59 protein-coding genes (2 of these 59 cut by a window edge) are annotated in these 54,870 nt (G+C 73.0%); 25 read left to right on the top strand and 34 right to left on the bottom strand.

Annotation, left to right across the window (positions count from 1 at the left end; all coding sequences use genetic code 11):
• Positions 1–908: the 3' portion of a DUF3866 family protein gene (locus GA0070603_RS06725; RefSeq protein ID WP_091308746.1), read on the top strand. 178 nt of this gene lie to the left of the window's left edge; the window shows 908 of its 1,086 coding nt (coding positions 179–1,086); the start codon falls outside the window, past its left edge; it ends in the stop codon at positions 906–908.
• 4 nt (positions 909–912) lie between these two features.
• Here the strand turns inward: GA0070603_RS06725 and GA0070603_RS06730 are convergent, their stop codons facing one another.
• The 3 genes from GA0070603_RS06730 to pafA form a co-directional block, all read right to left on the bottom strand.
• Positions 913–1,461 carry a carboxymuconolactone decarboxylase family protein gene (locus GA0070603_RS06730; protein ID WP_091321646.1) on the bottom strand — a complete coding sequence of 183 codons (549 nt, stop codon included), beginning with the start codon at positions 1,459–1,461 and terminating at the stop codon, positions 913–915.
• Between the two features lie 124 nt (positions 1,462–1,585).
• On the bottom strand, positions 1,586–1,807 hold the full coding sequence (locus GA0070603_RS06735) for a hypothetical protein (protein ID WP_091308749.1): 222 nt from the start codon (positions 1,805–1,807) through the stop codon (positions 1,586–1,588).
• 63 nt (positions 1,808–1,870) lie between these two features.
• Positions 1,871–3,229, bottom strand: a complete 1,359-nt coding sequence (gene pafA, locus GA0070603_RS06740; RefSeq protein WP_091265859.1) for a Pup--protein ligase — start codon at positions 3,227–3,229, stop codon at positions 1,871–1,873.
• Between the two features lie 118 nt (positions 3,230–3,347).
• On the opposite strand from pafA, the gene rfbB reads away from it, so the two are divergent.
• Entirely contained in the window at positions 3,348–4,325 is a 978-nt protein-coding gene (gene rfbB / locus GA0070603_RS06745; RefSeq protein ID WP_091308752.1) for a dTDP-glucose 4,6-dehydratase, read from the top strand.
• Positions 4,326–4,387: 62 nt separating this feature from the next.
• On the opposite strand, the gene prcA is transcribed toward rfbB, so the two are convergent.
• From prcA to arc, 6 genes are all read right to left on the bottom strand, one after another.
• Positions 4,388–5,224 carry a proteasome subunit alpha gene (prcA, locus tag GA0070603_RS06750; RefSeq protein WP_091308756.1) on the bottom strand — a complete coding sequence of 279 codons (837 nt, stop codon included), beginning with the start codon at positions 5,222–5,224 and terminating at the stop codon, positions 4,388–4,390.
• Between the two features lie 63 nt (positions 5,225–5,287).
• A complete protein-coding gene (prcB, locus tag GA0070603_RS06755) occupies positions 5,288–6,127 on the bottom strand; it encodes a proteasome subunit beta (RefSeq protein ID WP_187399549.1) in 840 nt (279 codons plus the stop codon).
• Positions 6,046–6,363, bottom strand: a complete 318-nt coding sequence (locus GA0070603_RS32600; protein ID WP_425270417.1) for an endonuclease domain-containing protein — start codon at positions 6,361–6,363, stop codon at positions 6,046–6,048. The genes prcB and GA0070603_RS32600 overlap by 82 nt, the downstream gene beginning before the upstream one ends.
• Positions 6,341–6,547 carry a ubiquitin-like protein Pup gene (locus tag GA0070603_RS06765; protein ID WP_073836803.1) on the bottom strand — a complete coding sequence of 69 codons (207 nt, stop codon included), beginning with the start codon at positions 6,545–6,547 and terminating at the stop codon, positions 6,341–6,343. The genes GA0070603_RS32600 and GA0070603_RS06765 overlap by 23 nt, the downstream gene beginning before the upstream one ends.
• Positions 6,548–6,653: 106 nt before the next feature.
• The gene (gene dop, locus GA0070603_RS06770; protein ID WP_091308764.1) at positions 6,654–8,171 is read right to left on the bottom strand and encodes a depupylase/deamidase Dop; all 1,518 of its coding nucleotides are present in this window, start codon (positions 8,169–8,171) and stop codon (positions 6,654–6,656) included.
• A 180-nt stretch (positions 8,172–8,351) separates the two neighbouring features.
• Positions 8,352–10,133, bottom strand: coding sequence for a proteasome ATPase (gene arc, locus GA0070603_RS06775; RefSeq protein WP_091308767.1), 1,782 nt, complete (start codon positions 10,131–10,133; stop codon positions 8,352–8,354).
• A 177-nt stretch (positions 10,134–10,310) separates the two neighbouring features.
• Between arc and GA0070603_RS06780 the strand changes: the two genes are divergently transcribed.
• Entirely contained in the window at positions 10,311–10,604 is a 294-nt protein-coding gene (locus GA0070603_RS06780) for a ferredoxin (protein WP_091308771.1), read from the top strand.
• 51 nt (positions 10,605–10,655) lie between these two features.
• Here the strand turns inward: GA0070603_RS06780 and GA0070603_RS06785 are convergent, their stop codons facing one another.
• From GA0070603_RS06785 to GA0070603_RS06795, 3 genes are all read right to left on the bottom strand, one after another.
• On the bottom strand, positions 10,656–11,228 hold the full coding sequence (locus GA0070603_RS06785) for a hypothetical protein (RefSeq protein WP_091308775.1): 573 nt from the start codon (positions 11,226–11,228) through the stop codon (positions 10,656–10,658).
• Between the two features lie 167 nt (positions 11,229–11,395).
• Entirely contained in the window at positions 11,396–12,352 is a 957-nt protein-coding gene (locus tag GA0070603_RS06790) for a tRNA (adenine-N1)-methyltransferase (protein WP_091308778.1), read from the bottom strand.
• Positions 12,349–13,491 carry a site-2 protease family protein gene (locus GA0070603_RS06795; protein WP_208862829.1) on the bottom strand — a complete coding sequence of 381 codons (1,143 nt, stop codon included), beginning with the start codon at positions 13,489–13,491 and terminating at the stop codon, positions 12,349–12,351. The genes GA0070603_RS06790 and GA0070603_RS06795 overlap by 4 nt, the downstream gene beginning before the upstream one ends.
• Before the next feature lie 112 nt (positions 13,492–13,603).
• Here GA0070603_RS06795 and GA0070603_RS06800 point away from each other — a divergent pair, with 112 nt between their 5' ends.
• From GA0070603_RS06800 to GA0070603_RS06825, 6 genes are all read left to right on the top strand, one after another.
• Entirely contained in the window at positions 13,604–14,518 is a 915-nt protein-coding gene (locus tag GA0070603_RS06800) for a RecB family exonuclease (protein WP_091308782.1), read from the top strand.
• Positions 14,519–14,594: 76 nt separating this feature from the next.
• Positions 14,595–15,788: a sensor histidine kinase gene (locus GA0070603_RS06805; protein WP_091308785.1), complete on the top strand. Its 1,194-nt coding sequence runs from the start codon at positions 14,595–14,597 to the stop codon at positions 15,786–15,788.
• A gap of 29 nt (positions 15,789–15,817) precedes the next feature.
• The gene (locus GA0070603_RS06810; RefSeq protein WP_091308788.1) at positions 15,818–16,501 is read left to right on the top strand and encodes a response regulator; all 684 of its coding nucleotides are present in this window, start codon (positions 15,818–15,820) and stop codon (positions 16,499–16,501) included.
• Between the two features lie 257 nt (positions 16,502–16,758).
• On the top strand, positions 16,759–17,526 hold the full coding sequence (locus tag GA0070603_RS06815) for an ABC transporter ATP-binding protein (RefSeq protein WP_091308791.1): 768 nt from the start codon (positions 16,759–16,761) through the stop codon (positions 17,524–17,526).
• Complete coding sequence (locus tag GA0070603_RS06820; protein ID WP_091308795.1) at positions 17,526–20,075, top strand: ABC transporter permease; 2,550 nt, start codon at positions 17,526–17,528, stop codon at positions 20,073–20,075. The genes GA0070603_RS06815 and GA0070603_RS06820 overlap by 1 nt, the downstream gene beginning before the upstream one ends.
• A gap of 104 nt (positions 20,076–20,179) precedes the next feature.
• Positions 20,180–20,554 carry a carboxymuconolactone decarboxylase family protein gene (locus tag GA0070603_RS06825; protein WP_167544512.1) on the top strand — a complete coding sequence of 125 codons (375 nt, stop codon included), beginning with the start codon at positions 20,180–20,182 and terminating at the stop codon, positions 20,552–20,554.
• Between the two features lie 6 nt (positions 20,555–20,560).
• On the opposite strand, the gene GA0070603_RS06830 is transcribed toward GA0070603_RS06825, so the two are convergent.
• The 3 genes from GA0070603_RS06830 to GA0070603_RS06840 all read right to left on the bottom strand — a co-directional run bounded on the left by GA0070603_RS06830 (position 20,561) and on the right by GA0070603_RS06840 (position 22,667).
• Complete coding sequence (locus GA0070603_RS06830; RefSeq protein WP_091308804.1) at positions 20,561–21,208, bottom strand: HAD family hydrolase; 648 nt, start codon at positions 21,206–21,208, stop codon at positions 20,561–20,563.
• A 114-nt stretch (positions 21,209–21,322) separates the two neighbouring features.
• Positions 21,323–22,072 (bottom strand): neutral zinc metallopeptidase, encoded by a 750-nt coding sequence (locus tag GA0070603_RS06835; RefSeq protein WP_091308809.1) that lies wholly within the window; start codon positions 22,070–22,072, stop codon positions 21,323–21,325.
• Between the two features lie 97 nt (positions 22,073–22,169).
• Entirely contained in the window at positions 22,170–22,667 is a 498-nt protein-coding gene (locus tag GA0070603_RS06840; RefSeq protein WP_139131837.1) for a hypothetical protein, read from the bottom strand.
• A gap of 56 nt (positions 22,668–22,723) precedes the next feature.
• Here GA0070603_RS06840 and GA0070603_RS06845 point away from each other — a divergent pair, with 56 nt between their 5' ends.
• Positions 22,724–23,140, top strand: a complete 417-nt coding sequence (locus GA0070603_RS06845) for a hypothetical protein (protein WP_091308817.1) — start codon at positions 22,724–22,726, stop codon at positions 23,138–23,140.
• A gap of 15 nt (positions 23,141–23,155) precedes the next feature.
• Here the strand turns inward: GA0070603_RS06845 and GA0070603_RS06850 are convergent, their stop codons facing one another.
• Positions 23,156–23,368 carry a hypothetical protein gene (locus tag GA0070603_RS06850; RefSeq protein WP_091308820.1) on the bottom strand — a complete coding sequence of 71 codons (213 nt, stop codon included), beginning with the start codon at positions 23,366–23,368 and terminating at the stop codon, positions 23,156–23,158.
• 306 nt (positions 23,369–23,674) lie between these two features.
• On the opposite strand from GA0070603_RS06850, the gene GA0070603_RS06855 reads away from it, so the two are divergent.
• The 3 genes from GA0070603_RS06855 (at position 23,675) to GA0070603_RS06865 (ending at position 26,132) form a co-directional block, all read left to right on the top strand.
• A complete protein-coding gene (locus tag GA0070603_RS06855) occupies positions 23,675–24,076 on the top strand; it encodes a YciI family protein (RefSeq protein ID WP_091308823.1) in 402 nt (133 codons plus the stop codon).
• A gap of 4 nt (positions 24,077–24,080) precedes the next feature.
• A complete protein-coding gene (locus GA0070603_RS06860) occupies positions 24,081–25,322 on the top strand; it encodes an RNA polymerase sigma factor (RefSeq protein WP_091308826.1) in 1,242 nt (413 codons plus the stop codon).
• Between the two features lie 72 nt (positions 25,323–25,394).
• Positions 25,395–26,132 (top strand): class I SAM-dependent methyltransferase, encoded by a 738-nt coding sequence (locus GA0070603_RS06865; protein ID WP_091308829.1) that lies wholly within the window; start codon positions 25,395–25,397, stop codon positions 26,130–26,132.
• Positions 26,133–26,190: 58 nt separating this feature from the next.
• Here GA0070603_RS06865 and GA0070603_RS06870 read toward each other — a convergent pair whose 3' ends face one another.
• Positions 26,191–26,370, bottom strand: a complete 180-nt coding sequence (locus GA0070603_RS06870; protein WP_091308832.1) for a hypothetical protein — start codon at positions 26,368–26,370, stop codon at positions 26,191–26,193.
• 199 nt (positions 26,371–26,569) lie between these two features.
• On the bottom strand, positions 26,570–28,399 hold the full coding sequence (locus tag GA0070603_RS06875; RefSeq protein ID WP_091308836.1) for a glycoside hydrolase family 15 protein: 1,830 nt from the start codon (positions 28,397–28,399) through the stop codon (positions 26,570–26,572).
• 215 nt (positions 28,400–28,614) lie between these two features.
• Here GA0070603_RS06875 and GA0070603_RS06880 point away from each other — a divergent pair, with 215 nt between their 5' ends.
• The gene (locus tag GA0070603_RS06880) at positions 28,615–29,274 is read left to right on the top strand and encodes an HNH endonuclease family protein (RefSeq protein WP_091308838.1); all 660 of its coding nucleotides are present in this window, start codon (positions 28,615–28,617) and stop codon (positions 29,272–29,274) included.
• A gap of 76 nt (positions 29,275–29,350) precedes the next feature.
• On the opposite strand, the gene GA0070603_RS06885 is transcribed toward GA0070603_RS06880, so the two are convergent.
• On the bottom strand, positions 29,351–30,184 hold the full coding sequence (locus GA0070603_RS06885; protein WP_091308841.1) for an MBL fold metallo-hydrolase: 834 nt from the start codon (positions 30,182–30,184) through the stop codon (positions 29,351–29,353).
• A complete protein-coding gene (locus tag GA0070603_RS06890) occupies positions 30,178–30,765 on the bottom strand; it encodes a dihydrofolate reductase family protein (protein WP_091308844.1) in 588 nt (195 codons plus the stop codon). The genes GA0070603_RS06885 and GA0070603_RS06890 overlap by 7 nt, the downstream gene beginning before the upstream one ends.
• 74 nt (positions 30,766–30,839) lie before the next feature.
• Here GA0070603_RS06890 and GA0070603_RS06895 point away from each other — a divergent pair, with 74 nt between their 5' ends.
• A complete protein-coding gene (locus GA0070603_RS06895; protein ID WP_091308847.1) occupies positions 30,840–31,340 on the top strand; it encodes a winged helix-turn-helix transcriptional regulator in 501 nt (166 codons plus the stop codon).
• A 20-nt stretch (positions 31,341–31,360) separates the two neighbouring features.
• On the opposite strand, the gene GA0070603_RS06900 is transcribed toward GA0070603_RS06895, so the two are convergent.
• Positions 31,361–31,786 (bottom strand): nucleoside deaminase, encoded by a 426-nt coding sequence (locus tag GA0070603_RS06900; protein WP_091308850.1) that lies wholly within the window; start codon positions 31,784–31,786, stop codon positions 31,361–31,363.
• Entirely contained in the window at positions 31,783–32,799 is a 1,017-nt protein-coding gene (locus tag GA0070603_RS06905) for an LLM class flavin-dependent oxidoreductase (RefSeq protein WP_425270418.1), read from the bottom strand. The genes GA0070603_RS06900 and GA0070603_RS06905 overlap by 4 nt, the downstream gene beginning before the upstream one ends.
• Here GA0070603_RS06905 and GA0070603_RS06910 point away from each other — a divergent pair.
• Positions 32,729–33,187 (top strand): Lrp/AsnC family transcriptional regulator, encoded by a 459-nt coding sequence (locus tag GA0070603_RS06910; RefSeq protein WP_091308857.1) that lies wholly within the window; start codon positions 32,729–32,731, stop codon positions 33,185–33,187. The genes GA0070603_RS06905 and GA0070603_RS06910 overlap by 71 nt on opposite strands.
• A 16-nt stretch (positions 33,188–33,203) precedes the next feature.
• Here the strand turns inward: GA0070603_RS06910 and metH are convergent, their stop codons facing one another.
• A complete protein-coding gene (metH, locus tag GA0070603_RS06915; RefSeq protein WP_208862831.1) occupies positions 33,204–36,719 on the bottom strand; it encodes a methionine synthase in 3,516 nt (1,171 codons plus the stop codon).
• 215 nt (positions 36,720–36,934) lie between these two features.
• On the opposite strand from metH, the gene GA0070603_RS06920 reads away from it, so the two are divergent.
• Together GA0070603_RS06920 and GA0070603_RS06925 are read left to right on the top strand one after the other, a co-directional pair.
• Complete coding sequence (locus GA0070603_RS06920; protein ID WP_030504102.1) at positions 36,935–37,804, top strand: PAC2 family protein; 870 nt, start codon at positions 36,935–36,937, stop codon at positions 37,802–37,804.
• Between the two features lie 115 nt (positions 37,805–37,919).
• Complete coding sequence (locus GA0070603_RS06925) at positions 37,920–38,711, top strand: GntR family transcriptional regulator (protein WP_091308864.1); 792 nt, start codon at positions 37,920–37,922, stop codon at positions 38,709–38,711.
• Between the two features lie 104 nt (positions 38,712–38,815).
• On the opposite strand, the gene mshC is transcribed toward GA0070603_RS06925, so the two are convergent.
• The 4 genes from mshC to GA0070603_RS06945 form a co-directional block, all read right to left on the bottom strand.
• Positions 38,816–40,054 (bottom strand): cysteine--1-D-myo-inosityl 2-amino-2-deoxy-alpha-D-glucopyranoside ligase, encoded by a 1,239-nt coding sequence (gene mshC, locus GA0070603_RS06930; protein WP_091308868.1) that lies wholly within the window; start codon positions 40,052–40,054, stop codon positions 38,816–38,818.
• Positions 40,055–40,121: 67 nt separating this feature from the next.
• Complete coding sequence (locus tag GA0070603_RS06935) at positions 40,122–40,940, bottom strand: SCO1664 family protein (RefSeq protein WP_091308870.1); 819 nt, start codon at positions 40,938–40,940, stop codon at positions 40,122–40,124.
• The gene (locus GA0070603_RS06940) at positions 40,937–41,515 is read right to left on the bottom strand and encodes a DUF3090 domain-containing protein (protein WP_091308873.1); all 579 of its coding nucleotides are present in this window, start codon (positions 41,513–41,515) and stop codon (positions 40,937–40,939) included. Before GA0070603_RS06940 ends, GA0070603_RS06935 begins: the two co-directional genes overlap by 4 nt.
• 184 nt (positions 41,516–41,699) lie before the next feature.
• Positions 41,700–42,413, bottom strand: a complete 714-nt coding sequence (locus tag GA0070603_RS06945; RefSeq protein ID WP_091308876.1) for a histidine phosphatase family protein — start codon at positions 42,411–42,413, stop codon at positions 41,700–41,702.
• Positions 42,414–43,375: 962 nt separating this feature from the next.
• Between GA0070603_RS06945 and GA0070603_RS06950 the strand changes: the two genes are divergently transcribed.
• Positions 43,376–43,954: a hypothetical protein gene (locus GA0070603_RS06950; RefSeq protein WP_091306792.1), complete on the top strand. Its 579-nt coding sequence runs from the start codon at positions 43,376–43,378 to the stop codon at positions 43,952–43,954.
• Positions 43,955–44,013: 59 nt separating this feature from the next.
• Here GA0070603_RS06950 and GA0070603_RS06955 read toward each other — a convergent pair whose 3' ends face one another.
• Both GA0070603_RS06955 and GA0070603_RS06960 read right to left on the bottom strand, forming a co-directional pair.
• Entirely contained in the window at positions 44,014–44,850 is an 837-nt protein-coding gene (locus tag GA0070603_RS06955; protein ID WP_091308879.1) for an undecaprenyl-diphosphate phosphatase, read from the bottom strand.
• Positions 44,847–45,899: an LLM class F420-dependent oxidoreductase gene (locus GA0070603_RS06960; protein WP_091308882.1), complete on the bottom strand. Its 1,053-nt coding sequence runs from the start codon at positions 45,897–45,899 to the stop codon at positions 44,847–44,849. The genes GA0070603_RS06955 and GA0070603_RS06960 overlap by 4 nt, the downstream gene beginning before the upstream one ends.
• Before the next feature lie 164 nt (positions 45,900–46,063).
• Here GA0070603_RS06960 and GA0070603_RS06965 point away from each other — a divergent pair, with 164 nt between their 5' ends.
• Positions 46,064–47,035, top strand: a complete 972-nt coding sequence (locus GA0070603_RS06965; protein ID WP_091308884.1) for an aldo/keto reductase — start codon at positions 46,064–46,066, stop codon at positions 47,033–47,035.
• 92 nt (positions 47,036–47,127) lie between these two features.
• On the top strand, positions 47,128–47,319 hold the full coding sequence (locus GA0070603_RS06970) for a DUF5703 family protein (protein ID WP_091265978.1): 192 nt from the start codon (positions 47,128–47,130) through the stop codon (positions 47,317–47,319).
• Positions 47,320–47,370: 51 nt separating this feature from the next.
• Here the strand turns inward: GA0070603_RS06970 and GA0070603_RS06975 are convergent, their stop codons facing one another.
• Both GA0070603_RS06975 and GA0070603_RS06980 read right to left on the bottom strand, forming a co-directional pair.
• Complete coding sequence (locus tag GA0070603_RS06975) at positions 47,371–48,024, bottom strand: hypothetical protein (protein WP_091308887.1); 654 nt, start codon at positions 48,022–48,024, stop codon at positions 47,371–47,373.
• Positions 48,025–48,081: 57 nt separating this feature from the next.
• Complete coding sequence (locus GA0070603_RS06980) at positions 48,082–49,410, bottom strand: M20/M25/M40 family metallo-hydrolase (RefSeq protein WP_091308891.1); 1,329 nt, start codon at positions 49,408–49,410, stop codon at positions 48,082–48,084.
• Positions 49,411–49,526: 116 nt separating this feature from the next.
• On the opposite strand from GA0070603_RS06980, the gene GA0070603_RS06985 reads away from it, so the two are divergent.
• From GA0070603_RS06985 to GA0070603_RS06995, 3 genes are all read left to right on the top strand, one after another.
• Positions 49,527–50,144, top strand: a complete 618-nt coding sequence (locus GA0070603_RS06985; protein WP_091308894.1) for a hemerythrin domain-containing protein — start codon at positions 49,527–49,529, stop codon at positions 50,142–50,144.
• A 75-nt stretch (positions 50,145–50,219) separates the two neighbouring features.
• Entirely contained in the window at positions 50,220–51,206 is a 987-nt protein-coding gene (locus GA0070603_RS06990; protein WP_091308898.1) for a LysR family transcriptional regulator, read from the top strand.
• 19 nt (positions 51,207–51,225) lie between these two features.
• Positions 51,226–51,462, top strand: a complete 237-nt coding sequence (locus tag GA0070603_RS06995; RefSeq protein WP_091308900.1) for a hypothetical protein — start codon at positions 51,226–51,228, stop codon at positions 51,460–51,462.
• A 54-nt stretch (positions 51,463–51,516) separates the two neighbouring features.
• Here the strand turns inward: GA0070603_RS06995 and GA0070603_RS07000 are convergent, their stop codons facing one another.
• From GA0070603_RS07000 to GA0070603_RS07005, 3 genes are read right to left on the bottom strand one after another with little or no spacing between them, the layout of a single operon-like run.
• Positions 51,517–51,867, bottom strand: a complete 351-nt coding sequence (locus GA0070603_RS07000) for a DUF3140 domain-containing protein (RefSeq protein WP_091308904.1) — start codon at positions 51,865–51,867, stop codon at positions 51,517–51,519.
• Entirely contained in the window at positions 51,867–52,040 is a 174-nt protein-coding gene (locus GA0070603_RS31440; protein WP_167544513.1) for a hypothetical protein, read from the bottom strand. Before GA0070603_RS31440 ends, GA0070603_RS07000 begins: the two co-directional genes overlap by 1 nt.
• A 38-nt stretch (positions 52,041–52,078) precedes the next feature.
• On the bottom strand, positions 52,079–54,628 hold the full coding sequence (locus GA0070603_RS07005; protein WP_091308908.1) for an ATP-dependent Clp protease ATP-binding subunit: 2,550 nt from the start codon (positions 54,626–54,628) through the stop codon (positions 52,079–52,081).
• A gap of 118 nt (positions 54,629–54,746) precedes the next feature.
• Between GA0070603_RS07005 and GA0070603_RS07010 the strand changes: the two genes are divergently transcribed.
• Positions 54,747–54,870, top strand: the beginning of a protein-coding gene (locus tag GA0070603_RS07010) for a hypothetical protein (RefSeq protein ID WP_091308912.1). The gene runs 254 nt beyond the window's last position; 124 of the gene's 378 nt are visible here — the first part of the coding sequence; the start codon lies at positions 54,747–54,749; its stop codon lies beyond the right edge, outside the window.

The raw sequence follows: 54,870 nt of genomic DNA on the forward strand, positions 1-54,870 counted from the left end.
GCCTCGGCACCGGCGGGTACGCGCTCGTCGTCGCCCTGCCCGACCGGCTCCCCGCCGACCCGCCGGAGGCCGCCGACACCCGCGACGCCGGGCACCTGGTGAAGGCCCGCTACACCCCGCTGCAGCCGATCCTGCTCGGCGTGGACGAGGAGGCCTCCCCGCACCACGCGCGGCTGGCCGCCGCGGAGTCCGTCGACGGGATGCCGGTGGTCACCGCCGACCTGCACTCCGCGCTGCCGGCGATCCTGGCCGGCGTCCACGCCGACGCCCCGGACGCCCGGGTGGCGTACCTGCTCACCGACGGCGGCGCGCTGCCCGCCTGGTTCTCCCGCACCCTCGCCGGGCTCGCCGGCCGGCTCGCCGGCACGGTCAGCGTGGGCCAGGCGTTCGGCGGCGACCTGGAGGCCAGCACCCTGCACAGCGGCCTGCTCGCGGCGCGGCACGTGCTCGGCGCCGACGTCGCGATCGTCGCCCAGGGCCCCGGCAATCTCGGCACCGGCACCCGCTGGGGCTTCTCCGGGGTGGCCGTCGGCGAGGCGGTCAACGCGGTCGCCACCCTGGGCGGGCGGCCGGTCGGCTCGCTGCGCATCTCCGACGCCGACCCCCGCCCCCGGCACCGCGGCGTCTCCCACCACAGCCTCACCGCGTACGGCCGGGTCGCCCTGGCCCCCGCGGAGCTGGTCGTGCCGGACGGCCTGGACCCGGTCCTCGGGGCCGAGGTCACGGCGGCGCTGGCCCCCCTCGCGGCGCGGCACCGGATCGTGACCGTGCCCACCGACGGCCTGGACGCGGCGCTGCGGGCCAGCCCGGTCGGACTGTCGACGATGGGTCGCGGGCTCGACGGCGACCACGCCTACTTCCTGGCCGCGGCCGCCGCCGGCCGGCACGCGGCCCGCCTGCTCGGCTGACCGGTCAGCGCGCCCCGTAGCCGTGCGCCACGATGTGCTCCGCGGCCCGGGTGTAGCCCGCCGGGTCGGCCGGCGCCACCGTGCCCAGGCCGTCGACGTAGCGGTTGTACATGCAGAAGGCGGCGGCGATCAGCACCGTGTCGTGGATCTCCAGGTCGGTGGCGCCCTCGGCGCGGGCCTCCTTCACCAGTTCGGCGGTGACCTCCCGGCCGCTGCGCTGCACCGCCCCGGCGATCCGCAGCAGCGCCCGCATCTTCGCCCCGACCGGCGCCGCGTCCGGGTCGCGGCGTACCTGTTCCACCAGCGGCATCCCCGCCGGCAGTTGGGCGGCGGCGAACGCCGAGTGCGACGCGCAGCAGAACGCGCAGTCGTTCAGATCCGACACGTACGCGGCGATCAGCTCCCGCTCCCCCGGTGTGAGCGTGGGATGCGGGGCGTGCAGCAGCGTGTCGGCGAGGTCGAGCAGCGGCCCGGCGGTCTCCGGTCGGTAGCGGGCCAGCCCGTTGATGCCGGGGTGGGCCTGCTCGTCCAGACCGAGGTCGATGTGTGCGATGACGTCACGCTCCCTCGTCGTCGGCTGGGGAGCGCACTCCCCCGTGAGCCATAGACGAGCATGCGCGGGATGGCACGTCAAGGCCCGGCCGGCGGACTCGGCGCTCCCGCCGGCGCGCCCCGCCTCAGCCGGCCAGGAAGATCAGCGCCAGCCAGGCGCCCAGGATCAGCACCAGCGCGACCGCCAGCACCCAGGTCGGCACGGTGTACTCGCCGCGGCGGTTGCGCTCGATCTCGGCGCGGATCTTCTCGCGGCGCCGCTCGATCCAGTTGAGCTTCTCCGTCCCGCTCTCGCGGCCGGCGGACGTCTCGCGGCCAGGGCGGCCGGCAGGTTCGGAAGTGTTCATCGCGACGCCAGCGTACCGGTGGGCGGGCGGCCGGCGCTCACAGCACCGGCCGCCGCCCCCGGGTCACATGCTCGCGATGAGCCGCTCCACCCGCTCGTCGTACGCCCGGAACGGGTCCTTGCACAGCACCGTGCGCTGCGCCTGGTCGTTCAGCTTCAGGTGCACCCAGTCCACCGTGAAGTCCCGCCGCTTCTCCTGGGCGTGCCGGATGAACTCGCCCCGCAGCCGCGCCCGGGTGGTCTGCGGCGGGGTCTCCTTCGCCTCGAAGATCTCCGGGTCGGTGGCCACCCGGTCCACCTCGCCGCGCCGCTCCAGCAGCCCGTACAGGCCCCGGCCGCGCCGCAGGTCGTGGTAGGCCAGGTCCATCTGGGCCACCCGCGGGTGCGACAGCGGCAGGTCGTGCTTGCGCTGGTAGCGCTCGATCAGCCGCAGCTTCGTCACCCAGTCGATCTCCCGGGCCACCGGGTCGAGGTCGCCGGTCTCCACCGCCCGCAGCACGCGGCCCCAGAGCTCCACCACCCGCTTCGCGGTCTGGTCGCCGCCCCGGCGCTCGACGAACTCCGTCGCCTTCGCCAGGTACTCCTGCTGGATCTCCAGCGCCGAGACCTCCTTGCCGGAGGCCAGCCGCACCTTGCGCCGGCCGGTGATGTCGTGCGAGACCTCGCGGATCGCCCGGATCGGGTTCTCCAGAGTCAGGTCCCGCATCACGACCCCGGCCTCGATCATCCGCAGCACGATGTCGGCCGTGCCGACCTTCAGCAGCGTGGTGACCTCGTTCATGTTCGAGTCGCCCACGATGACGTGCAGCCGCCGGTAGCGCTCGGCGTCCGCGTGCGGCTCGTCCCGGGTGTTGATGATCGGCCGGCTGCGGGTGGTCGCCGAGGAGACGCCCTCCCAGATGTGCTCGGCACGCTGCGACAGGCAGTAGACCGCGCCGCGCGGCGTCTGGAGCACCTTGCCGGCACCGCAGATCAACTGCCGGGTGACCAGGAACGGGATGAGCACGTCGGCCAGCCGGCCGAACTCGCCGTGCCGGGACACCAGGTAGTTCTCATGGCAGCCGTACGAGTTGCCGGCCGAGTCGGTGTTGTTCTTGAACAGGTAGATCTCACCCGCGATGCCCTCGTCGTGCAGCCGCTTCTCCGCGTCGACGAGCAGCCCTTCCAGGATCCGCTCCCCCGCCCGGTCGTGGGCCACCAGGTCGGTCACCGAGTCGCACTCCGGCGTCGCGTACTCCGGGTGCGAGCCCACGTCCAGGTAGAGGCGGGCTCCGTTGCGCAGGAACACATTGCTCGACCGGCCCCACGACACCACCCGCCGGAACAGGTACCGCGCGACCTCGTCGGGGGACAGTCGGCGCTGCCCGCGATAGGTGCAGGTGACGCCGTACTCGGTCTCGAGGCCGAAGATTCGCCGCTCCATGATGTGACATTAGCCGCCCGGGGCCCCGGATGGGCAGCGCTCAACCCGCTGGTCTCATCCGCACCGGGACGGGCATTCCCGGCGATCGCACATCCCAAGGCCGGGTACGGTCCCTGCCGTGAGAATCCTCGTCACCGGCGGCGCCGGCTTCATCGGCTCCGCGTACGTCCGGCGGCTGCTCACCGGCGCCGAGCCGGACCTCGCCGCCGACACCGTCACCGTGCTCGACGCCTGGACCTACGCCGCCACCGAGGGCGCCCTCGACCCGGTCCGCACCGACCCCAGGCTGCGGCTCGTCCGCGGCGACATCCGCGACCCCGCCCTGGTCGACGCCACCGTCGCCGGCCACGACGTCGTCATGCACTTCGCCGCCGAGTCGCACGTGGACCGCTCCATCGCCGCCGCCGCCGACTTCGTCACCACCAACGTGGTCGGCACCCAGACGCTGCTCGACGCGGCCCTGCGCCACGGCGTACGCCGCTTCGTCCAGGTCTCCACCGACGAGGTCTACGGCTCCATCGCCACCGGCGCCTGGACCGAGCGGGCCCCGCTCGACCCCAGCTCCCCGTACTCGGCCAGCAAGGCCGCCGGCGACCTGCTCGCGCTGGCCTACCACCGCACCCACGGCCTCGACGTCGTGGTCACCCGCGGCGCCAACACCTACGGGCCCTACCAGTACCCCGAGAAGATCATCCCGCTGTTCGTCACCAACCTGCTCGACGGGCACGACGTGCCCCTCTACGGCGACGGCGGCAACGTGCGGGACTGGCTGCACGTCGACGACCACTGCCACGGCGTCGCGCTCGCCCAGACCCGCGGCCGGGCCGGCGGGATCTACCACCTGGGCGGCGGCGCCGAACTCACCAACCGCGACCTCACCGGCCGGCTGCTGGCCGCCTGCGGCGCCGGGTGGGAACGGGTCCGGCCGGTCGCCGACCGCAAGGGCCACGACCGCCGGTACGCCCTCGACACCACCACCACCCGCCGCGAGCTGGGCTGGACGCCCACGGTCGACCTCGACCACGGGCTCGCCGCGACCGTCGCCTGGTACCGGGACAACCGCGACTGGTGGACGCCACTCAAGCCGCACCGCTGACGGGCCTCTCACGCGCAGGGCCGCCGGACACCGCGCTCGCGGCGGCCGGCGGCCGGCCGGCGTCACTCGCCGGGCTGCTCCTCCTGCGGCTGGCCCTCCAGATCCGCCGAGCCCGCCGACGTGGTCGGCTTCTTCGCCTCCTCGGTCGGCACCGTCGGGGTCTTCGCCCGCCCCGGCGCCGGCGCGGCGTCCGCGCCCGCCTCCCCGTCCAGCAGCGCCGTCAGCGCCGCCCCGGTGATCCGGCGGAACGTGCGCCCCACCCGGCGCCGGTCCAGGACCGCCACCTCCAGCTGGTTCGCCGCGATCGTGCGGGCCGCCCCGCCCTCACCGCCGACGCTGCTCAACGCCTTGACCGCCGCCCGGACCGCCTCCGACAGCGACATCTCCGGCCGGTGCTCGTTCTTCAGCACCCCCGTGATCGCCTCGGCCTGGCCGCCCATCGCCATCCGGCCCGGCTCGTCGTTGACCGACCCGTCGTAGGTCAGCCGGTAGAGCGAGTCGTCGTCCGGCGTGGCGCCCACCTCGGCCACGCAGATCTCCACCTCGAACGGCTTGGACTGCTCGGTGAAGATCGCGCCCAGCGTCTGCGCGAACGCGTTCGCCAGGCCCAGCCCGGTCACGTCCCGCCGGTCGTAGCTCAGGCCGTTCAGGTCGGCCATCCGCACCCCGGCCCGGCGCAGGTTCTCGAACTCGTTGTAGCGGCCCACCGCCGCGAAGCCGATCCGGTCGTAGATCTCACTGACCTTGTGCAGGGTGCTGGACAGGTTCTCCGCGACGAAGAGCACCCCGCCCTCGTAGCTCAGGACCACCGCGCTGCGGCCCCGGGCGATGCCCTTGCGGGCCAACTCGGAGCGGTCGCGCATGATCTGCTCGGGCGAGGCGTAGAACTGCATGGCCACGGCGGCGGTTCTCCTTCGGGCGCTGTGCTGCGGACTGCTGACTCAGGTGCGGTGGGAGCGGGGTCAGCCGCCCGGGTTCTCCATCCGGCCGGACACCACGCCCTCGGCGATCGCCGCCGTCTCGGCGTCGGTGAGCCGGTGGGTGCCCTCGGCGGTCGCGGTCATCACCACCGGGTAGATCCGGCGGGTCAGATCCGGGCCACCGGTGGCGGTGTCGTCGTCGGCGGCGTCGTACAGGGCCTCGACGGCCAGCCGCGTCGCGTCGTCGATCGACAGCCCCGTGCGGAACCGCTTCTTCAGCGCCGACTTGGCGAACAGCGAACCGGAGCCGATGGCGTCGTAGCCGGTCTCCTCGTAGGGGCCGCCGGTCACGTCGAAGCTGAAGATCCGCCCGGCCCGCGCCGGGTCGGCGGCCGCCAGGTCGAAGCCGGCGAAGAGCGGGATCACGGCGAGGCCCTGCATCGCGGCGCCCAGGTTGCCCCGGATCATCGACGCCAGCCGGTTGGCCTTGCCGTCGAGCGAGAGCATCGCGCCCTCGATCTTCTCGTAGTGCTCCAGTTCCACCTGGAACAGTCGCATCAGCTCGATGCCGATGCCCGCGGTGCCCGCGATGCCGACAAGCGAGTACGCGTCGGCCGGGTGCACCTTCTCGATGTCGCGCTGGGCGATCAGGTTGCCCATCGTGGCGCGCCGGTCGCCGGCCATCACCACGCCACCGCTGGCCGAGATGGCCACGATGGTCGTCGCGTGCGGCGCCAGGTCGGCGGCCATGCCGGGCGGCAGCGGCCGACGGCCGGGCAGCATCTCCGGGGCCACCCTGCTCAGGAACGTTGTGAAGGAGGACGTCCCCGCGTTGGTGAACACATCTGGAAGACGCCCGGATGGATCAAAACCCGCTGCCACGTGGTTCCTCTCAGGTACGTGATCGCCCTGGCCAGCCTCGCGAGACTGTCACGGAACTGGCCAAGACCACCTTTGCAGTTGAAGCAGAGTATCCCGCGCACCCATCCGGTGCGATGATCGTGGTCCACATGATCCGGGTCGGGGTCCGACCCGGTCCACGCCGGTCCTACGCCGGATTCGAGTCCGGCCAGAGGGGCGAAACGGACATGTGCCTCATTGTCCGCCCTTCTGCACATATCCTCGGACGAACTCTTCTGCGTTCTCCTCCAGGACGGAGTCGATCTCGTCGAGCAGGTCGTCGACGTCCTCGGTGATCTCGGCGTGCCGCTCGGCAACCTCGGGGTTGGCCTGCGCGGTGACCTCCTCGACCTCCTCGTGGGACTTGCCGGACTGGGTCTGGCCGCCTTCTTGGGTCGCCATGGTGTGCCTCCTCCACGATCGCCTGCGATCAACTTACCTCGCGCGGACGACGAAAGGCCCGTCGCGCGCCGGGTTCCGGCACTCGACGGGCCTTCCGGCATCCGGGTCAGCCGCCGGTCAGCATCTCCAGCAGGTCCTTGGCGGTGTCGCAGCGGTCGAAGAGCGACCCGACGTGCTTGCGGGTGCCCCGCTCGGGCTCCATCATCGGCACCCGGACGAGGGACTCGCGGCCCACGTCGAAGATGACCGAGTCCCAGCTCGCGGCGACCACCTCGGAGGCGTACTGGGCGAGGCAGCGGCCGCGGAAGTAGGCCCGGGTGTCCTCCGGCGGCTCGGTCATCGCCGAGCGGGTCTGCTCGTCGGTCAGCAGGGTCTTCATCGAGCCCCGCTGCACCAGCCGGTGGTAGAGGCCCTTCTCCGGCCGCACGTCCGAGTACTGGAGGTCGACCAGCTGGAGCTTGTGCGAGCCCCAGCCGAGCTTCTCCCGCTCCCGGTAGCCCTCCAGCAGCCGCAGCTTGGCCACCCAGTCGAGCTCGTCGGCGCAGAGGAAGGCGTCCCGGCCGAGCCGGTCCAGCACGCTCTCCCAGCGGTCGAGCACGTCGGCGGTCTGCGCGTCGACGTCGCTGCCGTAGCGGTCGTCCACGAAGGACCGGACCCGCTCCAGGTACGCCCACTGCACGTCGAGCGCGGTCAGCTTGCGCCCGTCGCGCAGCCGCATGAGGTGCTTGAGCGACGGGTCGTGGCTGACCGCGCGCAGCTCGCTGACCGGGTCGGCGATGCCCAGGTCGGCGCCGAGCGCCTTCTCCTCGATCATGGTGAGGATCAGCGCCGTGGTGCCGACCTTCAGGTAGGTGGAGATCTCGGAGAGGTTGGCGTCGCCGATGATGACGTGCAGCCTGCGGTACTTGTCGGCGTCGGCGTGCGGCTCGTCCCGGGTGTTGATGATGGGCCGCTTGAGGGTGGTCTCCAGGCCCACCTCGACCTCGAAGAAGTCGGCGCGCTGGGAGATCTGGAAGCCGCTCTGGCCGCCGTCCTGGCCGATGCCGACCCGGCCGGCGCCGCAGACGATCTGCCGGGTGACGAAGAACGGCGTCAGGTACGCCACGATGTCGGCGAACGGGGTCTGCCGCCGCATCAGGTAGTTCTCGTGGGCGCCGTAACTGGCGCCCTTGTTGTCGGTGTTGTTCTTGTAGAGGTGGATCGGGTGGGTGCCCGGGATGGTGGCGGCGCGCCGGGACGCCTCGGCCATCACCCGCTCACCGGCCTTGTCCCAGCGCACCACGTCGAGGGGGTTGGTCACCTCGGGCGTGGAGTATTCGGGGTGGGCGTGGTCGACGTAGAGGCGGGCGCCGTTGGTGAGTATGACGTTTGCCAGCCCGAGGTCCTCGTCGGCGAGCGCCTCGGCCGGGTCGTAGGCCGCCCCGGAGTAGGTGAAGCCGCGGGCGTCGCGCAGTGGCGACTCCTCCTCGTAGTCCCAGCGGGCCCGGCCGCCCCGGTTGAGTTCCGGTCGTGCCCCGTAGGCGTTGACCACCTGGGATGAGGTGACCATCGGGTTGGCCCCGGCCTGGCCGGGCACGGAGATGCCGTACTCGACCTCGGTGCCCATGATCCGTCTAACGCTCATCGACCTGCCCGCTCCGCTCGCCCGTCCCGGTCCCCCGTCACGTCGAGCGTAGTCGCCGTCACGCGGGAAGGGGGCGTGGCGGCCCGGGGGCGTCCGGTGTGGCGGCGCGCGGCGGCGCCGGGCGTGGACGCGCGGAGGCCCGCGGCGCGCCGCGCCGCGGGCCTCCGTCGTGCCGTCGGACTACAGGTACTGGCCGGTGTTGCTGGCGGTCTCGATGGACCGGCCGGCCTCGGCGCCCTTGCCGCCGGAGACGAGCGTGCGGATGTAGACGATCCGCTCGCCCTTCTTGCCGGAGATGCGGGCCCAGTCGTCGGGGTTGGTCGTGTTGGGCAGGTCCTCGTTCTCGCGGAACTCGTCGACGCAGGCGTCGAGGAGGTGCTGGAGCCGGAGCCCCTTGCGCCCGGACGTGAGGAACTCCTTGATGGCCATCTTCTTGCCCCGGTCGACGATGTTCTGGATCATCGCGCCGGAGTTGAAGTCCTTGAAGTAGAGGACTTCCTTGTCGCCGTTGGCGTAGGTGACCTCGAGGAAGCGGTTCTCCTCGGTCTCCGAGTACATCCGCAGCACCACGGCGTCGATCATGGCCGCGACGGTGGCCTGCGGGTCGCCGCCGTGCTCGGCCAGGTCGTCGGGGTGCAGCGGCAGCCCGGAGAGGATGTACTTGGAGAAGATGTCCTTGGCCGCCTCGGCGTCCGGCCGCTCGATCTTGATCTTCACGTCGAGCCGGCCGGGGCGCAGGATCGCCGGGTCGATCATGTCTTCCCGGTTGGAGGCGCCGATGACGATGACGTTCTCCAGGCCCTCCACGCCGTCGATCTCGCTGAGCAGCTGCGGGACGATGGTGTTCTCCACGTCCGAGGAGACGCCGGAGCCGCGGGTGCGGAACACCGAGTCCATCTCGTCGAAGAACACGATCACGGGGGTGCCCTCGCCGGCCTTCTCCCGCGCCCGCTGGAAGATCAGCCGGATGTGCCGCTCGGTTTCGCCGACGTACTTGTTGAGCAGCTCGGGGCCCTTGATGTTGAGGAAGAAGCTGGTGTGCTTCTCCTCGCCCCGCCGCTCGGCGATCTTCTTGGCCAGGGAGTTGGCCACCGCCTTGGCGATCAGCGTCTTGCCGCAGCCGGGCGGGCCGTAGAGCAGGATGCCCTTCGGCGGCCGGAGCTGGTGCTCGCGGAACAGGTCGGCGTGCAGGAAGGGCAGCTCGACCGCGTCGCGGATCTGCTCGATCTGCGAGTGAAGGCCACCGATGTCGGTGTAGTCGACGTCGGGCACCTCCTCCAGGACGAGCTCCTCGACCTCGCTCTTCGGGATCCGCTCGTACGCGTACGCCGAGCGGGGCTCGATCATGAGCGAGTCGCCGGCCCGGATCGGCGAACCGATCAGGGTCTCGGCGAGGTGCACGATCCGCTCCTCGTCGGAGTGCGAGACCACCAGCGCCCGGTCACCCGGCGCGCCCTCGGGACCCGCGAGGATCTCCTTGAGCATCACGACCTCGCCGACCCGCTCGTAGCCGAACGCGTCGACGATGTTGAGCGCGTCGTTGAGCAGGACCTCCTGGCCGCGCCGGAGCTCGTCGACCTCCAGCGAGGGCGAGACGGCCACCCGGAGCTTGCGCCCGCCGGTGAACACGTCCACCGTGCCGTCCTCGTGCTTGGCCAGGAAGACGCCGTAGCCGCTCGGCGGCTGGGCGAGGCGGTCGATCTCCTCCTTGAGCGTCACGATCTGCGCGCGAGCCTCCTTGAGGGTGCTCACGAGCCGTTCGTTGTTCTCGGTCAGCCGCGCCAACTGCGCCTGGGTGGCGGCCAGCCGCTCCTCGAGCTGCCGGACGTGTCGGGGGCTTTCGGTCAACTTGCGCCGCACCAGAGCGAGTTCCTCTTGAAGGAACGCGACCTGCGTGGAGAGATCGTGGGCCTCCTTCTCCCACCGTGCGGCGCGCGAGTCCGCGTCGTCGCTGCGTGCCACGTCCCACCTCCCCGGGGGGCTTGAACGTTCTGAGCTAACACTAGCCGCTATGAGCCCGATTCGGTCCTCCGCAACGCGCTCGTCACCGAAGCTTGATCGCCAAGGGCTGGTCGACGGGCGGGTACGGGCGTTCGGGTACCGTCGGAGCGTGGGACGGGAGAACATGGGGGGTGCTTCGTGACCGACGTCGCGACGGACCAGCTGCAGGTCTGGGTGGATCAGGACCTGTGCACGGGTGACGGGCTCTGCGTGCAGTACGCGCCGGAGGTCTTCGAGTTCGACGTCGACGGCCTGGCGTACGTCAAGGGGCCGGACGGCGAGCTGCGCCTGGCCGCGGGCGCCCGGGTGGACGTGCCGGAGCACCTGCGCCTCGAAGTGATCGACTCGGCGAAGGAGTGCCCGGGCGAGTGCATCCACGTGGTGCGCGCCCGCGACGGCGCCGAGGTGGCCGGCCCGGACGCCGAGGACTGAGCTGACGCACCGCACGGGCCGGGGACCGACGTCCCCGGCCCGCGGCGTCTGTCACAGCATCGGGCGGCCGACGACCGAGGCGACCAGCCGGGCGAACTCCTCCAGCCGGGCGATCTGCCCGGCGCCGCCGTCGTCGAGGGTCTTGCCGAAGCGCAGCGCGTCGTGCCGGGGCGCGCCGACCGCCTCGTCGCTGGGCGGCGCCTCGTCCAGGGAGCTGAGCAGCAGGTAGACGTCGATGCTGTCGACCCGGACCTCGCCGGTGTCGGCGCGGGTGAGCCGCCGGCGGCAGCCGACCTCGGTGACCGTGGAGACCGGCACCACGCGCAGCGAGGAGGTCATCGAGCCGGGCGGCCCCTCCCCCGGCGGGACGTCCTCGCCGTGCCAGAGCACCAGCCGGCTGCCGTCGCAGACGACGACCTCCTGCCACACCCCGTTCACCTCGTTGACGAAGCGTTCCAGGGTGAAGCCGAGCACGGAGGCGCCGCGCAGCACCCCGCCGAGGGCGTCCAGGGCGATGTCGGGGTCGCGCAGGTAGGCCCGGGCGGCCGACTCCAGGTCGGCGTAGGGCGACCAGTCGGGGAAGACGGCGGGCAGGTCGCCGTTGCCGTAGCCGGGGCTGCTCATGCCGCCGCCTCCCGGCCCGCGTGCCGCCACCGGTCCGGACCGCCGGGACGGGCGCGGCGCCGGCCGCGTGCCCCGATCCGCTCGCTCATGCCACCGTCTCCACCCGCTCGGTGTCGTCCCCGCCGGGAAACATGATCCGCCCGCTCATACCCGTCCGCGCCGCGGGGTCACGCCTCGTCCGGCTCCTCGGCCGCGGCGCTCGCCTGCCGGGCCGCCTCGGCGGCGCGCAGCGCGTCCCGGCGCTGGGCGTACGCCTCGGCGCCCTTGCTGGGCTTGCGCCGCCGCGGCGGCGCGGTGACCCCGGGGGCGAGCTTGCGCGCGGAGACCAGGAAGGCGGTGTGCGCGATCATGCGGTGGTCAGGCCGGACCGCCAGCCCCTCGGCGTGCCAGTCCCGGACCAGCGACTCCCAGGCGCGTGGCTCGGTCCAGCCGCCCCGCTCGCGCAGCGCCTCCACCAGCTCGGACAGCTGCGGCGTGGTGGCCACGTAGCCGATCAGCACGCCGCCGGGGACGAGGGCCCGCTCGACCATGTCGAGCATCTCCCAGGGGGTGAGCATGTCGAGGATGATCCGGTCGAAACCGGTCTCGGTGCACTCGGCGACGTCACCGACGTGCAGGCGCCAGGCGGGGTGCGGGCCGTTGAAGAACGCCTCCACGTTGCGCCGGGCGATCTGGGCGAAGTCGTCGCGCACCTCGAAGGAGTGCAGCTCGCCCTCGGTGCCGACGGCCCGCAGCAGCGAGCAGGAGAGGGCGCCGGAGCCGGCGCCGGCCTCCAGGACCTTCGCGCCGGGGAAGATGTCGCCCATGGCGACGATCTGCGCCGAGTCCTTCGGGTAGATCACCTGGGCGCCGCGCGGCATGGAGAGCACGTAGTCGGAGAGCAGCGGGCGCAGGGCCAGGAACGCGGTGCCGCCGCCGGCCGTCGTGACCACGCTGCCGTCGGGAAGGCCGATCAGGGTGTCGTGCTTGAGGATTCCCCGGTGCGTGTGGAACTCCTTGCCGGGCTCCAGCGTCACGGTGTGCATCCGGCCCTTCGGGTCGGTCAGCTGGACCCGGTCGCCGGGGCGGAACGGCCCCCGGTGCACAGGTGGCAGCGCCGGGACGGTGGAGGTTTCTGCGGTCACGTGTTCGTCTTCCGTTTGGGTTCCAGGAGCTGGGCGAGATCCGCGATGTGCAGCACGCCGACCACATCTTCGCCTGCCGTCACGACGTACTGTGCGCCCGGGTGGGTACGCACGGTCTCCAGCACCCGCTCGCCGTCCGCGCCGACCGGCAGCGCGGGCACGCTGTCCAGGTCGCGGGCCACCGCGTCCACCGCGAGCCACGGGCGCCGTTCCGGGGGTACGCCCGCGGCGCGGGCCGGGTCGACCAGGGCGACCGGGCGGCCGGCGGAGTCGACCACGGCGAGCGCGGCGTCGGGGGTGTCCCCCTCGGCGCGGCGGCGCTGCGCCTCGGCGAGCGGGGTGCCGGTGGGCACCGGCAGCAGCGGGCGGGCCAGCCGGGCCAGGTCGACCAGGGGCAGGCGGCGGCCGATGCGGGCCATCCGGATGGACTGGCCGGCGCCCCGCCACAGGGTCACGGCGACGAGCAGCATCAGCGGCAGGGCCAGCGGGGCGAGCGCCCGGCGCAGGGTGAGCAGCACCACCAGGGCCACGGTGGCGACGGCCACGGCGCGGCCGATCCAGCCGGCCACCTCGGTGCCCCGGTGCCGGTCCCGGGTGACCGCCCAGACCGCGGCGCGCAGCGCCCGGCCCCCGTCCAGGGGCAGCCCGGGCAGGCTGTTGAAGACGGCCACCACGACGTTGCTGACCGCGAGCTGGAAGGCGAGCTGGTGGGCGAGGGTGCCGGCGGGCAGGGCCAGGGTGGCGGCGACCGCCCCGGCGCCGAGCACCGCGGAGACCGCCGGGCCGGCGAGGGAGACCAGCAGGTCGACCTTGGGGCTGGGGGCGTCCCGGTCCATCTCGGTGTAGCCGCCGAGCAGTTCCAGGGTGATCCCGCGCACACCGATGCCGTAGCGGCGGGCGGTCAGCGCGTGGCCCAGCTCGTGCAGCAGCACCGAGCCGAGCAGCGAGACCACGAAGCCGAGGCCGACCAGGTAGCCGCCGAGGTGCCCGAGGTCGAGCTGGCGGCGGGCCAGTGCGGCGTAGAGCACCGTGACGACCGCGGTGAGCAGCAGCATCGAGGCGTCGACCCGCAGCGGCACCCCGAAGATCCGGCCGAGGGTCAGCCCGGGCCGGCGCGACGGTCGGGTCCGCTGCTCCATCGGCCCGATGCTACGTGAGGAGTGAGCCGCTTCCGCGAGCCCCGCAGTCGCGCCGATCATGACCGGTGCGGCGACGGTCGGCCTGTCACACCGGTGCCCTAACCTTCCGGGCATGACGGCGGAACCGGTGATCGACACGCAGCCCGACCCGACGGCGCCGGCGGCGCCGCCCACGGTGCGGGCGTCGCTGTCGCCGTCGCGGGCGGCCGACTTCAAGACCTGCCCGCTGCTCTACCGGTTCCGCAGCATCGACCGGCTGCCCGAGCGCCCGACAGTGGAGCAGGTCCGGGGCACGCTCGTGCACGCCGTGCTGGAGCGGCTGTTCGACCTGCCGGCGGCGGCCCGCACCCGGGAGTCGGCCGGCGACCTGGTCGCCCCCCAGTGGGACCGGCTGGTCACCGAGCAGCCGGAGCTGGCGACGCTGTTCGCCGAGGGCGACACGGCCGGCGTGGAGGGGTTCCTCCGCTCGGCGGCGGCGCTGCTGGAGGGCTACTTCTCGGTGGAGGACCCGCGCCGGCTGGAGCCGGCCGAGCGGGAGGCGCTGATCTCCGCGGTGGTCGACGACGAGCTGCTCATCCGGGGTTACCTCGACCGGCTCGACGTGGCGCCCGACGGCGCGCTGCGGGTGGTCGACTACAAGACCGGCGGCGCCCCGCGGGAGGCGTTCGAGGCCCGGGCGCTGTTCCAGCTGAAGTTCTACGCCCTGGTGCTGTGGCGGACCCGGGGGGTGGTGCCGCGGGTGCTGCGGCTGCTCTACCTCAAGGACGCAGAGGTGTGCGACTACTCCCCCGACGCCGACGAGCTGCTGCGCTTCGAGCGCACCGTGGTGGCGCTCTGGCAGGCGATCGAGCAGGCCACCGCGCGGCAGGACTTCCGCCCCCGGCCCAGCCGGCTCTGCGACTGGTGCAGCCACCAGGCGCTCTGCCCGAGCTTCGGCGGCACCCCGCCGCCGTTCCCGGTGGCCGGCCCGGCCGACCCGCTCACCGACGCCCGCTCCCGGCCGGCCGCCCCCGGCGCGGACGAGTGATCTCCTCCTCACGGAGGAGGCGGGGTTCGGCATCGGCGACGACCGGCCGGCGCCGGGCGGCGGCTAGCGTCGGAGCATGACGAACCGGCTGCGCGCGTGGGCGCGGGAGCGGCCGCTGGCCGTGGACGCGGCCACGGCCGTCGCGCTGGCGCTGGTGGACGCGGCGTTCCTGCTGCTGACCCCGCGGGAGCTGCGACCCGACCAGTTGTTGCCGGCGTTGGGCTGGAGCGTGCTGTGCGCCGCCCCGGTGGCGATCCGCCGTCTCGCCCCGTGGCCGGCGGTCGGCGCGGCGGTGGCCACCCTCGCCGTGCCGGTGCTGTTCCACCTCGCGCCCACCACGCAGGGGCTGACGTTCGTCGTCCTCACCTACACCATGGCGGCGCACCGGCCGCTGCGCCCGGCCACCCTGGCCGCGCTGCTGCTCTGGGTGCCGGTGGTGCTGGCGAACGTGGTGGCGCCCCTGGACGGGGTGCTTGACATGGGCCCCGGGGTGCTGGTGCTCAACAACCTGCTCACCGCGTCGGTGGCGTACGCGGTGGGCCGCGCGGTGCAGGCCCGCCGGCAGACCACCCGGATACTGCGGGAGCGGGCCCGGATCGCCGAGGCCACCCAGCGGTCGCTGGCCGAGCAGGCGGTCGCCGACGAGCGCCGCCGCATCGCCCGGGAGCTGCACGACGTGGTGGCCCACCACGTCAGCGTGATGGGTGTGCTCGCCACCGGGGCGCGCCGGGTGCTGCGCCGCGACCCGGACGCGGCGGACGAGGCGATGGCCACTGTCGAGGAGACCGGCCGGGCCACCCTGCGGGAGCTGCGCCGGCTGCTGGACGTGCTGCGCACGGACGCCGAACCGGCCGCCGAGTTGACCCCGCAGCCGGGGTTGACCGGCATCGAGGCACTCGTGGAGCAGGTCCGCGACGCCGGGCTGCCGGTCACGTTGCGGGTCGACGGCACGCCCGGGCCCATGGAGGACGGGGTGGCGCTGACCGTCTACCGGATCGTGCAGGAGGCGCTGACCAACGCGCTCAAGCACGCCGGCCGGGCCACCGCGCTGGTCCGGCTCACCGTCACCGACGGCTGCCTGGCCGTGGAGGTCACCGACACCGGCCGCGGCCCGGCGCCGGTGCCCGACCGGATCGGGCACGGCCTGGTCGGCATGCGGGAACGCGTCGCCCTCTACGGTGGGGTCCTGCGGACCGGTCCGCGGCCCGGCGGCGGCTTCCGGGTGTACGCGCGGATCCCGCTGGAGTCGGCCGGGGCGGTCCCGGCGTGACCGGCGCCACGGCCGAACGAGGGGGACCGATGACCGACAGCACCGCCACCCGACCGGTGCGGATCCTGCTCGCCGACGACCAGCCGCTGCTGCGTACCGGTTTCCGGATGGTGCTGGGCACCGAGGACGACCTGGACATCGTGGCGGAGGCCGGCGACGGGGTGGAGGCGGTGGAGCTGTCCCGGCGGCTGCTGCCGGACGTGGTGCTCATGGACATCCGGATGCCGCGGATGGACGGGGTGGCGGCCACCCGGGCGATCGTGGACGCCCGGCTGCCGGTGCGGGTGCTCATCCTCACCACCTTCGACCTGGACGAGTACGTGGTCGGCGCGCTGCGCGCCGGGGCCAGCGGCTTCCTGGCCAAGGACGTGCCGGCCGAGGACCTGGTGACCGCGATCCGGACGGTGGCGGCCGGGGAGGCGGTGGTGGCGCCGCGGATCCTGCGCCGGCTGCTGGACCGCTTCGCCGACGTGCTGCCCGACCCGGCGGCCACCCCGCCGAAGGCCCTCGATGCGCTGACCGAGCGGGAGCGGGAGGTCCTCGTGCAGGTGGCGCGCGGGCTGTCCAACGCCGAGATCGCCCGGGAGCTGTCGGTGAGCGAGACGACCGTGAAGACCCACGTGGGGCACGTGCTCACGAAGCTGGGGCTGCGGGACCGGGTGCAGGCGGTGGTGCTGGCGTACGAGACGGGCCTGGTCCGCCCCGGCGGGTGAGGTGGCGCCGGTCACCTACCGTGACCATCGGCGGCGGGGCGGGGTTGACCATGACGCGACGTGAGGTTCTAGCGTCGGCGCCGCCGGCCGGTCAGGGATGACCCTGAGCCGGCCTCGGGGGTGACCCCAACGGAAATTCCGGCGACGGTTCCGCCCCGGGGCGGACGGATCCGCGTCCGGCGGCACCGAGGATGGAACTGCCGCACCGGCCAGCGGGGGCGGTGCGGATCAGCAGGCTGACGGAAGAGGTAGATGACGTGACCGCGACGGTAGGGCAGCAGGCGCAGGCCGCGGCCCGGGCCAGCGACGTGTGGAAGGTGTACGGCAGCGGCGAGGCGCAGGTCATCGCGCTGCGGGGGGTGAGCGCCGACTTCGAGCGGGGCCGGTTCACCGCGATCATGGGCCCGTCCGGCTCGGGCAAGTCGACGCTCATGCACTGCCTGGCGGGCCTGGACTCGGTGACCCGGGGCACCGTCATGATCGGCGACACCACGGTGACCGGGCTGGGCGACGCCGGCCTGACGAAGCTGCGCCGCGACAAGGTGGGCTTCATCTTCCAGCAGTTCAACCTGCTGCCCACGCTCACCGCGCAGGAGAACATCCTGCTGCCGCTGTCGATCGCCGGCCGCAAGCCCGACCCGGCCTGGTACGACACGGTGATCGACACGGTCGGCCTGCGGGAGCGCCTCGGGCACCGCCCGGCGCAGCTCTCCGGCGGCCAGCAGCAGCGCGTCGCGTGCGCCCGGGCCCTGGTCTCCCGCCCCGAGGTGATCTTCGCCGACGAGCCGACCGGCAACCTGGACTCCCGTTCCGGCGCCGAGGTGCTCAACTTCCTGCGCAACTCGGTCCGCGAGCACGGCCAGACCATCGTCATGGTCACCCACGACCCGACCGCCGCCGCGTACGCCGACCGGGTGGTCTTCCTCGCCGACGGCCAGATCGTCTCGGAGCTGATCGAGCCGACCGCCGACACGGTGCTGGACACGATGAAGAAGCTCGACGCGCCGGCCGAGGTGGGCAACTGATGTTCCGGGCCACGATGAAGAGCCTGCTGGCGCGCAAGCTGCGGCTGCTGCTGTCCGGCCTGGCGGTGGTGCTCGGCGTCATGTTCGTCTCCGGCGCGTTTGTGCTCACCGACACCCTCGGCCGGTCCTTCGACGCGGTCTTCTCCGACGCGTTCTCCGAAGTCGACGTCAACGTGGCCGCGAAGCCGAAGGTCGCGCTGTCCGAGGTCGAGGGCGAGCAGGTGGCCGCCCCGGTGCCCGCGTCGGTCGTCGACCGCGTCAAGGCGGTGCCGGGCGTGACCGACGTGCGGGGCGTGGTCAACGCCGACGGGGCCCGGCTGATCGGCAGCAACGGCAAGGTGGTCACCTCGTTCGGCCCGCCGCAGCTCGGCGAGAACTGGCTCGGCGAGAGCGACCTGCTCAAGCTGCGCGAGGGGCGCGCGCCGCAGGCCGACGACGAGATCGTGGTCAACGTCGCGCTCGCCGAGGCGGCCAAGGTCAAGGTCGGCGACCGGGTCGGCGTGCTGACCCTGGCGCCGAAGAAGGAGTTCACCCTCGTCGGCGTCTTCGGCTACAGCGGTGGCCGGGACTCGGTGGGCGGGGTCAACGAGGTCGCCTTCACCACACCGGTCGCCCAGCAGCTGATGCTCGGCAAGCCGGACGTGTTCTCCAACGTCACCGCGCAGGCCGCCGGCGGCACCACCCCCGAGGCGCTGCGCGACGAGGTGGCCCGCGCCCTCGGCACGGACTACGAGGTCAAGACCGGCAAGCAGCTCGCCGACGACGCGTCCGCCAGCCTGAAGGAGGGCCTGTCCTTCTTCAACAAGATCCTGCTCGGCTTCGCCGCGGTGGCGCTGCTGGTCGGCACCTTCCTGATCCTCAACACCTTCTCGATCATCGTCGCCCAGCGCACCCGCGAGCTGGCGCTCATGCGGGCCATCGGCGCGAGCGGGCGGCAGGTCATCGGCTCGGTGGTCCTGGAGGCAGTGGCGGTCGGCCTGATCGCCTCGGTACTCGGGCTCGCCGCCGGCATCGGGGTCGGCGCGCTGCTGGCGTACCTGTTCGGCAAGCTCGCCGGCGGGCTCACCCTGGCCGGGCTCGGCGTGCCGCCCGCGGCGGTCATCGGCGCCTTCGCGGTGGGTCTGGTGATCACCGTGGTGGCGGCGCTGCTGCCGGCGCTGCGTGCCTCGCGCATCCCGCCGATCGCCGCCATGCAGGACGTCGCCACGCCGGACCGGCCGCTGACCAAGGTGACCGTGGGCGGGTCCGTGGTCACCGCGATCGGCGCGGGCCTGCTCTTCCTCGGGCTGGGCGGTCACGCCGGCGACAACACCCTGGCCACCATCCTCGGTGGCGTGCTGTTCGCCTTCATCGGCGTGGCGCTGCTGACCCCGCTGATCAGCCGGCCGGTCGTCGCCCTGCTGGGGTCGATCTTCGCGTGGTCGGTGCCGGGCAAGCTGGGCCGGCTGAACTCCGGCCGCAACCCCCGTCGCACCGCGATCACGGCCGCCGCGCTGATGGTCGGCATCGCCCTGGTGACCGGGGTGACGGTGATCCTCGACTCGGCCAAGGGCAGCATCAGCGCGCTGGCCGAGGACACCATCAAGGCGGAGCTGGTGATCTCCGGCGCCCAGGCGGGCCCACGGCCGGCGAGCTTCGACCCGGCGGTGCTGGAGAAGGCCGCCGACATCCCCGGGGTGCGGCTGGTCGACGGCGAGTACGGCGACATGGCCACCGTGAACGGCGAGCGGACCTGGGTGGCGGCGTCCAGCGACGTGGCCGCGCTGGAGCGGATCTTCGGGGCGAAGGCCACCGCCGGTGACATCAGCCGGCTCGGCCCGGACCAGATGCTGCTCAGCTCGGACACCGCGAAGTCCCGCAACCTGTCGGTCGGCTCGACGGTGACCGTGCAGCTCTCCCGGGGCGACGCCCACACCTTCACGGTCAGCGGCATCTACGAGAGCTCGCAGCTGACCAACCCGGTGGTGCTGCCGCCGCAGGCGGCCACCGACTTCGCCATCCCGCAACCCATCCAGGGCTTCGTGCAGCTCGCCCCGGGCACCTCGGTGGACGCGGTGCAGCCGCAGATCGAGCGGCTGCTCGCGGACAGCCCGGAGGTGTCGGTGGCGGACCGGGCCGCGTTCATCAAGCAGCAGACCAGCCAGCTGGACACCCCGCTGCGGATGATCCAGATCCTGCTGGCGCTGGCCATCGTGATCGCGGTGCTGGGCATCATCAACACCCTGGCCCTGTCGGTGCTGGAACGCACCCGCGAGCTGGGCCTGCTGCGGGCCATCGGCCTGCGCCGGGCGCAGACCATGCGGATGATCACCGTGGAGGCGGTGGTGATCTCGATCTTCGGCGCGCTGCTCGGCGTCGTGGTCGGCACCGGTCTCGGCGCGGCCGTGGTCCGGGCGCTCAAGGACGAGGGCATCACCGACCTGGTCCTGCCCTGGAGCCAGATGGTGACGTTCCTGGTCCTGGCCGCGATCATCGGCGTGGTGGCCGCGGTGCTGCCCGCCATCCGCGCGGCGCGGATCAACGTGCTGGGTGCCATCGCCCACGACTGACCCCGGCACGCACGACGGCCCCTGCCACCTTCCGGTGGCGGGGGCCGTTTCCGTCACCGGTCCTCCCCACCGTCTGCCAGGCTCGGCCCACGGGGGTGAGGGTCGTGACTGAGGACGTTTACGCGCGGGCGCTGGAGAACGCCGAGCGACTGCTCGGCCAGCCGCTCACCCTGCCGCTCGGTCCCGGCGAGCCGCCGGTCGGCGCGGACTTCCGGCGGCTGGCCACCGAGCACACGTTCGGTGACGTGTGGCCCCGTGAGGGACTGGACCTGCGCTCCCGCTGCCTGGTGTCGGTGGCGATCGCCGCGGCGCTGGGCACCCACGAGCCGCTGCGCGGACAACTGCGCATCGCACTGCACTCCGGGGTGAGCCGCGAGGAGATCGTCGAACTCTTCATCCACCTGGCCGCCTACGCCGGCGCCGCGCGCGCCTTCGACAGCTACCAGATCGCCGTGGCGGTGTTCGGCGAGGCCCGCTGACCGCGCTCAGGCGGGGCGTTCCCCGAGCAGGGCTGCCAGCAGCTCCAGGTCCGCCGCGGTCAGGCTCTCCAACTGGTGTACGCCGTCGGTCGGCGGCAACGGCACCTCGGCCGGGACGGCCAGCACGGCGGCCCCGGCCGCGAGGGCGCTGGCCACCCCGGTGGGCGAGTCCTCGATCGCCACGCACCGCGCGATCGGCACACCGAGCAGCCGCGCCGCGGTCAGGTACGGCTCCGGGTGCGGCTTCGCCGCGTCCACCTCGTCGCCGCAGACCACCGCGTCGAAGCTGTCCCGGCCCAGGGTGTCGAGGGCGACCTCGACCAGCGGCCGGGTGCTGGAGGTGACCAGGGCGGTGGGGATGCCGGCGGCGCGGACGGCACGCAGCAGCGCGAGGGCCCCGGGCCGCCAGCGCAGCCCGTCGCGGAACAGCTCCAGGATCCGGGCGTTGATCCAGTCGGCGCTGGCCTGCGGGTCCCGCTCGGGCTGGCCCAGGTCGTCGTGCACGATCCGCATCGACACGGCCATGCTGGTGCCGATGATCGCCTTACGGGCGTCGTCGGAGAGGGTGCCGCCGTAGACGGCCGCGAGTTCCTGCAACGCGACGTCCCAGAGCTTCTCGCTGTCGACCAGGGTGCCGTCCATGTCGAAGAGCACGGCGGCGGGATGTCTGCTGCTCAGCGGGGGCCTCCTCGGGTGCGGGTACCCGCCGATCCTCTCAGCCGGGCCGCGCCGGGCGACCGCCGTCCCCGGCGAGGGTGACCTGCGGCATCAGCCGAGGCCGCAGGCGTCCAGGGAGTTCTCGTAGCCCCGGAAGAACGAGTCGGTGCGCTGCTCGGCGGTGCCGTGCGAGCCCTCGGCGAACCAGGGCTGGTTCGGGTCGTCACCGACCGCCAGCAGCCCTTCGCGGAACTCGTCGAGGTCGCCCTCGGCCAGCGTGAGCGTCCCCGAGCGCACGTTGTCACCGATGTACGCCCCGGCCATGCAGTCCGCCTGCAACTCCTGCTGGATGGTGAAGTTGTAGCGGATGCCGAGGCGGACCTGGACGCCGTGGGCGTACTCGTGGCCGAGCAGGTAGAACAGGAACGCGTCGCCGACCTGCCGGAACGCCGCCACCGACCAGTTCACGTCGTAGGCGATGAAGTCGCCCGCCGAGCAGTAGACCGCGTTGTTGCGGGGCAGTCCCTCGCCGCCGCAGGAGACCTCGCCGGACCTGGTGTACGGCACCACCCGCCGGATCGGCTGGAACTGCTTCCCGGAGGCCCGGAACCGGTCGGTCCAGTAGCGCTCGGCGATGCCCACGGCGTCGGAGAAGTCCTGCTTGAACTCGGCCACGCTCGTGGTGCCGTCGGCGCGGGTCGAGTCCGCTCCGGGGGAGGCCGCCGGGCCGTTCTGCCGCGGGCCGGGCTGTTCCGGCTCGCCCTGGTCCAGCCCACCGCCCATGCAGCCGGCCGCCACCACCACGGCCACCAGCAGCCCGGCCAGTGGTCCCGGTCGCCGACGTCCCGCCTTCTCCCCCACCACTGCCTCCCGGCTGAGTCCCTGTGTCAGCGCAGTACCCCGACCGCACGGGGTTGATGCCCACCGGGGATCACGTGCCCGCGCGGGCCTTCGTTCATCAGTCGGCGACGGTGAACAGCAGCAGCGCCCGGTCGGGGTCGAACTCGACACTCGCCCGGGTGCCCTCGTCGTAGGCGGGGCTGTGGCGCCAGCGCACCTCCGGCGGCACGTACGCGCTCAGGTCCGGCCAGACCTCCACGGCCCCACCGGCCACCGGCGTCCACGGGTAGCCGGCGGCGAGGGCGCGGGCGTCGGCCGGGGCCAGCCGCACGATCCCCTGGTACCGGCTGTCGGTCGGTCCCGGCGCGCGGGAGCACGCGAAGCTCGGGTGGTCGACCTGCCAGTGGATCTCGGCGTACTCCCCGATGCCGGGCACGTCCTGCGCCGTCCAGTGCCGGTCGGTGCGGACCTTCGCCTCCTCGGCGGCGACCTGCGCCGCGCAGTCCCGCTCCTGCCCTTCCTCGGCCCGCGCCAGCCAGAACACCCCGCCGCAGGCGGCGAGCAGGACGACGCCGGCCACGGCGACGACGGTCACGAGCAGCGGTCTGCGGTTCACGCCGGCAGGGTAGCCGCCGCCGCCCACCCCTGGTGACGCCCCGGTACAGTGCCCGCGTGACCCACCCCGTGGCCCACGCCAGCATCGTCTACTGGCGACGGAGCATCTGGAACGGAACCCGCTGCGTGCCGGTGCTCATGACCCTCGACCAGGGCTGGCTGCGGGCACGCGACCGTGCCGGCGCGGAGGTGTTCGCCGTCCCGGCCGGTCAGGTCGCCGGCCGGTTGACCCGCCTCGGCACGCTGCTGCTGACCGTCGGCGGGCGCCGGTACGCGCTCGTGGGGCGCGGGGCCGCCGTCTCGCCGGACCCCAGCCCGGAACAGAGGCGTGACCTCGTCGACTTCTGGGCGCACCGGACAGCGCCGACCGGCGACGGGCCGGGCTTCCTCGACCAGCTCTTCAACGGCGCCGCGGCCTTCAACACCCGGTCCTGGCGCACCGCCCTCGCCGCCGGCGGGGCCGGGGTGCGCTGACCACACCGGACGGCCTCACCCGCTGAAGCCGTGCCCGCCGTTGTTCCAGCCGTCGTGCTGCGCGTGCTCCCGCTCGGCCGCCCGCCGGTGCCGCTCCGCTCGGGCCGCCCGGACCGCCGCCGGATCCTCCTCGGTGGCCCGCCGCAGCCGGTCGCGCCAGGAGACGTAGCCCACCACCGTGGCCACCACCACGGCCACCCCCGCCAGTGTCACCAGCACCGTCGTCATCCCCGTGACGGTAGGACACCCACGCACCCCGGGTCACGGCTACGCTCCCGCGGCCCGGCCGCCGGCATCAGTGCCATCGGCCTGGTGCTGGAACGGCAGCCGGTGGCCGTGCGTGAGCGCGACCGCCGGGAGTACGACCGGCTCACCGCCACCGGCACGCCGTAGGGAGCCTGGCGCTGCCCACCGCCGCGCTGCCGGCCTCCGCCCGGGTCGGCTGATCCACCCTAGGCTGGTGTCCGGGTGGGTTCCGTGGCTCCGACGTCCCGGGTGAGCGGCGCCGTGGGGCGCCCGCCGGGAGGAGACACCGTGAAGTACCTGATCATGCTCTACGGCAGCCAGCGGGACTACGACGCCATGGCGGGGCGGCCCGGCGACGAGCCGCCGATGACCCCGGAGCAGCTCGCCGCCATGCACGCCCACATGGAGGCGATCCACAAGGACCTGGCCGAGACCGGGGAACTGGTCGACGCGCAGGGCCTGTCCGCGCCGGTGCACGCCCGCCGGGTCCGGCTGCGCGGCGGTGCGCCAGTGGTCACCGACGGCCCGTACGCCGAGACGCAGGAGGTGCTGGCCGGCTACACGCTTGTCGAGTGCGCCGGCTTCGACCGGGCCACCGAGATCGCCGCCCGGTTCGTCAACCCGGACGCCGAGGGCGAGTACGTCGACGTGCGGCCGATCGTGGACGGCGTCGAGGAACTCCAGGGCTGAACCGGTGCCCGCCCAGCGCGTCGAGGGCCTGCTGCGCGCCCTGGCGCCGCAGGTCCTCGGCGCGCTCGTCCGCCGCTACGGGCACTTCGACACCGCCGAGGACGCCACCCAGGAGGCGCTGCTCGCCGCCGCCACCCGCTGGCCCACCGACGGGCTCCCGGACGATCCGAGGGCGTGGCTGATCACCGTGGCGTCCCGCCGGCTGACCGACCTGCTGCGGGCCGAGCAGGCCCGGCGCCGCCGGGAGGACGGCGTGGCCCGGGAGGCGCCGGCGGACCGCTGGGTGGCGCCGCCCGCGGACAGCGTGCCGGACGACGCCGACGACAGCCTCGTCCTGCTGTTCCTCTGCTGCCACCCGTCCCTGCCGCCGGCCGGGCAGATCGCGCTGACCCTGCGCGCGGTCGGCGGGTTGAGCACCGCCGAGGTGGCCCGGGCGTTCCTGGTGCCGGAGGCGACCATGACCCGGCGGATCACCCGGGCCAAGCAGCGCATCCGGGACAGCGGCCTGCCGTTCGCGCCGCCGGCCGGCCGGGAGCGGGCCGTCCGGCTCGACGCCGTGCTGCACGTGCTCTACCTGATCTTCAACGAGGGGTACGCGAGCACCGCCGGGGAGCACCTGCACCGGCCCGACCTGTGCGCCGAGGCGATCCGGCTGGCCCGGATGCTGCACCGGCTCACCGACGACGCCGAGGTGACCGGGCTGCTGGCGCTCATGCTGCTCACCGACGCGCGTAGCCCGGCGCGGACCGGCCCCGACGGCACGCTGGTGCCGATGGCAGAGCAGGACCGGCGGCGCTGGCGGGCCGACCGGATCGCCGAGGGGACGGCGCTGGTCGGCGCGGCGCTGCCCCGGGGCACGGTGGGGCCGTACCAGCTCCAGGCGGCGATCGCCGCGCTGCACGACGAGGCGCCCGACGTCGAGTCGACGGACTGGCCGCAGATCGTGGCCCTCTACGAGATGCTGCTGACCCTGCACGACAACCCGGTGGTCCGGCTCAACCACGCCGTGGCGGTGGCCATGGCGCGCGGTCCGCGGGCCGGCCTGGCGCTGCTCGACGCGCTGGGGGCCGACCGCCGGGTCGCCGAGGACCACCGCCGCCACGCGGCCCGGGCGCACCTGCTGGAGCTGGCCGGGGAGCCGGACGCGGCACGGGAGGCGTACCTGACGGCGGCCCGCCGGTCGATGAACCTCACCCAGCAGCGCTACCTGCACGCGCGGGCGGCCCGGCTCGGGTCTGACGGCTGATCCGGGGCCGCGCGCCGTCCTCGGCGGCGGCTGCCCCCACAGGAGCGGCCGGCGAGTTTAGAGTCGTCGATCGTGACCACTGCGACGCGACACCTGGGACTGGGGCACGGTAGCGCGTTCGGCGAGCGCGGGGTGGCCAAGCGGTTGGGCACGCTGGGCCGGCACACCCCACTGACCGGGCGGCGGCTGCTGGAGATCGGCTGCGGGGACGGCACCTACACGATGCGTTTGGTCGACGCCTTCGCGCAGATCGAGGCGGTCGACATCCAACAGGATCGGCTGGAGCTGTTCCGGGAGCGGCTGGCCGCCGACCCGGCGGCGGCTCAGAAGATCAACGTGCGCGAGCTGTCCGCCACCGAGCTGGACTACCCGGACAGGAGCTTCGACCTGGTCACCGCCATCGAGGTGGTGGAACACATCGACGACCTGGACGCCGCTCTCCGGCAGGTGCACCGGGTGCTCGCCCCCGGCGGCCGCCTCGCGCTGACCACGCCCAACCGGTGGTTCCCCTTCGAGACCCACGGTTTCCTCATCCGCGGGAAGCGTTACCGGCCGGCGCGTGGTCCGTTCCTGCCGTGGATCGTGCCGCTGCACCGGCGGCTGGCCGACGCCCGCTCCTTCACCGCCCGTGGCCTGTCCGCGCAACTACGCCGGGCCGGGCTGGAGCCGGTGGCGATGGACTACATCATGCCGCCGTTCGACCGGTCCGGCTTCGGGCGTCGCATCCGGCCGCTGACCGACGGGATCGAGCGGTCGCCGTTGAAGTTCTTCGGCATGGCCCTGGCGGTGGTCGCCCGCCGACCGGACTGACGATCGGCGACGCGCGGATCCCGGCGCCCGCGCGGGGCGCCGGTGATGTGCCGGGACCTCAGTCCAGGCCGCGCATGATGTGCGGTTCGCCGTCGTCGTCGCCGAAGCAGCGGTGCAGGGTCTGCGCCCGGGCCCACAGGTCCAGACTGCTCGGCGGCCCGACAGGCGGTGGCCCGGCCGGCGCGCTCAGCACGGGGGCCGGGTCCGGCGGAACCTTCGAAGCGATGTCGTCGGTCATGTCCGCCCCTCTCGTCGTACCCCCATGCTCGTCCTCGGACGTCACAGCCGCATCTCCCGGGCTGCGCCGGCGTGGACGGCGGGCCGGGGCCCGCTGCTGGTCGGGGGCGCTTACCCGCCCGGGCCGGGCCGGTAACCCGTCTTCCGGTCACCGTAGCGGGCCGGGCCGGGCGGCACAGCGGGTTTACCACGCCCGGCGGTCAGCCGTGGGCGTCGAGGAGTCGGTCCAGGTTCGCCGCGGTGCTGATGAGCGCGAGGTGGCTGAACGCCTGCGGGAAGTTGCCGGCCTGCTCCCCGGCGGGGGTGATCTCCTCGGAGTAGAGGCCGAGTTGGTTGCTGTAGGTGAGCATCTTCTCGAAGGTCAACTGGGCGTCGTCGAGCCGTCCGGACTCCGCCAGGGCCTGCACGTACCAGAAGGTGCACATGGTGAAGGTGCTCTCCCGGCCGGCGAGGCCGTCCGACGTGGCGGCCGGGTCGTAGCGGTAGACCAGGCTGTCGGAGACCAGTTCGCCGTCGATCGCCCGCAGCGTCGACTGCCACATCGGATCGGTGGGCGCCAGGAGGCCGAGCGAGGGCATGGCGAGCAGGGAGGCGTCGAGCACGTCGGTGGCGTAGTGCTGGACGAAGGCCCGGCGTCCGGAGTGGTAGCCGCGCGCCATGATCTGCTCGTAGATCCGGTTCCGGGTGTCGGTCCAGCGGGCGGTGTCGGCGGGACGCCCGCACCGGTCGGCCAGCCGGACGGCCCGGTCCAGGGCCACCCAGGACATCAGCCGCCCGTAGGTGAAGTCCTGCCGACCGCCTCGCGTCTCCCAGATCCCGTCCTCGGGCTGGTCCCAGTGGGCGCAGAGCCAGTCCATTATCCGGACGAGGCTCCGCCAGGCCGCGTGCGAGCCCTTCAGGCCGTGCTCGTTGGCGAGGTACAGGGAGTTGAGCATCTCGCCGTAGATGTCGAGTTGCAGTTGGTTCGCCGCGCCGTTGCCGATGCGCACCGGGGTGGACCCGCGGTAGCCCTCGAGGTGGTCGAGCACCTCCTCGGTGAGGTCCGGTGAGCCGTCGACCCGGTACATGATCTGCAACGGCACTCCCCCGCCCTCGGCCTCCCGGATCCGGTCGTCGACCCAGTGCTGGTACTGCCACGCCTCGTCGGTGAAGCCCAGGCTGAGCAGGGCGTGCACCGAGAAGGACGCGTCCCGGAGCCAGGTGTAGCGGTAGTCCCAGTTGCGTTCTCCGCCCACCTGTTCGGGCAGCCCGGCGGTGGGGGCGGCGATCAGGGCGCCGGTCGGCGCGTACGTCATGAGCTTGAGCGTCATGGCCGACCGCTCGACCATCTCCCGCCACCGTCCCCTGTAGCAGGAGCGGCCGACCCACGCCCGCCAGAAGTCGCGCGTCTGTTCGAGCAGCTCGCGCGCCTCCTCTGGCGGACAGAAGCGCGGCGGGCCCGGGCACCCGGTCTCCAGGATCACGCCGCCGGCCTCGCCCTCGTGCAGGGTGGCGACCAGGTGGACGCCCTCCTCGGTCCGTGCGCGCTCGTGCTCCTCGGAGAGGCGCTCGTCGTACCGGATGGGATGCACGGTGAGCGAGATCCCGGGAGCGCGGAAGACGGTGCCGTTCGGGTGGACCTCCAGCTCGTGCCGGTCCCGCCCGTAGTTGAACCGGGGACGGCACTCCAACCGGAACCGCATGCTGCCGCGCACCATCCGCAGCATCCGGACCAGGCGGTGGTTGTCGGTGGCCCGGTCACCCGTGACCGGCATGAAGTCCACCAGCTCGCCCACCCCGTCCGCGCTCAGGAAACGGGTGATGAGGATCGGCGTCCCCGGCAGGTAGAGCTGCTTGCTGGTGTAGTCGACGCCGTCGGGTGAGAGCTGGAAGTAGCCGCCGCGACGCCGGTCGAGCAGCCCGCCGAAGATGCTCGGCGAGTCGAACCGGGGTGCGCAGAACCAGTCCAGCGTGCCGTCCTTGGTGATCAGCGCCGCCGTCTGGAGGTCGCCGATCAGGCCGTGGTCCTCCACCGCGGGGTACGACTGCACCGGGACCTCCCGTCTCGTCTCGCCGCTGCCCCCGGCGTCTACCCCCGCCCCGCCGGCACACACCTGAGCTGCGGCGATCCGGCCCGGTTCCGGGCCCGAAGCGGCGTCCGTCCGGTTCCCGTCATCCACTGTTCACAGAACTTGATCTAGACCATTACTTCCAGCTCTGTCTATATGGGTGCCAGCACATGCCAATCCCATCCGGATGGAGTCCCATGACCCGCACGCTGCGCGCCACGGCCATCAGCCTCGCCGCGATCCTGGCCGCCACCCTCGGCCTCACCCAGCCCGCCTGGGCCGCCAGCTACTCCGCCTCCCTGACCACCGCCGTCGCCGGCCTGCCCGTGGCCACCGAGGTCCGCACCGGCTACAGCCGCGACCTCTTCCCACACTGGATCGACGCCGACGGCGACGGCTGCAACACCCGCAACGAGGTCCTCTACGCCGAGGCCACCACCAAGCCCACGATCAGCGGCACCTGCACCCTCTCCGGCGGCCGCTGGTACTCCTACTACGACAACGCCTACTGGACGCTCACCGGCGACCTCGACATCGACCACATGGTCCCGCTCGCCGAGGCCTGGGACTCCGGCGCCCGCAACTGGACCACCAGCCGCCGCCAGGCGTACGCCAACGACCTGGGCGACTCCCGCGCGCTCGCCGCGGTCACCGACAACGTCAACCAGGCCAAGGGCGACCAGGACCCGGCCACCTGGCTGCCGCCGTACGCCTCCGCCCGCTGCCGCTACATCGGCGAATGGGTCGCCGTGAAGCTCCGGTGGCGGCTCACCGTGGACAGCGCGGAGAAGAGCGCCCTGACCAGTTGGGCCAACAACTGCCCCGCCACGACCATCTCCGTCACCTACGCCTACTGACGCTCGTCCGCGTGGGCCCTGGAGAGTTGACCCCCGGACCGGGACGGCAGCTCTCCAGGGGCCTTGTCGGAGGACATCAGACCCGGCGCGCCGCCCCAGCAGCAGCGGCCAGTGCCTGGGCCTGCCCGTGGTGCAGGTCGCTCACCCACTCCCAGCCGGGCTTGGCCGAGGCGCCGATCCGCGGGTCGACGGGCTCGCGGCCGTCACGCAGGGCGAGCACGTACGCCCGGTCCCGCTCGATCCGTTCGCGCACCTCACCGGCTCCGCCGACCGACCCGTGGCCGGGGATGACGACGTCGACGCCGGCCGCCACGCCCTCCAGCAGCCGCAACGCCGCGAGGTAGTCCTCGACCGGGTCGGCGGCGCCGTCCAGGTCGAGCATCGGGACCAGGACGTCGGAGAGCATGTCGCCGGCGACGAGAACGCCGCGCTCCTCGACGAACAGCGCCGCGTGGCCCGGCGCGTGCGCCTGATGCTCGATGATCCGGACGTCGGGGCCGTCCCAGGGAATCCGCGCCGCACCGGCGGGCAGGGCGGTGACGAGACCGTACCGGTCCAGCGGGACCCGCCCGGCGATCTCCGTCTCGGCCAGGTGCTCGGTGATGCGGGCCTTGATGTCCGGGTCGGACAGTTGTTCCTGGACGGCGGCCGCGCAGCGGGCCGTGCCGTAACGCGGCGCGTCACCGAGCTGTGCGTGCCAGAGCAGGTGGTCCCAGTCCGGATGCGTCGAGAAGCCCGCCACGACGGTGCGGCCCGGTGCCGACAGGTCGTTCACGAGGCAGGCCAGTTCGTGGTCCTGCAACCCGGGGTCGACGAGCAACACCCCGGCGTCGCCCTGCACGACGACGGTGTTGCTCTGGAGGAATGCGCTCTCGTGGACCAGCACGCCGTCCGCGACCTGCCTCAGCACGAGCTCGCCTCCCGGATCGCGTAGTGGTGCATCGTGACGCCGTTCGTGAACGATCGCTGCTCGAGCAGGTCGAGCTCGATCGGCCGGTCCCAGTCGTCGAACAGCGGCCGGCCGAAGCCGAGGATCGCCGGGTGGGTGAAGAGCAGCAGTTCGTCGAGGAGCCCCGCCCGGAGCAGCTGCGTGGCGAGCGCCGCGCCACCCACACCGAGGGTGCCGTCGGTCCCGGCTCTGAGGGCGGCCAGTTGCTCGATCGCGTCGTCCCCGCCGATGACGCGGGTGTCGTGACCGGCGCTGCGGCGGGTGCGGGAGACCAGCACCTTGGGCGCGGAGGTCCAGATCTCGCCGTACTCGCGCATGACCTCCGGCAGGGACGCGTCATCGCGCGCCCGTGGCCAGTACTCCTCCATCGTCTCGTAGATGACCCGCCCCTGGACCATGCCCGCGAGCGTTCGCGCCCGCGCGTTGAACTCCCGGTGCAGTTCCTCGTCGATCCGCAGCCACTCGCCGGCGCCGTCATCACCGGGAACCTGCTCGATCCGCAGGTCGAGGGACACGTTCATCCAGTACAGGAAGCGGCCCATCGTCCCCTCCTTCCCGTAGTGGTTGCGATCTGCAACCACTATATTGGGGCCCAGGTGCCTGTCAAGGAGGAGTCGTGGAACCACGGTCCGGGTGTCCGATCAACGCGGCCGTCGAAGTGCTCGGAGACCGATGGGCGCTGCTCGTGCTCCGCGACATCATCTTCGGCGACCGCCGCTACTTCCGGGCGCTGCTCACCGGGTCGGTCGAGGGCATCGCCTCGAACATCCTCGCCGACCGCCTCGTGCGGCTCGTCGAGGCGGGCCTCCTCACCCGCGGCACCGCGGCACGAGGGCAACGCGCCCGCTACAGCCTCACCGAAGCCGGCATCCGCACCCTTCCGGTCCTCTACGCGCTCGGCAACTGGGGCCTCGACTGGCGCCCAGGCACCGACGACCTCCAGATCCGGCAGCAGATCATGCGCGACGCGGGCCCGGCGTTCATCGAGGAACTCATGGACGACCTCCGGGTGCGCCACCTCGACGCCCCGCCGAAGCCCGGCGACGGCCCGGGCCCCCTCGAACGCCTGAACGCCGCCTACACCGCCGAGCGGGAACGCCGCGACCAGGGCCGGTAGTCGGCTCCGGTACGTGACTCCTAGTAGTAGTCGTCGATCGGCCGGCGCGCCTCGTCGAACAGCGCCGGCCCCTCGTACCGCACCGGAGGCAGCGGCGGGGTGGCCGGCTTGACCTCCTCGAACTGCTCCGCGGACAGGGCGTACACCACCCGACCGAGGCCGGACCGGGCGATCGCGGTCTCGCACATCGGGCAGGGCTGGCAACTGGTGAACATCGTGGTGCCGGCCGCCACGTCCGGGGCGAGTTCCCGAGCAGCCCAGCGGGCCAGCTTCAACTCCGGGTGGGCGGTGATGTCGGAGTCGGAGACCACGGTGTTGTGGTCCTCGACCAGCACGGCGCCGTCAGCGCCGACCAGCAACGAGCCGAACGGCCGCTCGCCGGACGCCCCGGCCATGCTGGCCAGTTCCACGGCACGGCGGAGAAACTTCTCGTCGTCGGGAGTCATCGGTCCTCCTGGGATCTGTGGTACGCGGCCACGGCCGCAAGGGTCCGCCAGGCGCGTTCCGGCCGGCGGATCTCAGTCAGGTCACCGTGGAACGGGTCGAGCACCACCGTCTGCGCGCCGAGCAGACGGAACTGGTCGAGGTCGGCGATGATCTGGTCGATGGTGCCGACACCGGCGAGCCGATCCGCGCCGGTGACCGCTTCCCGGGTCTCCCGCAGCGCGATCCGCGGCATCAAGGCGGGCACCGGGCGGCCCAACTCGTCGGCGGTGGCCTTCAGCCGCCCGGCCGCCTCCGCCAGCCATCGGGGCGTGACCCGCAGCGGGTGCCAGGCGTCACCGAGCAGCACCGCGCGACGGATGCCGGCGTCACTGTTGCCGCCGACCCAGATCGGGATCGCCGCCGTGTCGTAGTCGCCGGCGTTCCGCCAGGCGTCATGCATGGCGCGCAGGTACTCGTCGGTCAGCGCGCCGCGTCGCCCGAACGGCACGCCGAGCGCCTCGAACTCCTGCCGGGCCCAGCCGACGCCGACGCCGAGGACGAGCCGGCCGCCGCTGAGCCGGTCGAGGTTCGCCGCCATCCGGGCGGTGAGTAGCGGGTGCCGGTACGGCACGATGAGCACCGTGGTGCCCAGCCGGACCCGGCGGGTCACCCCGGCCAGCCACGACAGCGTGGTGAACGGCTCGTAGAACGGCGCCGGATACTGCTCCGCCACGTCCGGGGTCACCGCGATGTGGTCGGAGACCATCAGCAGGTCGAAGCCCAGGCCCTCGACCGTCTGCGCCCACTGCCGCAGCATGTCGGGGTCGGTACCCGGGCCGAAATTCGGTACGTTCACACCGATCTGCACGGCTCCCACGCTACTCACGGCGGGTCCCCGCTGTGAACACCATGATCCCGGCCCTCGCCGGCTTCTGCCGTGAATCCGCCGGTAGATTGACCGCATGGCCGAGGATCTTGACGCCGTCGATTGGTCCATCCTGACCGAGCTGCAGGGCGACGGCCGCCTGCCCATCACCGAGCTCAGCCGACGGGTCAGGCTGAGCGCGTCGGCCACCACCGAACGGGTGAGGCGGCTGGAGGCCACCGGCGTGATCACCGGCTACCGCGCCGAGGTCGACCTCGCCAAGGCGGGCTTCCCCGTGCTCGCGGTGGTCCGGCTGAAGTATCCCGGCAGCCGGCACGAACCGCTGCACAAGCTGCTGGAGCGACGGTCGGAGATCCTGGAGTGCCTGCGCACCACAGGAGACGACTGCTACGTGCTGAAGGTGGCCGCGACGTCGATGGCGCACCTCGAACAGCTCGTCAACGAACTCGCCTCGTTCGGCAGCACCACCACCAACGTCGTCTACAGCGCCACCCTGCCCTACCGCGGCCCGCGCCCCACACCACCCCGCCCATGACGCCCTCCAGGGGCGATCACTTGGCGTTGAAGTAGTTGGCCTCGGGGTGGTGGACGACGATCGCGTCGGTGGCCTGCTCGGGGACGAGCTGGAACTCCTCCGAGAGCTGCACGTTGATCCGCTCGGCCCCGAGCAGCTCCACGATCTTCGCCCGGTCCTCCAGGTCGGGGCAGGCCGGGTAGCCGAACGCGTACCGGCAGCCCCGGTAGTCGGTGCGCAGCAGGCCGGCCAGGTCCCTCGGATCCTCGTCGGCGACCGTACGCCCGCCCGGCAGCGCCAGCTCGGCGCGGATCCGCCGGTGCCAGTACTCGGCCAGCGCCTCGGTGAGCTGCACCGACAGGCCGTGCACCTCCAGGTAGTCGCGGTACTCGTTGCCGGCGAACATCTTCGCCGTGTACTCACTGATCGGCTGCCCGACGGTGACCAGCTGCAACGCCACAACGTCCAGCTGCTCGCCCTTCGGCCGGAAGAAGTCGGCCAGGCACAGCCGGCGCTCCTGCCGCTGCCTCGGGAACGAGAACCGCGCCCGCTCGGCGTGCCCGTTCTCGTCCAGCACCACCAGGTCGTTGCCCTCGGAGTACGCCGGGAAGTAGCCGTACACCACGGCCGCCTCCAGGACCTGGTCGGCGATGAGCCGGTCCAGCCAGTAGCGCAGCCGCGGCCGGCCCTCGGTCTCCACCAGTTCCTCGTACGACGGGCCCTTGCCGCCCCGGGCGCCGCGCAGCCCCCACTGGCCCAGGAAGGTCGCCCGCTCGTCGAGCAGCGCCGCGTAGTCGGCCAGCGGCACACCCTTGACCACCCGGGTGCCGAAGAACGGCGGGGTGGGCACCTCCACGTCGACGGCCACGTCCGAGCGGACCGAGGCGTCGTCCAGCTCCGGCAGCGCCTCACGGACCAGGGCCCGCTGCCGCTCCCGGCGCTCCCGGCGGGCCGCCAGGGCGGCCTCCCGCTCCGGGTCGACCACCGGCGCGCCGCCCCGCTTCGCGGCCATCACCCGGTCCATCAGGGACAGCCCCTCGAACGCGTCCCGCGCGTAGTGCACCTGCCCGGGGAACACCGAACGCAGGTCGTCCTCCACGTACGCCCGGGTGAGCGCCGCGCCGCCGAGCAGCACCGGCCAGCGCTCGGCCACCCCGCGCGAGGCCATCTCGGCCAGGTTCTCCTTCATGATGACCGTGCTCTTGACCAGCAGCCCGGACATGCCGATGGCGTCGGCCCGGTGCTCCTCGGCGGCGTCGAGGATCGCGTTGATCGGCTGCTTGATGCCGATGTTGACGACGTCGTAGCCGTTGTTGGACAGGATGATGTCCACCAGGTTCTTGCCGATGTCGTGCACGTCGCCCTTGACCGTGGCCAGGACGATCCGCCCCTTGCCGTCGTCGTCGGTCTTCTCCATGTGCGGCTCCAGGTACGCCACCGCGGTCTTCATCACCTCGGCGGACTGGAGCACGAACGGCAGCTGCATCTGGCCGGAGCCGAACAGCTCACCGACCACCTTCATGCCGTCCAGCAGCAGGTCGTTGATGATGGACAGCGGCGCGCGACCCTCCGCCATCGCCGTGTCCAGGTCGACCTCCAGGCCGTTGCGCTCGCCGTCGATGATCCGCCGCTTGAGCCGCTCGTCCAGCGGCAGCGCGGCGAGTTCCTCGGCCCGGGTGGCCCGCGCCGAGGCGGCGTCGACGCCCTCGAAGACCTCGATGAACCGCTGCACCGGGTCGTAGCCCTCGCGGCGCCGGTCGTAGACCAGGTCGAGCGCGATCTCGCGCTGCTCGTCGGGGATCTTCGACATCGGCAGGATCTTGCTGGCGTGCACGATCGCCGAGGTGAGGCCGGCCTGCGCGCACTCGTGCAGGAACACCGAGTTGAGCACCTGCCGGGCCGCCGGGTTCAGGCCGAAGGAGACGTTCGAGATGCCCAGCGTGAAGTTGACGCCCGGGTAGCGGGCGGCGATCTCACGGATCGCCTCGATGGTCTCGATCCCGTCGCGGCGGGTCTCCTCCTGGCCGGTGGCGATCGGGAAGGTCAGCGCGTCGATGAGGATGTCCTCCCGGCGCAGCCCCCACCGGCCGGTCAGGTCGTCGATCAGCCGGCACGCCACGCGTACCTTCCAGTCCCGGGTGCGGGCCTGGCCCTCCTCGTCGATGAGCAGCGCCACCACGGCGGCGCCGTGCTCCCGGACCACCGGCATGACCCGCGCGTAGCGGGACTCCGGGCCGTCGCCGTCCTCGAAGTTCACCGAGTTGACCACGCACCGGCCGCCGAGCATCTCCAGCCCCGCCTCGACCACGGCCGGCTCGGTCGAGTCCAGCATGATCGGCAGGGTGGAGGCGGTGGCGAACCGGCCGGCCAGCTCGCGCATGTCCTGCGTGCCGTCCCGGCCGACGTAGTCGACGCACAGGTCCAGCAGGTGCGAGCCGTCCCGGGCCTGGCCGCGGGCGATCTCCACACAGGCCTGCCAGTCGGCCGCGAGCATCGCCTCGCGGAACGCCTTGGAGCCGTTGGCGTTGGTCCGCTCCCCCACCATCAGGATGCTGGCGTCCTGGGCGAACGGCACGTGGTGGTAGATCGAGGCGACGCCCGCCTCGGGGCGCGGCTCCCGGGCCACCGGCCGCCGCCCGCGCAGCCGCTCGACCAGCACCCGGATGTGCTCCGGGGTGGTGCCGCAGCAGCCGCCCACGAGGGCCACGCCGTAGTCGGTGACGAACTGCTCCAGGGCGTCGGCAAGCTCGACCGGGCTCAGCGGGAAGTAGGCGCCGTCGGCGGTCAGCACGGGCAGGCCGGCGTTCGGCATCACCGAGACCGGGATGCGCGCGTGCTGGGACAGGTAGCGCAGGTGCTCGCCCATCTCCGCCGGGCCGGTCGAGCAGTTGAGGCCGATCAGGTCGACGCCGAGCGGCTCGATGGCGGTCAGCGCCGCCCCGATCTCGCTGCCCAGCAGCATGGTGCCGGTGGTCTCCACGGCCACCTGGCAGATGATCGGGACGTCCCGCCCCAGCTCGGCCCGGGCCCGCTTCGACCCGACCACGGCGGCCTTGACCTGGAGCAGGTCCTGACAGGTCTCGATGATCAGCGCGTCCGCCCCGCCGGCGATGAGGCCGGCGGCGTTCTCCTGGTACGCGTCCCGCAGGCTGGCGTACGACGCGTGCCCGAGGGTGGGCAGCTTGGTGCCGGGGCCCATCGAACCGAGCACGAACCGGGGCTGCTCCGGCGTCGCGTACGCGTCGGCGGCCTCCCGGGCGAGCCGCGCGCCGGCCTCGGACAGCTCGCGGATCCGCTCCGCGATGCCGTACTCGGCGAGGTTGGGCAGGTTGGCGCCGAAGGTGTTGGTCTCCACGCAGTCCGCGCCGGCGGCCAGGTAGGCCTCGTGCACGCTCCGGACCACGTCCGGCCGGGTGACGTTGAGGATCTCGTTGCAGCCTTCGAGGCCGTCGAAGTCGTCAAGGGTCAGGTCGGCCGCCTGCAGCATCGTCCCCATCGCCCCGTCGGCGATGAGGATCCGGTCCGCCAGCACATCGAGCAACGAAGTCCGCACAGGGCCAGGTTAGTGCGGCGCGGCGTCGACGGGTCACCGCAACCTGCGCTTCCCACATACTGTCAGCGGGATCACCGCGTACGTTTCATCCGGTTCGCCCGAGTGGTCGGCCCGGCTGACCGGCGCGGCCGACGGGCCGCGTCCGGCGGCGGCACGTAGGCTGGCGGACGTGAAGGACATCAGCGACGCGACCACGCGACGGGTGGGGTGACGGCGTGACCGAGTTCGACGGACTGCCGGTGCTGCGGTCTCCCGTCGCCATCGCGGCCTTCGAGGGGTGGAACGACGCCGCGGACGCGTCCACCGCGGCCGTGGAGCATCTGGAGCAGGTCTGGCAGGCCCGGCAGGTGACGGAGCTGGACCCGGAGGACTTCTACGACTTCCAGGTGAGCCGGCCGACCATCACGATGGCCGACGGGGAGACCCGCCGGGTCGAGTGGCCGACCACCCGCTTCATGGTGGCCAGCCCGGAGGGCACCGAGCGGGACGTGGTGCTGATCCGGGGCATCGAGCCGAGCATGCGGTGGCGCACCTTCTGCGAGCAGGTGCTGGAGATCTGCCACAGCCTGGAGGTGGAACGGGTGGTGCTGCTCGGCGCGCTGCTGGCCGACGTGCCGTACACCCGGCCCCTGCCCATCAGCGGCAGCGCCTCGGACGCCGACGCCGCCAAGCGCTACCAGCTCACCCCCACCCGCTACGACGGCCCGACCGGCATCGTCGGGGTGCTGCACGACGCCTGCACCCGCGCCGAGGTCGACGCCGTGTCGTTCTGGGTGCACGTGCCGCACTACGCCAACAACCCGCCCTGCCCCAAGGCCACCCTGGCGCTGCTGCACCGGGTGGAGGAGGTGCTCGACCTGCCGGTGCCCATGGCCGACCTGGCCGAGGAGGCCGCCGAGTGGGAGCAGCGGGTGCGCAGCGCCGCGGAGCAGGACGCCGAGCTGGGCGAGTACGTCCGCGAGTTGGAGGAGCGGGTCGGCGACGCCGGCATCACCCCGCTGACCGGTGACGAGATCGCCCAGGAGTTCGAGAAGTACCTGCGCCGCCGGGGCGGCTCCGCCGGCCCCACCGCCGGCTCCTGGTAACACCCTTTTCCGCCGAAGCCGGGTCCTGCCGAGGGCCCGGCTTCGGCGTGTCCGGGGTGGCGAGGTCACCCCCTCTACGGCATCCTAGGAACCTAGCTGTCATGAGGAGGCGGGCATGCAGATCAATCCCGGCGCGGCCGAGTTCCCGCACCGGCAGATCGCCGCGCAGCTCAAGGCCCAGGTGCGCCGCGGCGACTGGGGCCCCGGCGAGCGGCTGCCGTCCATCCCCGCCATCGCCGAGATGTTCGGCGTCGCCAAGCAGACCGTGCAGCGCGCCGTCGACCAGCTGCGGGTCGAGGGCATCCTGATCACCAAACCCGGCTCCGGTACGTACGTCCGGGGCACCCGGCGTCGGCTCAACCGGCTCTCCCGGGGCCGGTACGGCGGCTTCCGCGGCTACCACACCGACCTGGCCGCCCGGTACCGGCAGCAGCTCGTCTCCGTGGGCCGCGCCCCCGCCCCGCCCGAGGTGGCCGACGCGTTCGGGGTGGCCGACGGCACCGAACTGCTCTGCCGGCGGCACCTCGTCCGCACCGACGACTCAGCCGTCGAGGTGGGCGCTTCCTGGTTCCTGCCCGCCGACACCGCCGGCACCTCCCTCGAACGGGCCGAGGCGTTCGGCCGCCCGCTCTACCAGGAGGCCGAGGAGGCCACCGGCCGCCGGTACGTCACCGCGACCGACACGATCAGCGCCCGCCAGCCCAGCCGGGAGGAGGCCGAGATCCTCCAGATCCGGCCGGACACGCCGGTGCTGCACCTGCTGCACGTCGCCTACGACGCCCAGCGCAAGCCGATCGAGGTCGCCCACGCCACCTGGCCCGGCCCCATGACCACGCTGACCGAGGAGTACCGCATCCCCGCCCCGGCCGAGGACCCCGACCCCGACCCGGGCCTGGTCCTGGGCTGACCCCGCCCTGCCGCGATCTTGCACTTTCCGGCCCGACAGATGGGACATGCAGGACATCCCAGGGGCCGCAAGTGCAAGATCGGCGGGGTGGGCGGAGGCGTGGGTCAGAGGGCGATGCCCAGGAGGGCGTCGAGCGTTTCGGCGAACAGCTTCGGGGCCGCCGCGTCGTCGGCCACGCCGGCCAGGGCCTGGGCGGCCCAGTCGTCGGCCACGGCCAGGGCACCCGGGGTGTCCAGGTCGTCGGCCAGGCGGGCGCGTACGTCCGCCAGAAGCTTCTCCCCCGACGGGCCGGCCGGCGCGGCGGCGGCGCGGCGCCAGCGGGCCAGCCGCTCCTGGGCCGTGACGAGCAGCTCGTCGGTCCACGAGCGGTCGCTGCGGTAGTGCCCGCTGAGCAGGGCCAGCCGCACCGCCATGGGGTCGACCTGGTCGGCCCGCAGCCGGGAGACGAAGACCAGGTTGCCCTTCGACTTCGACATCTTCTCGCCGTCCAGGCCGATCATGCCGGCGTGCACGTAGTGGTCGGCGAACGGGGCCTGGCCGGTCAGCCGCTCGGCGTGCGCCGCCGAGCACTCGTGGTGCGGGAAGAGCAGGTCGTTGCCGCCGCCCTGCACGGCGATCCGGTCGCCGAGCAGGTTCAGCGCGATGACCGCGCACTCGATGTGCCAGCCGGGGCGGCCGGCGCCCAGCTCGCCGCCCGGCCAGGACGGCTCGCCCTCGCGGGCGCCGCGCCACAGCAGCGGGTCGAGCGGGTCCCGCTTGCCGGCCCGGTCCGGGTCGCCGCCGCGCTCGGGGAAGATCTCCAGCATCTGCTCACGGGACAGGTTGGACTCGTAGCCGAACGCGGGCGCGGCGGCCACGTCGAAGTAGACGTCGCCGGTGCCGTCGTCGAGCCGGTACGCCGCGCCGTCTTTGAGCAGCACGAGGACCTTCTCGGCGATGTCCGGGATCGACTCGACCGCGCCGACGTAGTGCGCCGGCGGGATGATCCGCAGTGCCTCCATGTCCTCGCGGAACAGGGCGGTCTCCCGCATGGCCAGGACCTTCCAGTCCTCGCCGTCGCGCTCGGCCCGCTCCAGCAGCGGGTCGTCGATGTCGGTGACGTTCTGCACGTACCGCACCGTCAGGCCGGCGTCCCGCCACATCCGCTGCACCAGGTCGAACGTGATCATGGTGGCGGCGTGCCCGAGATGCGTGGCGTCGTACGGGGTGATGCCGCAGACGTACATGCTGGCCGCGCCGTCGGGCTGGCTGGGGTGGAGACCTTGCCGCGCCGAGTCGTACAACCTCAGTGGCTCGCCCTTGCCCGGCAGCCGTGGCACCTCATGTCCCGCCCAAGACTCCATGAACGCCAGCCTAACGAGCCGTCAGGCGCTCGGGTGGCGCGCCTCGGGTGATCAACGCGACAGCGGCTCACATGGGCGGCCAGGGCATGGCCGGCCACTCCTCCGGCGGCAGCGGGAATCGCCCGGTCTCCCGCAGCCGGTCCACCCGCGCCGCCACCTCGGCGACCTCGTTGAGCGTGAGGTGCTCGGCAAGCTCGTCGCCGAGCGCACCGGTGAGCTGGCCGGCCAGCCCGTCGAGCATCTCCACCGCATCCTGCGGGAGCCGTCGCCCGGCCCAGCCCCAGAGCACGGTGCGCAGCTTCTCCTCGACGTGGAAGCAGACCCCGTGGTCCACCCCGTAGATCCGGTCATCGGGGCCGACGAGCACGTGGCCCCCCTTGCGGTCGGCGTTGTTGATCACGGCGTCGAGGACGGCCAGCCGGGCCAGCCGCGGGTCGTCGGCGTGCGCCAGCGCGTACGCGGCGCCGTCGTCGTCGCGCGCCGCCGCGACCGGGAACCAGCGCGGCGGCACCGTCTCGGCCGGCACGAAACCGACAAGCGGCTCGGCGTCCTCCGGCTCGTCGATCCAGAGCTGGCAGGAGCCCGGCCCGAACGGGCCGTCGCGCAGCACGGTCGGCGGCACCAGGTCCCAGCCGGTGGCCTGGGAGACCAGGTAGGCGGACACCTCCCGGCCGGCGAGCGTGCCGTCCGGGAAGTCCCAGAGCGGCCGCTCGCCGCGGACCGGCTTGTAGACGCAGTGCGCGCTCACCCCGTCGAGGGTGATGATGCCGCGCAGGGTGGCGTTGGAGGCGTCGACCAGCCGCCCCTCCAGGGTCAGCTCACCGTCGCTGAGCAGTCGCAGCGAGGCGGCGGCATCCTGTCGGGGCTGAAGTTCCGACGAGGTCACCGGTGATAACCGTTGTGCCGGGGGCAGAGGTGACCGGCCGGGTCGAGCGGCTGGCCGCAGAGCGGGCAGGGCGGGCGACCGGCGTTGACGACCCGGCGGGCCCGCTCGATGAACGCGCGGGTCGCCTCGGGCGTCAACCGGACGCGGAGCCGGTCGAGGTCGTCGTCCGGCTCGTCCGGGTCCTCGTCGGCGTCGTCGTCCGCCTCGCCCAGCTCGACCTCGACCTCCGCCTCACCGGCGGCGATCGCCTCGATCACCACGGTGGCGGTGTCCACGTCGAAGGCCAGGCCCAGGGTGCCCACCCGGAACTCCTCGTCGACCGGGGTGTCGAGCGGGTCGTTGTCACCGGTCACCGGGGCCGTCTCCGGCAGGTCGACGCCGAACCGGCGCTGCGCCTCGGAGAGCAGCTCCTCCAGCTTCTCGGCGAGCAGGGACACCTGGACCTTCTCCAGCGCGACGCTGACCAGCCGGCCACCGCCGCGCGCCTGGAGGAAGAACGTGCGCTCCCCCGGCGGGCCGACGGTTCCGGCGACGAACCGCTCCGGCGGCTCGAAGGCGTGCACCTGGTGGGTCATACCCACGACCCTATCCGGCGGGTGGAACCGTCGCGCAGCGCACCGACGCCGAATCCGCCCAGGGCGAAACGCCATGGCCGACCACGGCCGTCCCCGGGCGTGGCGGAGCCGCTCACGGGACTGCCGTTCCTGGTCGTGGCGGGGCCATTCACGGGGCTGCCGTGCCTGGCCGTGGTGGGGCTGCTCACCGGGCCGCCCCGGCGCCGCCGCCCACCGCCGCGTCCGAGTCGGTCGCCCGGGTCGCCCGCCGGCGCCGCCTGCGCGGCGGCGGGACGAGGCCGGCCAGGTCGCCGCCGGTGTCGTTGAGCCGGACCAGGAAGGGGCGCAGCGGCGTGTAGCGGATCGCGGTCACCGACGCCGGGTCGGCCACGATCCGCTGAAAAAGATCCAGGTGTACGCCGAGCGCGTCGGCCACGATCGCCTTGATCACGTCGCCGTGGCTGCAGGCCAGCCAGACCGCCTCGGGTCCGTGCTCGGCGCTGATCCGGGCGTCCCAGGCGCGCACCGCGGCGACCGCCCGCGCCGACATCGCCGCCATCGACTCACCCTCGGGGAAGACGGCGGCGCTCGGGTGCTGCTGCACCACCGGCCAGAGCGGCTCCTTCGCCAGCTTCTTCAGCGGCTGGCCCTCCCAGGCGCCGTAGCCGCACTCGATCAGCCCCTCCTCGACCACCGGCTCGGCGCCGGGCAGGGCCAGCTCCAGGGTCTGCCGGCAACGGATCAGCGGACTGGTCACCACGGCCGCGAGGGGCAACCCCTTGAGCCGCTCGCCGACCGCCGCCGCCTGGCCGCGCCCGGTCTCGTCCAGCTCGACCGGTTGCCGGCCGGCCAGGCCCCCGTCGGCGTTCGCGGTGGTCCGGCCGTGTCGCAGAAGCAGAAGGGTCGCCACGCAGACCACCCTAGGCGCTCCCACCACCTTGATCGACTCCACCACGCGAAGTGGCGGTATCACCGCCCTGCGACACCGCCACCTCCCCGGCCTGGTGTCGAACGGGCAGCGGGAGTGACGGCGGACACGTTCCGGTCCGGAACATACGGGTCGGTCGGGCCGTTGTGCAGAGCGTCGGTGTGCCCAGTGTCCCCGGGCCTCACCTAAATTGCCTTCGCGGAATACCGTCCGGCTGGAGCCGCGTCGCGCCACTCGCCGAGAGGCGACCTGCACACCGACACCCACAGCGCCGCCCGTCCCTCCGGGGCCGGGCGGCGCTGTTGTTTCCGCCTACTCCCCTCGCATCCCGGACGGCTGCTGCGGCGGACCCGCTGGATTCGCCCCCACCCGCTGTGCCCATGAGGTCAGGACGGATCATGTGCGACCGCGCCAGCGCGGGTACCGATGGACTCCGCCGCCTCTGCTCTGCAGCGCTCCACGCAACGCCCAAGATCCGGGCATGTTGCTTCCGTGGCTGCAAAGCAAAGGGCCGAGCAGGTGATCCGGGTCGGGCGATCCAGGCCCAACTCGGGCGTCTGCAACGACTGTCCGGTTTACGCCGGACTCCGGGCCGTGAGTGGAACGCATGTATGTCTCCGGGGCCCGGATACACCCATGGCGTTCCACCGACCGAGGTCGTCTGCGCCGGATGTCCGGTTCGCCGGTGGTCGGCGGCACTCTGGCGGCGGAATGGCGGGCGGGTGGGCGTCGTTGTATCCCCGTGAACGATCGAGGAGGACGGCCCGCCGAGGCGGGTGTCCCGGGCCCCGGAATGATGGCGGGCCGCCGGTCGTTGTACATGGTCCCGGCGCGACGAAGAGGCCCCGCCCCGCACGCCGGATCCCCCCAAGACTTCTTTTGAGCGCCTGACGGTGCTTGCGCGCCGCCGACCTCCCCCGTCGGCGTGTGCGCCAACCCCCAAGGAGCTTCCCGTGAACACGATGCTGCGTAAGAGCGTTCTCGGTATTGCTGGTCTGGCTTTCACCGGTGGTGTGTTCGCCGGTCCGATCGCCGCCCACGCCGACGCCGCCCCGGTGCAGGGCAGCAAGCCGGTCGCGGTGAGCGTGCAGGGTGACAAGCTGATCCCGCACGGTGTGCAGGGCGCGCAGTCGCACATCGACCTGAACGATGAGCAGACCGCCAACGCCAAGGCGATCATCGCCGCGACGAAGAAGGCCGGTCTGCCGGAGCGGGCGGCGGTCATCTCGATCGCCACGAGCCTGCAGGAGTCGAAGCTGGAGAACCTGGGTCACCTCGGCGACCGCAACGACCATGACTCGCTGGGCCTGTTCCAGCAGCGCCCGTCCAGTGGTTGGGGCACGCCGGAGCAGATCACCGATCCCGAGTACTCCACCCTTGCCTTCCTGAAGGGTCTGAAGCAGGTTGACGGGTGGCAGGACATGCCGCTGACCGAGGCCGCCCAGACCGTGCAGGTCTCGGCCTACCCGGATGCGTACGCGCAGTGGGAGCAGCAGGCCGCCGACATCGTCGCCCACAACTGGAACAGCTGACACACGCACGAAGGCCGGCACCCCGAACGGGTGCCGGCCTTCGGCGTATCCGGATCAGCTCAGGTGGCGTTGATCGTGCCGGTGAGGAGCAGGCAGAGGACCAGGGAGCCCAGCGCCACCCGGTAGAGCACGAACAGGTACAGGGTGTGGTGCGCGACGTAGCGCAGCAGCCAGGCGATGGCCGCGTACCCGATGGCGAAGGCGATCACCGTGGCCACGATCATCTGCGCCCCGCTCGGCGCGGCCGTGCCGGGCGCGGACGGCTCGAAGACGTCCGGGATGCTGAACACGCCGGAGATCACCACGGCCGGGATGGCCAGCAGGAACGAGTAGCGGGCCGCCGTCTCCCGGGTGAGGTTGAGCAGCAGGCCGGCGGTGAGCGTGCCGCCGGAGCGGGAGACACCGGGGACCAGCGCCGCGGCCTGGGCGAAGCCCATGATGACGCCGTCGCGCATCCGGAAGTTCTCCAGCGTGCGGGTCTGCCGCCCCCAGTACTCGGCGAAGGCCAGCACGATCGCGCCGAGGATCAGCGTGGTGGCGACCAGCCTCAGGTCACGGCCCGCGGTCCGGATCTGGTCCTTGAAGAGCAGCCCGAAGATGCCGATCGGGATGGTGCCGACGATGACGTACCAGCCCATGCGGTAGTCGAGGCTGGAGCGCACCGAGCGGTCGACCAGGCCGAGGCACCACGTGCGGACGATCCGCCAGATGTCCTTGAAGAAGTAGATGAGCACCGCCGCCTCGGTGCCGAGCTGCGTCACCGCGGTGAACGACGCCCCGGCGTCCCGGCCGAAGAAGATCGCCGAGGTGATCCGCAGGTGGCCGGAGGACGAGACGGGCAGGAATTCCGTGAGCCCCTGGACGATGCCCAGGACGATGGCCTCGACCCAGGTCACTCGCCGACTCCGGAGAGGTCCAGCGCCTCGGCGACGGTACGGAGGGTCTGAACGCCGCTGTCCCGGTCCGCCACGAACAGGGTGACCGACAGGGTGGTGACGCCGGCGGCGGCGTACTCCCGCATCCGCTCGGCGATGCGCTCCTTCGGGCCGAGCAGCGAGGTGCGGTCGATGAACTCCATGGGCACCGCGGCGGCCGCGTCGCGCTGCCGCTTGGCCAGGTAGAGGTCCTGCACCTCGCGTGCGGCATCGCCGTAGCCCATGCGGGTGGCGAGCTGGTTGTAGAAGTTCTGCTGCCGGCTGCCCATGCCGCCGACGTAGAGGGCGGCGTACCAGCGGACCAGCTCGGCGCAGTTGGCGATGTCGTCGCCGACCACCACCGGCACCGACGGGACGACGTCGAAACCGGCCAGCTCCTTGCCGGCCCTGGCGCGGCCGGCCCGGACCGAGGCGAGCTGCTCCTCGGCGAACTCCGGGGCGTAGAAGACGGCCAGCCACCCGTCGGCGATCTCGCCGGCCAGTTCCAGGTTCTTCGGGCCGACGGCGGCCAGGTAGATCGGGATGTGCTCGCGGGGCGGGTGGAAGCCCAGCCGCAGCGCCTTGCCGGGGCCGTCCGGCAGCGGCAGCGTGTAGTGCTCGCCGTCGTACGCGACCTCCTTGCGGGCCACCGCCAGCTTCACGATGTCGACGTACTCCCGGGTGCGGGCCAGGGGCTTGGCGAAGCGGACGCCGTGCCAGCCCTCGGAGACCTGCGGGCCGGAGACGCCCAGGCCCAGCCGGAACCGGCCGCCGGAGAGGGCGTCGATGGTCGCGGCGGTCATCGCGGTCATGGCCGGGGTGCGGGCGGGGATCTGCATCACCGCGGCGCCCACGTCGATCCGCTCGGTCTGGCCGGCCATCCACGCCAGCATGCTGGGCGAGTCGGAGCCGTAGGCCTCCGCGGCCCACACCACCGAGTAGCCGAGCCGATCCGCCTCCTGGGCAAGAGCCAGGTGGTCGGCGGGCGTGCTCCACGCCGTCTGGTATCCGAGGCTGAGCCCGAGTCGCACTGGTCCTCCCACCATCCGCACCACAGGTCGCATCAGGTTACGCAATGGGAGTGGCCGCCCGGACCACCGGCTCACCCCGAACACGTCACACTCGGGGGAGGTCGCGCGGGAAGTTGACTGCGGCGAGGATATCCGTGACGCCGGGTTCGAAATAAGGTTCACCCATGCAACAGCGACCGCTCGGCCGAAGCGGGCTGGCGGTTTCGCGGCTCGCGCTCGGCACCATGACCTGGGGACGGGACACCGATGCCGACGACGCGGCCGCCCAGCTGAAGAGTTACCTCGACGCGGGCGGCAACCTCGTGGACACCGCCGACGTGTACGCCGACGGCGACGCGGAGTCGGTGATCGGCTCCCTGCTGGGCAGCCTGGTGCCCCGCGACGACCTGCTCATCGCCACGAAGGCGGGGCTTCGGCCGGGCAGCGGCCGCCGCCGGGACGGCTCCCGGGGGCACCTGCTGCGCACCCTGGAGGCCTCGCTGCGCCGGCTCGGCACCGACCACGTCGACCTCTGGCAGGTGCACGGGTACGACCCGGACACCCCGCTGGAGGAGACGCTCTCCGCGCTGGACCACGCGGTGTCCAGCGGCAAGGCCCGGTACGTCGGGGTGTCGAACTTCTCGGGCTGGCAGACCGCCCGCGCCGCCGCCTGGCAGGCCGCCTGGCCGGGGCGGGCCCCCGTGGTCGCCGCCCAGGTGGAGTACTCGCTGCTGGAGCGGGGCGTGGAGCGCGAGGTGCTGCCCGCCTGCGAGGCGATGGGGCTGGGCGTGCTGCCCTGGTCGCCGCTGGGCCGCGGGGTGCTGACCGGCAAGTACCGCAACGGCCGCCCGGCGGACTCGCGGGCGGTGTCGCCGCACTTCGAACGCTTCGTCGCCACCTACCTGGAGCCGCGCTGCTCCAGCATCGTGGAGGCGGTGGCCATCGCGGCCGGCGGTCTGGGCGTGTCGCCGCTGGAGGTGGCGCTGGCCTGGATCCGGGACCGGCCGGGGGTGACCGCGCCGATCCTCGGCGCCCGCACCGTGGGGCAGCTGCTCGGCGCGCTCCAGGTGGAGCGGATGACACTGCCGGAGGAGATCGTCACCGCCCTGGACGACGTCTCGGCGGTGCCGGTCGGCTACCCGGAACGGGACGGCTGAGCCCGCCGGCCCGGCGCCGGTGCGCGAAACGGGCGACGTGGGTCACCCTCAGGGGGTGGCGGCCGGCTGCGGAGCTGGGCAGCATAGAGGTCATGGACTACGAATACGCGCCGCTGCGGTTGCCTTCGAACGTCGATCGGTTGACCGCCGCGGCGCAGCTGGCGATCCAGGCGGAGTTCTCCGGTTGGGAGTTGGCCCGGGTGCGGCTGTACCGGGACGGCACGCGGCAGGTCATGCTGCGGCGCCGCCGGGTGAACCAGCCGCAGCCGGGCCTCTCCTACTGACGGCGGGGCCGAGCGTCCCCGGGGCCACCGCGGGCCCCGGGGCGCCGCTGCCTAGTGGGCGTGGTCGTGCTCCTCGTCGAGCTCCAGGAACGGGTGCTCGTCGAGCCGGCCGACCAGCCGGTCGTCGGCGGCCGGCTGGAACGGGCCGACCGGGTCGTCGTCGTCGAAGGACTCCAGGTCGACAGGGGTGCCGACCTCGCTGACCATGACCACGCCGTCGAGCGGCTCCAGCTCGGGCACGTCGAGCGCGGACAGCGAGCCGTCGCCGCTCTGCAGCAGCTCCAGCACGGCCTCGCCGACACCCTCGACGGGGGACGTCTCGTCCTCCTCCGGGGTGCCCTCGCGGCGGGCCGCCTCGGCCGCCCGGATCAGCGCGGCGACGCTCGGGACGCGGTAGTCCCGCCGCTGCCGCACCGAGATCACCCGCGGGTGCGGGTCGGTCGCCTCGACGCCCTCGGCGCCGCCGAAGCGCTCGTCGGCCTCCTCCGGGTCGATGGACTCGACGTCCCAGGGCGTCACCTCGCCGAACGCGTCGAGCAGCTGCTCGTCGTACGCGAACGAGGCGTTGTTCAACGTGACGTACGCCTGCCAGACGGCGTCGTCGTCGATCCGGCCCTGGGCGGCGCGGACGGCGGCCAGGTGGGCGCGGGCCGCGTCGATCACCCGCTCGAGGGCGGCGTCCAGCTCACCGTGCTGGTCGGTCATGTGAGGCAGTCCCTTCGCGATGGGGGAGGTTCCGCGCCGGCGGCGCGACGATCACGGTCAGCAGCTGCGGAGAAAGCGGTCGAGAACCCGCACGCCGAACTGTAGTCCGTCCAGCGGAACCCGCTCGTCGATGCCATGGAACAGGCCGGAGAAATTGAGGTCGGCGGGCAGCCGCAGCGGCGCGAAGCCGAAGCACCGGATGCCGAGCTGGGAGAACGCCTTGGCGTCGGTGCCGCCGGAGAGCATGTACGGCACCGGGCGGGCGCCCGGGTCCTCCGCGCGCAGCGCGGCCGACATGGCCGCGACCAGGTCGCCGTCGAAGGTGGTCTCCAGGGCGGGCTGGCGCTGGACGTACTCGATGGCGATGTCCGGCCCGACCAGCTCGCGCAGCTGCCGCTCCAGCACCTCGCTCTGCCCGGGCAGGCTGCGGCAGTCGATGGTGGCGGTGGCCCGGCCCGGGATGACGTTGTCCTTGTAGCCGGCGGCCAGCCGGGTCGGGTTGGCGGTGTTGCGGATGGTCGCGCCGATGATGTTGGCGATCGGGCCGAGCTTGGCGATCGCGGTCTCCGGGTCGTCCGGGTCGATGTCGATGCCGAGGACGTCGGAGACCTCCGCCAGGAACGCCCGTACGGTGTCGGTCATGACGACCGGGAAGCGGTGCCCGCCGATCCGGGCGACCGCCTCGGCGAGCGCGGTGACCGCGTTGTCGTCGTGCACCATCGAGCCGTGGCCGGGGCGACCCTTGGCGTGCAGGCGCAGCCAGTCGATGCCCTTCTCGGCGGTCTCGATGAGGTAGAGCCGCCGCGACTCGTCGACGGAGTAGGAGAAGCCGCCCACCTCGCCGATCGCCTCGGTGCAGCCGTCGAAGAGGTGCCGGTGCCGCTGGGCGAGGAAGTGCGCGCCGTAGTCGCTGCCGGCCTCCTCGTCGGCGGTGAACGCGAGCACGATGTCCCGGGACGGGCGGACACCGGCGCGCTGCCAGCCCCGGACCACGGCCAGCACCATGGCGTCGAAGTCCTTCATGTCGATGGCGCCCCGACCCCACAGGTAGCCGTCGCGGACCTCGCCGGAGAACGGGTGCACCGACCACTCGTCCGGGTCGGCGGGCACCACGTCGAGGTGGCCGTGCACGAGCAGCGCGTCCCGGCCCGGGTCGGTGCCGGGGATCCGGGCGACCAGGTTGGCCCGACCCGGCGCGGACTCGATCAGTTCCGCGTCGACGCCGACCTCGGCGAGTTTCTCGGCGACGTACTCCGCGGCCCGGCGCTCCCCGACGCTGGTGTCGTTGTCCCCGGTGTTGGTGGTGTCGATGCGCAGCAGGTCGCGGCAGAGGTCCACGACCTCGTCGGTGGGGTCCGGTCGGGTGGAGGGGGCGTCGCTCGTCATCGCTTCTTCATACCAGCCGGCCCGGCCGGCCGGTCGGCCCCGGTGGGGGCGCGGTTTCGCGGATCGCGCGGGCGGGTACCGCCGGACCGCCACACCCGTCGATCCCGGAGGGCATCATGACCGTCCCGCTGCCGCCGCTGCCGCCCGCCGCCGACGACGCGTACCGGCCGGGTGGGCGGAGCCTGGCCGACCACGTGGACCGGGAGCACCGGGCGCTGCTCGGGCTGGCCGGTCAGGTCACCGATCCGGGCCTGGACGGGGCGCGCCGCCGCGAGGTGCTGGACGTGCTGACCGCCGCGGTGTCCCGGCACCTCTCCGCCGAGGAGCAGTATCTCTTTCCGGCCGCCCGGGCGGCGGTGCCGGAGAGCGGTGAGCTGGTGGACCGGGAGATCGAGGCCGACGCGGCCCTGCTGACCGCGCTCAAGGGACTGTCCGGGCCGGACGATCCCGCGGTGGCGGACGTCGCCGAGCGGGTACGCCGGCACGTGAGCCGGGTCGCCGCGCTGCTGACGCCGCTGCGCGAGGTGGCCAGCGACGCGGAGCTGATCCGGCTGGGCAACCGGTGGGAGATCGCCGAGGAGGCGGCACCCACCCGGCCGCACCCGGGCACGCCGGCCACCCCGCCCTGGAACAAGATCGTCGAGCCGGCGGTGGGCGTGCTGGACAAGGTGCGCGACGTGGTCAGCGGGCGGCGTACGCGCCTCGCGGACCTGGAGCGACCCCGCGATCTCTGAACCCCTGGTTCATACAGCTATACCGATGCCGTCGGGCCCTTCCGCCCACCCGCTGGGTGGTCCTACCGTCACCGTATGAATCTGGAGCTGCGACACCTGCGGGTGGTCTGCGCGATCGCGGAGACGGGGAGCGTCACCAAGGCGGCCTCGACGCTCGGCCTGGCCCAGCCGGCGCTGACCGCCCAGCTCCAGCGCATCGAGCGGACCCTCGGCGGGCCGCTGTTCGAGCGGGACCGCCGGGGCGCCCGGCCGACGGCGCTGGGCGAGCTGGTGCTCGACCGGGCCCGGGTGCTGCTGCCGGCCATGAAGGGCCTCCAGGACGAGGCGGCCCGGCTGGCCGGGGCCGGCGACCCGCTGAGCCGGTACCGGTTCGGCGGGGTGAACAGCCCCATCCTCGGCCGGCTGGTGCACCGGCTCGCCGCCGAGCGCCCGGAGGTGCAGATCACCACGTACGCGTCCTGGTCGGTGGACGAGCTGGCCCAGATGGTGGCCGGCGGGCGGCTCGACTTCGCGCTCACCGGGGTGTGCGGGGACGCCACCCCGTCGGCGGAGTTCGGGCTGAGCTGGCGGGAGGTGGCCGTCGACCCGGTCTTCGTGCTGCTGCCGCAGACCCATCCGATGGCCGGGCGCGACGAGGTGAGCCTCGTCGACCTGCGCCGCGAGCAGTGGGTTGCCGCGCCCGGGGACGGCTGCTTCGGCGACTGCTTCGCGGCCGCCTGCGCCCGGGCCGGCTTCACCCCCCGCAAGGTCTACGAGGCGGACGTGCGGGGCTGCCTGGACCTGGTGGACGCGGGCGAGGCCGTGGCGCTGTGCCAGGCCACCTTCCGCCCGGTGTCCGGGCTGGTGACCCGCCGGCTGGCCGGTACGCCGCTGCGCTGGCGGCTGCTGCTCGGCTGGCACCCGGACGCCCCGGCGGCCCGGGTCGCCGAGCCGGTGCTGGAGACGGCGGTGGCGTCGTACACCGACGCGCTGGCGAACCACCCGGACTACCTGGCCTGGCTGCTGGCCCACCCGGACTTCGGCGCGCAGCCGACCACCGCGGGCGGGGTGCGAACCGCCTGAGCGCGGGTATCTGGGCGGCATGACTGATCTGTACCCCGCCGCCGACCAGCGGGAGCTGCTGCGCCAGGCGGCCGCCGCGCACACCGCCGCCTCCGCCGACCTGGAGGCGTTCCTGCGCCGGCTGCCCGAGGTGCCCGAGCCGGCGGACATCACCGAGTACGCCAACCTGCTCACCCGGGAGGAGCGGGCCCGCGGCGAACGGCAGGACGCCGCGGACGCCGCCGGACTGCAACTGCCGAGCATGGAATCGGAGTAGACCGACGGTGGCGGCACCCGGGACCGGGTCCCGGGTGCCGCCCACGCCGCGCTGTCAGCGTTCGATGAGGACGTCGTGGCCGAGGTCGAGCAGCGAGTGCCGCCACTCGTCGTCGGCGTTGCCCCGGCTCGGCTTCGCCGCGGTCAGCGCCCGGATCCGCTCGATGGCGTTCCGCATCACCTCGATGTCGTCCGGGGTGAGGTCCACCTTGCGCTTGGTCAGCACCTGGAGGATCCGCCGCCCCGGCTCGGGCAGGTTCAGGTCCGGGTTCGGGCCGAACGCCTCCTCCCCCGATCCGCGGGTGAGCAGCCACCGCCGCAGCTGCTCGGAGGGGACGTTCACCTCGGCGTGGAAGTCGTCCCAGATCACCTCGACCTCGGGGTCGAGCCGCGCCTCGCGTACCATCACGCCTCCTCTTCCGCCGGCGACCCGGACGGCGTCGGGTCGCCCTCGCCCTTGTCGGTGTGCTGCTTCAGGCCCTCCGGCGGCACCTTGACCCGGGTCGGGTTGGCCGTCGGGGGCGCGACGATGGGTTCGGTGCGCTCGGTGTCCTCCCGGGTCTCCTCGGGTTCGGTCATGTCCGCCCTCCGATCCGTCGGGGCTGGGGCGTCTTCCCTCATCGCGGATGGGACGTCGTCGCGGCCGAGTAGCCGCGGTCGGTGGCGCTCACGTCGAAGGCGAGCTGGCCGTCCCGGGCGTCGACGGTGACCTGCTGGCCGGGCGAGATCTCGTTCTCCAGCAGCATCCGGGAGAGCCGGTTGTCGAGCTCGCGCTGGATCACCCGGCGCAGCGGCCGGGCCCCGAACTCGGGCTGGTAGCCGTGCTCGGCCAGCCAGTCCACCCCGGCGGTGGTGACCTCGACCCGGATGTCCTGGGCGTGCAGCCGGCGGCGGGTCTCCTCCAGCAGCAGGCCGGTGATCTGGCGCAGCTGCTCGGCCTCCAGCCGCTGGAAGATGATCACCTCGTCGATCCGGTTGATGAACTCGGGCCGGAAGTTCTCCTGGAGCCGGCGCATGAGCCGCTCGCGCAGCTCGCTGGACTCCTGCTCGCCGGGCTCGCCGGCGCCGAAGCCGACGGTGCGCTGGGTGCCCGTGATCAGCTCCGAACCGAGGTTGCTCGTCATGATCAGCACGGTGTTCTTGAAGTTCACCGTGCGGCCCTGGCTGTCGGTGAGCCGGCCGTCGTCGAGCACCTGGAGCAGGATGTTGAACACGTCCGGGTGGGCCTTCTCGATCTCGTCGAGGAGCACCACCGCGTACGGGCGGCGGCGCACCGCCTCGGTGAGCTGGCCCGCCTCCTCGTAGCCGACGTAGCCGGGGGGCGCCCCGACCAGCCGGCTGACGGTGTGCCGCTCCTGGAACTCGCTCATGTCCACCCGGACCATCCGGTCGGCCTCCCCGAACAGCGCCTCGGCGAGGGCCCGGGCCAGCTCGGTCTTGCCGACGCCCGTGGGGCCCAGGAAGAGGAAGCTGCCCATGGGCCGGTCCGGGTCGGCCAGCCCGGTACGCGAGCGGCGCACCGCCTCGGCCACCGCGCTGACCGCCTCGTCCTGGCCGACCACCTTCTCGTGCAGGTGCCCCTCCAGGCGCAGCAGCCGGTCGCGTTCCTCCTCGGTGAGCTGGTTGACCGGGATGCCGGTGGCCCGCGACACCACCTCGGCGATCTCCTTCGGCCCGACCTCGGGCACGTGGCTGGGGCCCTCGTCGCCGCGGGCGCGCCGGAGCTGGTCCTCCAGCTCGGCGGTGCGGTCACGCAGCTGGGTGGCCCGCTCGTACTGCTCGTCGGAGACGGCCTGCTCCTTGTCCCGGCGCACCTCGTCGAGCTGCTGCTCCAGCTCGCGCACGTCGGCGGCCGGCGTACGGGTGCGCAGCCGCACCCGGGCGCCGGCCTGGTCGATGAGGTCGATCGCCTTGTCCGGCAGGTACCGGTCGGTGACGTACCGGTCGGAGAGCTCGGCGGCGGCGACCAGCGCCTCGTCGGTGAAGCGGACCTGGTGGTGCGCCTCGTACCGGTCGCGCAGGCCGCGCAGGATGGCCACGGTGTCCTCGACGCTGGGCTCGGGGACCAGCACCGGCTGGAACCGGCGGGCCAGCGCGGCGTCCTTCTCGATGCTCTTGCGGTACTCGTCCAGCGTGGTCGCGCCGATCACCCGCAGCTCGCCGCGGGCCAGGGCGGGCTTGAGCATGTTGGACGCGTCCATGCCGCCCTCGCTGCCCGCGCCGCCCGCGCCGACCAGGGTGTGGATCTCGTCCAGGAAGACGATCAGCTCCTCGCGGTGGGCGCGGATCTCGTCGATCACCTTCTTGAGCCGTTCCTCGAAATCGCCCCGGTAGCGGGTGCCGGCGACCAGGCCGGCCAGGTCGAGCTGGATGACCCGCTTGCCGATCAGGGTCTGCGGGACGTCGCCGTCGCAGATCCGCTCGGCGAGCCCCTCCACGATGGCGGTCTTGCCGACACCGGCCTCACCGATCAGCACCGGGTTGTTCTTGGTACGCCGCGACAGGATCTCCACGGCCTGCTCGATCTCGTCGGCGCGGCCGATCACCGGGTCGATCTGGTCCATCCGGGCCAGGTCGGTGAGGTCCTGTCCGTACTGGTCGAGGGTGGGTGTGCCCCGGTCCGGCTTCGGGCCGGTCGACGGGCCGCGCTCGGCGCTGGCCGCCTGGAGCGACTCGGGCTGGATCCGCCCGGCGGCGAGCATCCGGCCGGCCGGCGACTCCGGGTTGAGCGGCAGGGCCATGAGGATGTGCTCGGGGCCGATGTAGTTGGCGCCCATGGCCCGGGAGAGCTGGTGGGCGTCGAGCAGCGCCCGCTTGGCCGCCGGGGTGAGCGACAGGTTCGGCGGCACCTCACCCCGGGGTGCGCCCTCGCCGCGCCCGCCCAGCGCGTTGACAAGCGCGTCCGGGTCGGCGCCGGCCCGGCGCACGAGGTCCCGCAGCGGCTCGCGCTGCAACGCCGCCCACAACAGGTGGTCGGTGTCCAGGTCGTTGCTGTGCTTCTGGGCCGCGCGGCGGGCCGCGTCGGCCAGCATCTCCCGCGCGTCGGCGGTCATCAGTCGGGTGATGTCGACCCGGTGCGCCGGCCGCCGTCCCCCCTCGCCCCGCCCGAAGTACCGGGCCAGGAACTCGTCCCACGGGTCGTTGCCGAAGTCACCGGGTCCCATCATCTCTGTCCTTCCGCAGTCGGTCGGCACGGCCGCCGGGGCGCGACGAGTCGCGGCACGGTCGGCGGTGGCTACCCGGCGGTCGGCGCGACAAACGCGGCACGGATGGCACGCTGAGGGCATGGAGTCCAGGCCGCTGTTGATCGTCGACGGCGCGAACGTGGTCGGTTCGCGGCCGGACGGCTGGTGGCGGGACCGGGCCGGGGCGGCCGCCCGGCTGCGGGACGCCCTGGCGCCGCTCGCCG

The organism is Micromonospora chersina, assembly GCF_900091475.1.
Classification (GTDB): Bacteria; Actinomycetota; Actinomycetes; order Mycobacteriales; family Micromonosporaceae; genus Micromonospora; species Micromonospora chersina.

What these genes read in the sequence shown, in the direction of transcription:
- GA0070603_RS06980 (WP_091308891.1), bottom strand. Translation starts at nt 49,410, where the DNA reads ATGACGAGCGACGCCCCCTCCACCCGACCGGACCCCACCGACGAGGTC.
- GA0070603_RS06910 (WP_091308857.1), top strand. Translation starts at nt 32,729, where the DNA reads ATGGCCGAGGATCTTGACGCCGTCGATTGGTCCATCCTGACCGAGCTG.
- GA0070603_RS32600 (WP_425270417.1), bottom strand. Translation starts at nt 6,363, where the DNA reads ATGTGCAGAAGGGCGGACAATGAGGCACATGTCCGTTTCGCCCCTCTG.
- GA0070603_RS06890 (WP_091308844.1), bottom strand. Translation starts at nt 30,765, where the DNA reads ATGGGCCGCTTCCTGTACTGGATGAACGTGTCCCTCGACCTGCGGATC.
- GA0070603_RS06785 (WP_091308775.1), bottom strand. Translation starts at nt 11,228, where the DNA reads ATGAGCAGCCCCGGCTACGGCAACGGCGACCTGCCCGCCGTCTTCCCC.
- GA0070603_RS06870 (WP_091308832.1), bottom strand. Translation starts at nt 26,370, where the DNA reads ATGACCGACGACATCGCTTCGAAGGTTCCGCCGGACCCGGCCCCCGTG.
- GA0070603_RS06735 (WP_091308749.1), bottom strand. Translation starts at nt 1,807, where the DNA reads ATGAACACTTCCGAACCTGCCGGCCGCCCTGGCCGCGAGACGTCCGCC.
- GA0070603_RS06795 (WP_208862829.1), bottom strand. Translation starts at nt 13,491, where the DNA reads ATGGAGCAGCGGACCCGACCGTCGCGCCGGCCCGGGCTGACCCTCGGC.
- GA0070603_RS07005 (WP_091308908.1), bottom strand. Translation starts at nt 54,628, where the DNA reads ATGATGGGACCCGGTGACTTCGGCAACGACCCGTGGGACGAGTTCCTG.
- dop (WP_091308764.1), bottom strand. Translation starts at nt 8,171, where the DNA reads ATGAGCGTTAGACGGATCATGGGCACCGAGGTCGAGTACGGCATCTCC.
- GA0070603_RS31440 (WP_167544513.1), bottom strand. Translation starts at nt 52,040, where the DNA reads ATGACCGAACCCGAGGAGACCCGGGAGGACACCGAGCGCACCGAACCC.
- GA0070603_RS07000 (WP_091308904.1), bottom strand. Translation starts at nt 51,867, where the DNA reads ATGGTACGCGAGGCGCGGCTCGACCCCGAGGTCGAGGTGATCTGGGAC.
- GA0070603_RS06765 (WP_073836803.1), bottom strand. Translation starts at nt 6,547, where the DNA reads ATGGCGACCCAAGAAGGCGGCCAGACCCAGTCCGGCAAGTCCCACGAG.
- GA0070603_RS06985 (WP_091308894.1), top strand. Translation starts at nt 49,527, where the DNA reads ATGACCGTCCCGCTGCCGCCGCTGCCGCCCGCCGCCGACGACGCGTAC.
- GA0070603_RS06940 (WP_091308873.1), bottom strand. Translation starts at nt 41,515, where the DNA reads ATGACCCACCAGGTGCACGCCTTCGAGCCGCCGGAGCGGTTCGTCGCC.
- GA0070603_RS06905 (WP_425270418.1), bottom strand. Translation starts at nt 32,799, where the DNA reads ATGGGCAGGCGGCCGTCGCCCTGCAGCTCGGTCAGGATGGACCAATCG.
- pafA (WP_091265859.1), bottom strand. Translation starts at nt 3,229, where the DNA reads ATGGAGCGGCGAATCTTCGGCCTCGAGACCGAGTACGGCGTCACCTGC.
- GA0070603_RS06900 (WP_091308850.1), bottom strand. Translation starts at nt 31,786, where the DNA reads ATGACTCCCGACGACGAGAAGTTTCTCCGCCGTGCCGTGGAACTGGCC.
- GA0070603_RS06995 (WP_091308900.1), top strand. Translation starts at nt 51,226, where the DNA reads ATGACTGATCTGTACCCCGCCGCCGACCAGCGGGAGCTGCTGCGCCAG.
- GA0070603_RS06850 (WP_091308820.1), bottom strand. Translation starts at nt 23,368, where the DNA reads ATGACGACGGTGCTGGTGACACTGGCGGGGGTGGCCGTGGTGGTGGCC.
- mshC (WP_091308868.1), bottom strand. Translation starts at nt 40,054, where the DNA reads ATGGAGTCTTGGGCGGGACATGAGGTGCCACGGCTGCCGGGCAAGGGC.
- GA0070603_RS06800 (WP_091308782.1), top strand. Translation starts at nt 13,604, where the DNA reads ATGACGGCGGAACCGGTGATCGACACGCAGCCCGACCCGACGGCGCCG.
- GA0070603_RS06970 (WP_091265978.1), top strand. Translation starts at nt 47,128, where the DNA reads ATGGACTACGAATACGCGCCGCTGCGGTTGCCTTCGAACGTCGATCGG.
- GA0070603_RS06820 (WP_091308795.1), top strand. Translation starts at nt 17,526, where the DNA reads ATGTTCCGGGCCACGATGAAGAGCCTGCTGGCGCGCAAGCTGCGGCTG.
- GA0070603_RS06990 (WP_091308898.1), top strand. Translation starts at nt 50,220, where the DNA reads ATGAATCTGGAGCTGCGACACCTGCGGGTGGTCTGCGCGATCGCGGAG.
- GA0070603_RS06965 (WP_091308884.1), top strand. Translation starts at nt 46,064, where the DNA reads ATGCAACAGCGACCGCTCGGCCGAAGCGGGCTGGCGGTTTCGCGGCTC.
- GA0070603_RS06805 (WP_091308785.1), top strand. Translation starts at nt 14,595, where the DNA reads ATGACGAACCGGCTGCGCGCGTGGGCGCGGGAGCGGCCGCTGGCCGTG.
- GA0070603_RS06925 (WP_091308864.1), top strand. Translation starts at nt 37,920, where the DNA reads ATGCAGATCAATCCCGGCGCGGCCGAGTTCCCGCACCGGCAGATCGCC.
- GA0070603_RS06975 (WP_091308887.1), bottom strand. Translation starts at nt 48,024, where the DNA reads ATGACCGACCAGCACGGTGAGCTGGACGCCGCCCTCGAGCGGGTGATC.
- GA0070603_RS06880 (WP_091308838.1), top strand. Translation starts at nt 28,615, where the DNA reads ATGACCCGCACGCTGCGCGCCACGGCCATCAGCCTCGCCGCGATCCTG.
- GA0070603_RS06810 (WP_091308788.1), top strand. Translation starts at nt 15,818, where the DNA reads ATGACCGACAGCACCGCCACCCGACCGGTGCGGATCCTGCTCGCCGAC.